The organism is Pseudomonas sp. KCJK9016, from assembly GCF_046231795.1.
Taxonomy (GTDB): Bacteria; Pseudomonadota; Gammaproteobacteria; order Pseudomonadales; family Pseudomonadaceae; genus Aquipseudomonas; species Aquipseudomonas bananamidigenes.
Genome location: NZ_JBJJMM010000030.1, coordinates 1 through 57671, shown reverse-complemented (window position 1 = coordinate 57671; position 57671 = coordinate 1). Strand labels below are relative to the sequence as shown.

Below are 57671 nucleotides of genomic sequence, written 5' to 3'. Positions count from 1 at the left end.
GAAATTGCACCATCGACCAGCGTTTGCGCTTCGGCCACCAGTTGCTTGAGGTGGTCATCGCCAATGAAGCTTTCGGCGTAGATCTTGTAGATGTCCTCGGTGCCCGAAGGACGTGCGGCGAACCAGCCATTTTCGGTCATGACCTTCAGACCGCCGATGGCCTGATCATTGCCCGGGGCCTTGCTGAGAATGCTCTGGATCTTCTCGCCCGCCAGTTCGGTCGAGGTCACTTGCTCCGGCGACAACTTGCTCAGCAGGGCTTTCTGCTCAGGGTTGGCCTTGGCATCGACACGCACCGAGAACGGTTCGCCCAGCTCTTCGGTCAGCGCACGGTAGGCCTGGCTTGGGTCCCGTCCGGTACGGGCGGTCATTTCAGCAGCCAGCAGCGCCGGGATCAAACCGTCCTTGTCGGTGCTCCAGACACCACCGTCCTTGCGCAGGAACGATGCCCCGGCGCTTTCTTCGCCACCAAAGCCCAGCGAGCCGTCGAACAGTCCGTCGGCGAACCACTTGAAGCCAACCGGCACTTCGTACAGGCGACGGCCCAGACGTTTGGCTACGCGATCGATCAGGCCGCTGCTGACCACGGTTTTACCCACGGCCGCATCGGCGCGCCACTGCGGACGATTCTGGAATAGATAGTCGATCGATACCGCCAGATAGTTGTTCGGCGCCAACAGACCGCCGGACGGGGTGACGATGCCGTGACGGTCGTGGTCCGGATCGCAAGCGAACGCCACGTCGAAACGTTCCTTGAGGCCGATCAGGCCTTGCATGGCGTGGCTGGAGGATGGGTCCATCCGAATCTGGCCATCCCAGTCGACGGTCATGAAGCGGAATGTCGAATCGACCTCCTTGTTCACCACCTCGAGGTTCAGACGATAGTGCTCGGCGATGGCCGACCAGTAACGCACCCCTGCTCCGCCCAGCGGATCGACCCCCAGACGCAGCCCGGCACCACGGATTGCATCGAAATCGATAACGTTGATCAGATCGGCGACATAGGTGTTCACGTAATCGTGACGATGGGTGGTCGGCGCCTTGAGCGCCTGCTCGTAACCGATGCGTTTCACACCTGCCAGCTTGTTGGCCAGCAGCTCGTTGGCCTTGGCTTCGATCCACTTGGTGATGTGGGTGTCGGCCGGACCGCCATTGGTAGGGTTGTATTTGAAACCGCCGCTTTGTGGCGGGTTGTGCGAAGGCGTGATGACGATACCGTCTGCGAGGCCGGTGGTGCGACCACGGTTGTAGCAAAGAATGGCGTGGGACACGGCCGGCGTCGGCGTGTATTCGTTGCCTTCGGCGATCATCACGGTCACGCCGTTGGCTGCCAGCACTTCAAGCGCGCTCGCGCCCGCCGGAGTCGAGAGCGCATGAGTATCAATGCCGACGAACAACGGGCCGGTAATGCCTTGGGCTTCGCGGTACAGGCAGATCGCCTGACTGATCGCCAGGACGTGCCACTCGTTGAAACTCAGATCGAAGGAGCTGCCACGATGCCCGGAGGTGCCAAATGCCACGCGTTGGGTGGAAATCGAAGCATCAGGCTGCCCGGTGTAATACGCCGTTACCAGTCGCGGGATGTCGACCAACAGTTCTGCCGGTGCCGGTTTGCCCGCAAAAGGACTGAGTGTCATGCAAAACCTCTGAAATAGAGTGGTTCAGGAAATTACAGCGGAGTTTACTGGCAGTTTGACCGTAGTGCGATGGGATCTATCCGGTACATCCCCGATGTTTTTTAACAGCTCAGTCCCCGGGGGCCAGTCGCAATGCATCGCCGAGCAAATCCACGACTCCTGCCAGTTCGGGGCCGCTGCTGCCGATGGCACTCAAACGCATATGCTGTGCGTGCATGCCCTGGGTACTGAACAATTCTCCCGGTGCGATCAGGACATGCTGCTTCAGCAGGCGCTGGAACACCGCACCCATCGCTACCCGACGGGACGATCTTGCCCAGATCGTTGCGCCACCCTGTGGCTCGTCGAAATGCAATGCATCACCCAGCCCTTCTCGCAGCAGCTCGATCAACTGCGTACGACGCTCCTTGAGCAGACGCTTGAGCACGGGAAGGTGCTGATCGACCCGACCACTTGCATACAGGCGGGCAATGGCTCTTTGACGAATCGGCGAAAGGCGAAACGAGCGCAACAGAAAATGCCGCTGCAGGTGGTCACGCCACTGGCGAGCGAGCACGAAACCGTAAGGCGCCTCCACACCGATCACCTTCTCGAACGTGGAGAACACCAGTAGCCGATCGGGATCCAGCAGCTCTCGTAGCGGTCGCCGTACACTGTCATCCGTCAAATCGCTGTAGCTGTCGTTTTCCAGCACCCAGATGCCCTGGCGCCTGAGCAGACCGGCAATCACCTCCAGGTTCTCCTGGGGAGCCAGGCTGCCATTGGGCATGTTCAATTGTGACGACAGCAGGACCAGCCGCACCGGCTCGGTTTCGAGCATCCACGCCAGTTGCTCGGGATCGATCACCCCGCCGGGTTGCAGAGGCAGCTCGATGATCCGCACATCCGCAGACTGAAGCAGACGCAATATCACCCAATCGCAGGGCGACTCCACCACGACGGTAGCGTGGCGCAGTTCGAGTACGGCAATCAGGATTTCCAGGACACTTCGCGTATCGGCGCCAATGTAGACATCTTCGGCGTGCCAGCAATGGGTGGGCGAAGAGGTATAACGTGCGGCGAGCAGTGTGCGCAGCTCCAGCTCGCCACACGGCTGAGCCAGCACCTGAGGCTGCCGGGGATACTGGCGCATCAGTTCCCTTTCGAGCATCAGCAACGGACCGTCCAGCGGTTGCACCGCTGCCGGGTCATCGGCGCTCAAAACGCGCATCCCCGAATACCTGGCGTTGACATAGACGGTTTCCAGCAGATCACTTCCCTGATCGGGTGGTTTGATCGCGGTCGCTGCCCGTGCGAAATAGCCAGACTTGGCCACGGAATAGACCCGACCTTCCTTTTCCAGCAGAGCATAGGCGTACTGAATGGTTGAAATCGACACACCCAGACGCTCGGCCAGTTGCCTCAGGGAAGGCAACCGGAAGTCACCTGCGCCACCAGGCTCTTCGATCAACTGGGTGAGGTATCGATAGACAGCCTGATAGGCGAAGTCGGATTCACGTGCAGCATTCATGAGCGGGCGTACGCCGACATGTTTTCGTCCTCGGACGACAGGTTCACACTCAACCTTCCGCGGAGCGGTCGCCCACGGCAACCATGTCGTTGAGCTCAGGTGCCTGCGCGACCGGCTTATCACCAGAGATGGAGTCCATGGCATATAGCCGGCTGATCAGATGTACCGGCAACCCACTGACTTCGGTCATCCATTGCAGCACCTGGTCCGGGGCATGCAGCCCCTGCAAGGCGCGATGCAGATCCGGCATGGCGATCAACATGCCCGGATGGCAGGTCCGCAGAAAACGCTCAAGGCCGGCACCGCCTTCGATGAAGGGCGTGAACAACAGACAGACCAGTTGTGACTCACTGAGCCCGAAGCTCTTTTGCAGCGAGGCCAGCGCCAGCGACCTGTGCTCCGTCAGATCGGACAGGTCGCCGAACGACGCCAGAAATCGTTCGCAAACCGACTCTGAAACGTTCTTGCGGCGCATCGCAGCCAGGCGACGCTGCAAGTAATCCGAAACACCGGCCTCGTATGAGCGCCCATCGACATGACAGGCGTACAGTCCATTGAGGCAGGCTTCGACTACAGGGTCTTTCGACTCGCTGTCACCCGTCTCGATCTGCAGATCATCGGCCTGAAAACCGAGAAAATCGCTGAGCAATGGCCATCGCTCCTCCATCTTGCCCGCCACGATATCGTCGATGCCGATATAACAAGTACGTCGACAGGCTTCGAACTGACCCAACGGACGCCAGGGTTGCAGATCGCCCTCCGGGTGGAGTTCCCGATAGTAATCGCCGCCCATGCCATCGAGCAGACCGAACAACTCGTCGAAGCCGTTGGCCCGTTTCGGCAATGCGCCCAGGCCCGCCTTGCGGGCTGCACGATCCAGACCGTGCAGAAAGGCCTCCTGGCTGCGAGCAGAGTCGCTGCAGACCAGCGCGTCGACGCCATTGTTCCAGCGAGCGACCTGGCCCAGAAACTCTGCTGTGGCCAGGTAAGTGTCGTCCCATAGCGCCAGATCTTCACCCTGCCCCCGGCGATGGCCGAGCATCAACAAATTGATGCAGTTTGCCTCACGGCCTTCTTCCGAGTCCGGCGCCTGGTGATTGAAGGGCAGAACTTCTCGATGGTCGACCATGAGCAGTTCGACCCTGGGGTCGTCATGAAGAAACAGCGCACTGAAGCTGCGATGCATATTGTGCAACGCCGCCGGCGGCAGGGTCCCGCTTCGCAGCGTCGCAACACGCAACTGAAAGGTTCCCGGAGCACGACCGGCAATGCTCAGTTGTGCCGCACGCAAAAGAGCCAGGTTGTAACAGCACTCCCGAGTGCCGGACTGGGTCACCATCACCTTGAACTCACCGAGACGATCCATGCCTCCGGCAGCTACCGCCAATCGCTGAATCAGTAGCTGCAATGCCGTGCGTTCCGCACGGGAAAAGAAACTCAGCAATCGTTGCAATACTTGTTGGTAAACATAATTCATTGCCTGATCATGGATCGTGCTCATCAGTACTTCACCCGATATCAAAGGTTATACATTGCGCCACCAAAAACATCAGGTGGGCAATCATTCTTCATTAATTAATAGACGCTGAAATGCTAACACTTAAGGTTTTGTAGTTATTTGAAACAGTTGTGCTCAAAACATTACAAGGCTTCGACAGGAGCGGCGCAAAGGCCAGCATTTACTGGACTTCGCCGCTCGTTAAGTTTTCTGAGGAAAATTCATACAGTGACCTGCGCACCATTAGCACAAGAAAAAAAGAAGGTATTACATAACCGCCCTACAGCAATTAAACAGAATCCGGAATATCGCTCAACAACAGCCGTCCGGTATTGCACAAGGCAAATAGAATGCACCGACATCGCTCATTCCTTGAGATGAAAACAATCACTCAATTATCAGGGTCTGAAGGGCGATTAGAAGATACAGATCAAGAGTAAAAACCAGCTCAGTTGCTGAACTTCCCGGGCATCGCACCCAGGGTTTCTCAAGGTCTGAAGGAAGAAACGCACAAGAGTCCGTGAGGTCACGGACTCTGATGGCAGGTGTCAGGCAGGTTCGACTTGCAGCGCAACGCGCTCACGACAAGGGCATTCGTCCATGTAACGATGCGCCTCGACAAACTCGTTGAACGGGAAAACCCGGGTCTTGAGTGGCACCAGCACGCGGTCGGCGGTCAATTGATTGATGTCACGCAGGGCACGTTGGAGGGCGACATGATCCTGCACGATCCCCAGTTCCGGTTTGCCGGTGAAATTGCCGATGCAGTGAACGAAGAACTGAATGTTCTTCTGGAACGCTGCGCACGCCGGAAATGGCGTCTGGTTGCCACCTTGCAGACCATACAGCACCAGACTGCCGCGAGGTGCCAGCACATCGCCCAACAACGACATCTGCGGCCCGCCGAGACCGTCGAACACCACGTTGACGCCACGGTTGTCGGTGATCTTGTTGATTCGCATCAACAGATCCTCCTCTTCGGTGACAATCACCTTTTCGGCACCAAGGGACAGCAGGTATTCACGTTCCTCCGCGGTTTTCGTGGCGGCAATCACCCGTACACCCAAGGCCTTGCCCAGCTGGACAAAGGATGGACCGGCGCAATGGCTGGCATCGGTGACCAGCGCAAATTGCCCCGGTTTGACGCGTGCCAGATCGACATAACCGAAATAGGCGATCAACAGCGGCGTGTAATGCACGCTGGCCTCGATCGGGGTCAGCACGTCCGGATAACGGGTAAGCGCGGTACGTGGCAGAACGATCAGTTCGCCGTAGACCGGATAGTCATTGGGACTCTCGGCCGGGAAGCTGGCCACCTTGTCACCGACGATCAGGTCTTCAACACCGTCGCCAATGGCTGTGACCACACCCGCCATTTCATGGCCCAGGCCCGAAGGCAGGCGAGCCTGTGACGATGCCAGGTTCTGACGCCAGAGCGTGTCGTACCAACTGATGCCGATCGCCTCGACACGCACCTGCACTTCGCCAGGACCTGGCTGAGCGGCCGCATGCTCTTCGCATTTGAGCACCTCGGCCGGACCAAACTTGTGAAAACGGATCGTGCGGGACATCGCAAACCTCGTCAAAGTAACCTCTAATGCCCTGAACTCTATCTGGGCTTTCCAGCCAAGACCATCAGTGGCCATTAATAGTCGACATGCCTGTCATTGATTCCGCAGTATGGCCAGCATTGGGAAAATCCATGAAAAAACTGGCGCTGCCTGCTCAGTAAAGCTGAATTACCCGGTGCAGACTACCAGCCTTTCCCCGTAATATTCATGCCGGCCATTGTTCTCATATGGCTGCCCTCGTCAAGCTTGATGACTCTGCCAGGACTCCAGATGAATCGTAATGACCTGCGTCGTGTCGACCTGAACCTGTTGATCGTATTCGAAACCCTGATGCACGAACGCAGCGTGACCCGCGCGGCGGAAAAGCTGTTTCTCGGCCAGCCGGCGATCAGTGCGGCGCTCTCGCGCCTGCGTGGTCTGTTCGATGATCCGCTGTTTGTGCGCACCGGGCGCAGCATGGAGCCGTCCGCCCGGGCGGTGGAAATCTTCGCCCTGCTCTCCCCGGCGCTGGATTCGATTTCGACAGCGGTCAGCCGTGCGGCTGAATTCGACCCTGCCACCAGTACATCGGTGTTTCGCATCGGTTTGTCGGACGACGTCGAATTCGCGCTGCTGCCCATGCTGCTCAAGCGCCTGCGCGCCGAGGCCCCGGGCATCGTGCTGGTGGTGCGCCGCGTCAACTACATTCTGATGCCCGGTATGCTCGCCTCGGGTGAAATCTCCATCGGCGTCAGCTACACCACCGACCTGCCGGCCAACGCTAAGCGTAAGGTCTTGCGCCGCAGCCAGCCAAAACTGCTACGCGCCGACACCGTACCCGGCCCGTTGAGCCTGGACGACTACTGCGCACGCCCCCACGCGCTGGTGTCGTTCGCCGGCGACCTCAGTGGCTTCATCGATGAAGAACTGGAAAAACTCGGACGCAAGCGCCACGTCGTACTGGCCGTGCCGCAGTTCAACGGCTTGAGCACATTGCTGGCCGGCACCGACATCGTCGCCACCGTTCCGGATTACACAGCGGATGCGCTGACGTCTGCGGGTGGAGTCCGGGCGGAAGACCCACCGTTGCCGACGCGCACGTTCGAACTGCACATGGCCTGGCGCGGGTCGCAGGATAACGATCCGGGGGAGCGTTGGTTAAGGTCGCGGATTCAGATGTTCTTCGGGGATCCGGACAGCCTTGAATTGCCTGCAAACTGAATAATCGGCCGACCGGTCTCTCCTTTCCTCGCTTCCGAGAAGGAGTCTCAGTTGGGGCAGGTTGGACTTGTCAAAAAACCACCCCGGCCAGGAAGCATGATTCAGCACGAAGCCTGACGCATCAAGTTGATGCGTCAGACCGAAGCCCCGGATCGAGCCACCCGATAGGCCGACAGGCAGTAAATCAACAACGCCGACGCCGCCAACATACCGCCCACAACCCCGACATAAGCAAAACCAAACTGGCTCCCCACCCAACTTCCCATCAGCGCCCCGCCGCCGATACCGATGTTGTAGATCCCCGAAAACAGCGCCATCGCCACATCGGTGGCGTCAGGTGCCAGTACCAGCACCCGTGATTGCAACGCAAGGCCGAACGCCATGATCGCCATCCCCCAGAACACGCTCAGCGCACACAAGTACGTGACGCTGCCGTTCAGAGGCAACAGCAACGCCAGGCACAGGGCAAGCAGCGATACCGCAACGATCAGAAAACGCGACGGGCTGTAGCGATGCAGCCAGCTGAACAGCACAGATCCGAAAATACCCGCACCGCCGAAGATCAGCAGGATGAGCGTCACCGTCTCGCCGCTCATGCCTGCCACGACCTGAATGAAAGGCTCGACATAGCTGTAAGCCGTGAAATGCGCGGTCACGACCATGGCGGTCAGGATGTAGATCGCCACCAGCGCTGGCCGCTTCAATAACATGGGCAGACTTCGGAGTGAGCCGGAGTTCTGGCTGGGCAACGACGGCAAGACCCTGGCCAGCCAGAGCACCAGCGTGGCGGCCAGAACGGCGATTGCGATAAATGTCGTCCGCCAGCCCATGGCCTCGCCCAATAACCGACCGAGGGGAATACCGAGCACCATTGCGAGGGAGGTTCCGGTTGCCAACAAGCCGAGGGCCTGCACCTGCTTGCCCGGCGGCGCCAGGCGTACTGCCAGCGAGGCGGTGATGGACCAGAACAATGCGTGCGACAACGCCACACCGATCCGGCTCAGCAACAGGACTGCGAAACTTGTCGCCAGACTCGACAGGACGTGGCTGACAATGAACATGCCGAACAGGACGAGCAACAACTTGCGCCGCTCGACGTTGCGCGTCAGCAGCATGATGGGCAGCGACGTCAGCGACACCACCCAGGCATAGATGGTCAGCATCAGCCCGACCTGCGCCGACGTCATGTCGAAACTGCTGCCGATCGAACTCAACAGGCCGACAGGCACGAACTCGGTGGTGTTGAAGACGAATGCAGCCAGTGCCAGCGCGATGACCGAGTACCAGTTGCCGCTGGTTGTAGCCGTAGAGTCGTTCATTTACAGGTCGTTCCAACTGTCGGTTTTGCGCACACCTTGTGCCGGAAAACTTCAGACGACAGGTGGTTCGATGGCGACTCTACTATAAAGAAGCACCATCGGCTTCATCGCCGGCGTCTGGAGCATGGCTTCACGCTTTCATGCCCTCTTCAGCGGTTCCATGACTGTTGCATTCACGGCAACACAGAATTGTCATGGAACACATTGATAGCCTCCTAACGAAAGACGCATGCTAGAGGGCTTCGCTCGGTCTTATATCATTCCGAATGATAGTTACCTTCGTGTCATTCGATTCGTTTGCTATCTACCCGCCGAGCATCATCCGCCCATCTTCAATACATTGGCGGATGCATCCATGGAACAATCACTCAAACATTTGCGCTTCCCGTTGGCTTTGTTGGCCGTGATGGTGATGAGCGCATGCGGCAAAGCCCCGGAGACCGCCGCCACCATGCCTGCTGCGAAAGTCAGCGTGGCCAAGGTGCTGGAACAGCCGGTCAACGAGTGGGACGAATTCACCGGGCGCCTCGAGGCGCCGGAAACCGTTGAAATCCGTCCGCGGGTCTCCGGCCAGATCGACGAAGTGGCCTTCACCGAAGGTGCACTGGTCAAAAAAGGCGACTTGCTGTTCCAGATCGACCCGCGTCCGTTCCAGGCCGAGGTTCGCCGCCTTGAAGCCCTGGTTGCCCAGGCCCGCGCCAATGCCACCCGCAGCGAAAACGAAGCCGGCCGTGGCGAACGTCTGCGCGCCAGCAACGCCATCTCCGCCGAACTGGCTGACTCGCGCACCAGCGCTGCACAAGAAGCCCGCGCCGCCGTGGGTGCACTGCAAGCCCAACTGGACCTGGCCAAACTGAATCTGAGCTTCACCCGCGTGACCGCACCGATCAGCGGTCGCGTCAGCCGTGCGGAGATCACCGCCGGCAACCTGGTGACTGCCGACACCACTCCACTGACCAGCGTGGTTTCCACCGACAAGGTCTACGCCTACTTCGACGCCGATGAACGTGTGTTCCTCAAATACACCCAACTCGCCCGTCAGGGTCAGCGCGGTGCGACCACACCGGTGTACATGGGCCTGTCCAACGAAGACGGCAACCCGCACCTGGGCCAGATGAACTTCGTCGACAACCAGGTCAACCCCAAGACCGGCACCATCCGTGGTCGCGCCGTGTTCGACAACAGCGATGGCACCTACACCCCGGGTCTCTATGCGCGTCTGAAACTGGTGGGCAGCGGCACCTACAACGCCATGCTGATCAATGACGAAGCGGTCGGTACCGACCTCGGCAAGAAATTCGTACTGGTGATGGATGGCGACAATAAAACCGCCTACCGCCCGGTGGAACTCGGGCCGAAGATCGAAGGCCTGCGCATCGTGCGCAGCGGCCTGAACAAGGACGACACGATCATCGTCAAGGGGCTGCAACGGGTTCGCCCAGGCTCTCCGGTATCGCCTGAAGTGATTCCGATGGCCAGCGAACAGACCCTTGCTGCACTGGCTCAACAACGACAAGCGCTGGAAGCCAGCAACCTGCCCAAAGTCGCACCTGCCAAAGGCGCCCAGGGTTCGGTTGTGAAACTGGCTGCTACGGCCCCACGCGGTTAAGGGACGACAACTCCGATGAATTTTTCCCGATTCTTCATTTCACGGCCGATCTTCGCAGCGGTGCTTTCGCTGCTGATCCTGATCGCCGGCGCCATCTCGCTGTTCCAGTTGCCGATCAGCGAATACCCGGAAGTCGTGCCGCCAACCGTGGTGGTGCGTGCCAACTTCCCGGGCGCCAACCCCAAAGTCATCGGTGAAACCGTGGCCGCTCCACTGGAACAGGCCATCACCGGCGTCGAGAACATGCTGTACATGTCCTCGCAGTCCACGGCCGACGGCAAGATCACCCTGACCATCACCTTCGCCCTGGGCACCGACCTGGATAACGCGCAGGTGCAGGTTCAGAACCGTGTAACCCGTACCGAACCAAAGCTTCCCGAGGAAGTGACGCGTATTGGTATCACCGTCGACAAGGCATCGCCCGACCTGACCATGGTTGTGCACTTGACCTCGCCGGACAAGCGCTACGACATGCTGTATCTGTCCAACTACGCGATCCTCAACATCAAGGACGAGCTGGCTCGCCTGGGTGGTGTCGGTGACGTGCAGCTGTTCGGCATGGGCGACTACTCGCTGCGGGTCTGGCTCGACCCGAACAAGACCGCTTCGCGCAACCTGACCGCCACGGATGTGGTGACGGCCATTCGCGAACAGAACCGTCAGGTGGCGGCCGGTCAGCTCGGCGCACCTCCCGCGCCGAATGCCCAGAGCTTTCAACTGTCGATCAACACCCAGGGCCGCCTGGTGTCCGAGGAAGAGTTCGAGAACATCATCATTCGCGCAGGCGATAACGGTGAGATCACTCGTCTGAAGGACATCGCCCGTGTCGAGCTGGGGTCCAGCCAATACGCCCTGCGCTCGCTGCTGAACAATCAGCCGGCCGTGGCGATCCCGATCTTCCAGCGCCCGGGCTCCAATGCCATCGAAATTTCCAACGAAGTTCGCGGCAAGATGGAAGAGCTGAAAAAGAACTTCCCGCAGGGCATGGACTACAGCATCGTCTATGACCCGACGATCTTCGTGCGCGGCTCCATCGAAGCGGTGGTTCACACCCTGTTCGAAGCACTGATCCTCGTGGTTCTGGTGGTGATCCTGTTCCTGCAGACCTGGCGCGCCTCGATCATTCCGTTGGTGGCGGTGCCGGTATCGCTGATCGGTACGTTTGCAGTGATGCACCTGTTCGGCTTCTCGCTCAACGCCCTGTCCTTGTTCGGCCTGGTACTGGCGATCGGTATCGTGGTGGACGACGCCATCGTGGTGGTGGAGAACGTCGAGCGAAACATCGAACTGGGGCTCAAACCGTTCGAAGCCACCCAGCGCGCCATGGGTGAGGTGACCGGCCCGATCATCGCCACGGCACTGGTGCTGTGCGCCGTGTTCGTGCCTGCGGCATTCATTTCCGGCCTGACCGGCCAGTTCTACAAGCAGTTCGCCCTGACCATCGCGATTTCGACGGTGATCTCGGCCTTCAACTCGCTGACCCTGTCGCCGGCTCTGGCCGCGGTACTGCTCAAGGGCCACGACGCGCCGAAGGACCGGTTCTCCCGGGTTCTGGACAAGTTGCTGGGGGGCTGGCTGTTCCGTCCTTTCAACCGCTTCTTCGAAAAGGCCAGCCATGGTTACGTGGGTACCGTGCGCCGGGTCATCCGCAGCAGCGGCATCGCCCTGTTGCTGTACGCAGGTTTGATGGTGCTGACTTTCTTTGGTTTCTCCAGCACGCCAACCGGTTTCGTACCCGGTCAGGACAAGCAATACCTGGTGGCCTTCGCGCAACTGCCGGACGCCGCGAGCCTGGACCGCACCGAAGATGTGATCAAGCGCATGTCCGACCTGGCCCTGAAACAGCCAGGCGTGGAAAGTGCCGTGGCCTTCCCGGGCCTGTCGATCAACGGCTTCACCAACAGTCCGAACGCCGGCATCGTGTTCGTGACGCTGAAACCGTTCGACGAGCGTAAAGACCCGAGCATGTCCGCCGGTGCAATTGCCGGTGCCTTGAACGGCCAGTACGCCGGGATCCAGGAAGCCTACATGGCGATCTTCCCGCCACCGCCGGTACAAGGTCTGGGCACCATCGGTGGTTTCCGCCTGCAAATCGAAGACCGGGGCAACCTGGGCTACGAGGAGCTGTACAAGGAAACCATGAACATCATTACCAAGAGCCACAATGTTCCGGAACTGGCCAACCTGTTCACCAGCTACACCGTGAACGTGCCGCAGATCGATGCCGCCATCGACCGGGAAAAGGCCAAGACCCACGGCGTGGCCGTCAGCGACATCTTCGACACCCTGCAGATTTACCTGGGTTCGCTGTATGCCAACGATTTCAACCGCTTCGGACGCACCTATCAGGTCAACGTTCAGGCCGAACAGCAGTTCCGGCTCGAATCCGACCAGATCGGTCAATTGAAAGTGCGCAACAACAAGGGCGAAATGATCCCGCTGGCGACCTTCATCAAGGTCAGTGACACCTCGGGCCCGGATCGTGTGATGCATTACAACGGTTTCATCACGGCGGAAATCAACGGTGCGGCGGCTCCGGGCTACAGCTCCGGTCAGGCTCAGGCGGCCATCGAGAAACTGCTCAAGGATGAACTTCCGAACGGCATGACCTACGAGTGGACCGACCTGACCTACCAGCAGATCCTGGCCGGCAACACTGCACTGTTCGTGTTCCCGCTCTGCGTATTGCTGGCGTTCCTGGTACTCGCCGCGCAGTACGAAAGCTGGAGTCTGCCGCTTGCGGTGATCCTGATCGTACCGATGACGCTGCTGTCGGCCATTACCGGTGTGATTGCATCGGGCGGTGACAACAACATCTTTACCCAGATCGGCCTGATCGTATTGGTGGGCCTGGCGTGCAAGAACGCGATCCTGATCGTCGAGTTCGCCAAGGATAAACAACAGGAAGGTCTCAGCCCGCTGGCTGCGGTACTGGAAGCCTGCCGTCTGCGTCTGCGGCCGATCCTGATGACCTCGGTGGCCTTCATCATGGGTGTCGTGCCGCTGGTGCTCTCCAGTGGTGCCGGTGCCGAGATGCGTCATGCCATGGGCGTGGCGGTGTTCTCCGGGATGCTGGGGGTGACCTTCTTCGGTCTGTTGCTGACGCCGGTGTTCTACGTCCTGATCCGCAACTTCGTGGAGCGCAGCGAAGCTCGCAAAGCGGCCAAGGCGAACAATCTTCAAAAGCCACTGGAGGCGCACCCATGAGTCTGAAAGTCTTCCTGCCGAGTCTGCTGGTGCTGGCCCTGAGTGCCTGCGCCGTCGGCCCCGACTACAAGACCCCGGCCACGGAGGCAGCCAATATCACCGCCGCCTCCGACGGTGCCGCCGGCCAGAAGAACTTTGACCGTTCGAAGTTCGAAGGCATCTGGTGGCAACAATTCGACGATCCGACCCTCAACCAGTTGGTGACCCAGTCGCTGCAGGGCAACCGTCAGTTGCGCGTGGCCTTCGCTCGCTGGAAAGCAGCCCGGGCCATCCGCGACGATGTCAGCAACGATGCAATGCCGACCATCACCAGCCGCGCCAGCAGCAATCTGGGCAAGGGACAGATCCCCGGTCAGACCACCCAACGGGTCAACAGCGAACGATATGACCTGGGTCTGGACATGGCCTGGGAAGTCGACCTGTTTGGTCGTATCCAGCGCAACCTGGAAGCCAGCGAAGCTGATCAGCAGGCTGCCGAAGCCGATCTGTACCAGTTGCAAGTCACCATGATTGCCGAACTGGTGGACGCTTACGGTCAGCTGCGCGGCGCCCAGCTGCGGGAAAAGATCGCCGTGGCAAACCTGGAAAACCAGCAGGAATCGCGCAAGATCACTATCAGCCTGCGTGACGCCGGTGTTGGCGATCAGCTCGATGTCGAACGCGCCGATGCCCGTCTGGCCTCGGTCGAAGCCAGCGTGCCGCAATTGCAGGCCGAGCAGGTCCGGCAGAAAAACCGCATCGCGACCCTGCTGGGCGAGCGTCCCGACAAGCTGACCGTCGACCTGAGCCCGAAGGACTTGCCCGCCATTGCCAAGGCGTTGCCGATCGGTGATCCGGGTGAGCTGCTGCAACGTCGTCCGGACATCCTCAGCGCCGAACGCAAACTGGCTTCCGCCACGGCGCGTATCGGTGTGGCCAAGGCCGACCTGTTCCCACGGGTCAGTCTCAGCGGTTTCCTCGGCTGGACCGCCGGGCGCGGTTCGCAGATCGGTTCCTCGGCGGCCAATGCCTGGGCTCTGGGCCCGAGCATCACCTGGGCAGCGTTCGACCTTGGCAGCGTGCGGGCCCGCCTGCGCGGTGCCGACGCCGATGCCGAGGGCGCGCTGGCGACCTACGAGCAACAAGTGCTGTTGGCGCTGGAGGAATCCGAGAACGCTTTCAGCGACTACGGCAAACGCCAGCAACGTTTGATCTCGCTGATTCGTCAGAGTGAATCGAGCCGCAAGGCCGCCGATCTGGCTGAGATCCGCTATCGCGAAGGCACCACCGATTTCCTGGTGTTGCTCGACGCCCAGCGTGAACGTTTGAACGCCGAAGACAGCCAGGCCCAGGCCGAAGTCGATCTGTATCGCGGCATCGTGGCGATCTACAAGGCCCTCGGTGGCGGCTGGCAGCCGGAAACCGTCGCCAGCAAGTAACAGGTTTTAAAAGAGCTCCTTTGGTTGGCCGCAACCAACCAATTTTTTGCCCCGCGTATCATTCGGTCGCGGGGCTTTTTTGTGCCTGTCTGTCGTGGTTTTCCAGAACGGTCACCGTGGCAGTCGTGCCCGCCCGTAGACGGTCCTTGCCCCCATAGTCAGGGTCGATGCCGATCCGCACCGGCACCCGTTGCGCCAGTTTCACCCAGGTGTAGCTGGGGTTGATGTTGGCCAGCAGCCGGCTGCCCGGCGCGTTTTCCCGATCGGCGATGGCGAAGGCGATGCTTTGCACGGTACCGCCGAACTTCTCTCCGCTCATCAACTCGATCCGTACCCTGTCGCCCTCCTCGATCCGCGGCAACTTGGTCTCCTCGAAATAGCCGCTGACGTAGAACGAGTCGCTGTCCACCAGTGCCAGCAATGCACCGCCGGCCACCGCGTAGTCGCCCTGCCGGGTCAACAGGTTGGTGACGTAGCCGCTGACCGGCGATTCGACCCGGGTACGCTGCAAGTCCAGCTCTGCCTGGGTCAGTGCTGCAACAGCCAGTTGCACGTTGGCTTCGGCCAGCCCCAGATTGGCCTGATTGCGCAGCAGGTCAGCCTGGGCCACGGCGACGTCGGTGCTGGACTTTTCCCACTCCTCCCCTGAAATCGCAAACCCCTGCTTGAGCGTGCGCCTGCGCCGTTCCTCGCTCTCGCGCTGCTTGAGCAAGGCTTCGCTGGCCACGATGGACGCCCGGGACTGCCCCAGTGTGGCCCTGGCCACCTCGACCGAGCGTTTGGCATGCTCGACGGCCAGGCTGTAGCGGGCCGGGTCGATTTCCAGCAGCAGTTGCCCTTTTTCAACGTGCTGGTTGTCTTGCACGGCCAGACTGACAATGCGCCCGGAAACGTCCGCCGAGAGTGTCACCACGTCCGCCCTCACCCGCGCATCCCGGGTCCAGGGTGCCCGGGTGTAATGCTCCCAGGCGAACCAGCCGAGCACGATGGCCAACAGCACCACCGCCAATGTCGTCAATCGGGTGAGCAATGTCTTCAAGGCCTCAGGCTCCCATCAGCAAAATCAATGTGGCACACACACAGGCGTACAGAGCGCCTTCGAACAGCGCTTCATGCCAGACCAGACGCAACACGCCGAGACGGCGCAATACCCAGTCCAGCAACAGAAAGATCGGGACGGCCAGAATCAACGCCTGGGCAATGGGCGGCAGGTAGACGCCGCCAATCTCGAAATCAATGGGCAAGGCCGGGTACTCCTTCAGGGACGTGGTGCTGCATGTACTCGCCATGGCGCTCAAGAAACGACACGACGATCAGTAACGCCACACGCATACGAAAAACGGACCACAGGTGTTCATGGCTCGCGACATGCAGATCATCCAGCTCGTCGCCCAGTCCATGCAGTGTCATCAGCAGGGGCTTCAACTCGGCGTCCGGCCGACCGGCGACGAAGCGCCCGGTCTGGCGCAGGGCTGCCATCAATTGCCGGCTGAAGGCATCCGACAATAAGGTATTGGTCTGCATTTGCTGCCTGAGCTGGTGAATGGCGACACCGAGTGCCACACAGGCAAGGCTGATTTCATAACGTCGCTGCATGTCCGGATCGTTCGCGGCCGGCAACAGGCCCAGCATCGTCGTCAGGCGATCGACCATGCGGCTTTCAAACGCGAATTGCTGTTCGTCCGTGGCAGGCAGCCTGGTCAATTGATACACCTGCTCTCGCGCTTCGTTGTAGAGCCGGCGTATCCGCAACACCGGACGGAACGGAAAAATCCACGCATACACGATCAGGGCCAGCATCGCCGCGCTGACGTAGGCGCCGGCAAACTCGAACCATTGAATGGCCGTGTTCTGGCCTGTGCCGACATTCTGGGGGCCCAGCATCAGGAAACTCGACAGTCCCAACCCCATCCCGATGCCCGCGTTAGCCGGACTGGACAGCCCGACCGCAATCACATACAGCAACGGCGCAAGCAGCAAGGCCAGCCATTCGAAGTCGCTGACCGCCGGCACCAGCATGAACTGATACAACGCCGAAACCACCAGTGCCAGGCCCAGCCCCCGGGCGTAACTCTGTGCCGCGATCAAGGGGCGCGGAAACGTCGCCATCAGCGAACACAGGATCCCGACCAGAATCATTCCGCCACGTGCACCATCCCAGGCGGTTTCGATCCAGATCAGCCCGGCGATCAGCAAGGCGCTGAAGGCGCGAATCGCGTTCATGGTCGCCAGAGTGAAATCCAGGTACAAAGGGCTGGACTGGCCACGGAACATGCAACTGGCCTCCCGCCCGTCCTGTATCGCTTCGCTCAGCTCAAGGATCTGTTCGATCTGTTGCAGCAGCCGCGCCTGCTCCCAACGCAGCGCCCATGCGAGGGAACGCAGCGTCGCACTCATGTCCTCCGTCAGTTGTTCGGCCCTGTAGGCCAGCTGCTCGAACTGCTGTTGCAGAATGACCAGCCTATGCCGCGTCACTTCCGGCAATGAACGCCCGTGGCGGGCCAGTTCGTCGAGAAATGCCAGCTCATCGGCGCGCAAGCGCTGAACCTCGAGTGGCAGGTCACCTTCCCAGCGCTCGGTCAACAATTGACGTTGATGACGCAGCGCGGTCAGGCGCGAGGTCAACAACATCAGTTGGTTGCCAAGCAGCAATACCAGATTGTTGGCGCTGCGCAGGCGCGGTGCATCGAAATACAAATGTCGCCTCAGCCCTTCGAGGGCGCTGATTTCGCCGAGCAGCAGCATTTGCCGGCGCTGGAACTCAGCCTCGCTTTCTTCCGTACGGATTACCGCAGCGGCATGGGTGGCGACCAGTTTGATCACCTGATCGACTTTCGCGAAATAGTTGCGGGAAACCGCCTCCGGCCGGGCCGTGAGCAAGCTGACGATACACACGCAGGCCACCGCCAGCAGCGTTTCCGTTACCCGCGTGACCGCCAGCAGAAAGGTGCCGTCCTGATCCGGTATCGCCAGCAGCGCCACCACCACGGCGGTATAGCCGCTCAGCACGAAGGCCTGAGAACTGGTGTAGCGCAACAGGGTGCCACCGGCGGTGCAAAGAGCCAGCCACAGCGCCAGGGTCGCAATGAAGGGCAACGGCGCCTGGGGAAAGATCGCCATGATCAATACGGCGACCGCTGCGCCGAGGGTGGTGCCGAGGACCTGGCCGAAACTGCGCGCCAGTGCCATCCCGGCCAGTGGCTGGCTGATGATGACCACCGCCATGATCGACCACTTGGGCTGGTCCAGATCGAACAGAAACGCCAGGTACAACGTCAGCAGCCCGGCCGCGATGGTGCGCAGGGCGAAAAGCAATACCGCCTGACCTGGATGGATCACTGCCTTGAAGTAACTGAACAGGGCTTGCATGGACACGCTCATCGAAAGGAGTCCACCAAGCGTAGTCACTGCTTCGAGCGCTGGAGGGTTACGGCAGCCGACAAATCCTGTAGGCCGATTCAACAGGCGCGATGAGCCGTATCGGGCACGGCGTTTGACTCGCGGCGTCGCCTGACCGAAGCTTGGTCTCTGCGTCAATGGAATGCTTCGGATACCTGCATGCCTCAGTCCCGCCGCTACTTGCTCATCAGTCTTGGCCTCGTGGTCATCCTCGTGATTGCCTGGCTGTCCCTGCGCAGCACCGCTCCGGTGGTGCCGGAAGCGATCAGGCATGGTTACAGCGAAGCGCTCTCCGCTGCCCGCTCCGGGCATCCGGGAGCCGCCAGGATGTTGTATCAGCAACTGGGACGCCCCGACCTGACCGTCAAACGGCGTGTCTGGCTGCATGCCGAACTGTCCAATTACCCGAGTCCTCAGGCTCTGAAGCTGGCCGATTCCGATCTGCAGAACCCGTCACCCGAAGTGCGAATGGCGGCGATCAGGAGCGTGACCGGTCTGGTGCCAGGCGGGCAACGCAGCCTTCTGCTGGGCCCGTTGCTGGACGATGAGGATCAGGCCGTGCGATTTGCGGCGATCAATGCGCTGCTTGGCCTGTCGCCGGATCAACTGGGGCTGTATTTCGCGCCGTTGCAACAAGGCATCGACGGTTGGGAGCTGGCCCTGCAAAGTCAGCCGGAAAGCGCCGACAACTTCGTCCAGCTGGCGCGCCTGCATCTGCACAACGCCGAGCTCAAACAGGCACAGGAGGATCTCGATCGGACCTTGCGCCTGGACCCCGGTAACCTGCCGGCGCTGGTGATGCAAATCGAGGTACTCGACCGCCAAGGCCAGAGCGATGCCGCCCGCCAACTGCTGGCCAGGCAACTGAAGGCCCAGCCCGACTCCGCCTATCTGCAACATGCTCTGGGCTTGTGGCTGCTGCATCACGATCAACGCGAGTTCGCCCTGCTCGGCCTGTCCAAGGCCGTGGAGCTGGAGCCCGACAACAAGGATTATCGCTACGACCTCGCCACCACACTGCACAGCGCCGAGGAACTGGAGGCCGCGCAGAAACAATTGCAGGAGATCGTCCAGCGCCACCCCGCCGACCGCAAGGCCCGGGTCCTGTTGATCAATTACTGGAAGGAAAGCGGCCAGTTGCAGAATGTGCAGATTCTGCTGGCCCAGCTCGAACAGATGAACCCGGACGACCCGGCCCTGCAACAGGGTCTGTGAGCGATAATTGACAGCCTCGGGACACCTCTGGCAATAAAATCGGAACCGTCACCCCGTCAAAAGGTCAAGTTAATCAGGCAGCCCTGAACGGTATGCACCGCAGCTGCCTCGTTTCCCTGTTTATGAGAGGGCATTTCTTGACTACATCGAACGAGTTGATCAATGCCAAGGCCGCCACCGGCATCGAAGGACTGGACGATATCCTGGCCGGGGGCTTGTCTCGTGGTCATGTTTTTCTGTTGGAGGGCGAGCCCGGGACCGGCAAGACCACGATTGCGTTGCACTTTCTGCTGGCCGGCGCCCGTGCCGGTGAACGCTCGTTGTACATCACGCTGTCGGAAACCGAGCGGGAGTTGCGCCAGGGCGCGGCCTCCCACGGCTGGACGCTGGACGAAAATATCGAAATCTTCGAGCTGACACCGTCGGAAAACCTGCTCAATGCCGAGCATCAACAAAGCCTGCTGTACTCCTCCGACCTGGAGCTGGGCGAAGCCACCCGGCAGATTTTCGAAGTGGTCGAACGTTTCAAGCCTACTCGCGTGGTGCTCGACAGCCTTTCGGAAATCCGTCTGCTGGCGCAAAGCTCGCTTCGCTACCGTCGAAAGATTCTGGCGATCAAACACTATTTCGTCCGCTACGACGCCACCGTTCTGCTGCTGGACGACCTGACCGCCGAGTCCCTCGACAAAACCGTTCACAGCGTCGCCCACGGCGTGATTCGCTTGGAAGAGCTGACCCCCAACTATGGGGCGGAGCGTCGGCGCGCACGCGTGGTCAAATACCGTGGCCAGAAATATCGTGGCGGCTTTCATGACTTCACCATTCTGAGCGATGGCGTACACGTTTTTCCGCGCCTGGTGGCGGCTGAACACAAAACCGACTACTCGCGAAAATCGATGAGCAGCGGCATCAGCGAGATGGACGATCTGCTGGGAGGCGGTGTCGAAGCGGGCTCCAGCACCTTGATCCTCGGCCCGGCTGGTACCGGCAAGTCACTGGTGGCCATGGTCTATGCAACGGCGGCGGTGGCCCGTGGAGAGAAAGCGGCGCTGTTCATTTTCGATGAAGAACAGGGTCTGCTGTTCAAACGCATGAAGGGCATGGGCATCGATCTCAATGCCCTGCAGGCCACCGGCAATCTGCTGATTGAACAGGTGGACGCCGCGGAACTGTCCCCCGGCGAGTTCTCCCATCGCGTGCGACGTTGCGTTGACGAAGGCGAGATCAAGACCGTCATTATCGACAGCCTCAATGGTTATCAGGCTGCCATGCCGAAAGAGAACGCGCTCGTTCTGCATATGCACGAACTGTTGCTGTATCTGAACCGTCAGGGCGCCGCCACGTTCATCACGGTGGCCCAGCACGGCGTGGTCGGAGAGATGCAGGCGCCCGTGGACATCACCTATCTGGCCGACACGGTCATCCTGCTGCGCTACTTCGAAGCCCTGGGCAAGGTCCGTCGGGCCATTTCAATCATCAAGAAGCGCACCGGCAGCCACGAATCCACCATTCGCGAATACCGTATTTCCGCCGAAGGGCTGACCATCGGTGAGCCTCTGGACGCCTTCCAGGGCGTATTGCGGGGTGTGCCGACCTACCTCGGCGAAAGCAAACCGTTGCTCAAGGATGCCGACTTGTGACCCTTGCAATGCCGCTGACCGAACGGACATTGATCCTGACGCCACAGGGTCGGGACAGTCAGATCGCGCTGAGGATTCTCAACGAGGCCGGCTACGGCGGCACGATTACCCGCGACTTCACCGAACTCTGCCACGAACTCGAAGCCGGAGCGGGTCTGCTGCTGATCGCAACCGAAGCGCTTCGTGACGCAGGTCTGGAAGGATTGTTGCTGTATCTGGAGCAGCAGCCGGCGTGGTCGGACATGCCGATCGTTTTGCTGACCCATCATGGCGGATCCGATCGAAGCCCTTCCTCGCAGCTCAGTGAACTGCTCGGCAACGTGACATTTCTGGAGCGTCCCTTCCATCCTGCGACGTTGATCAGCCTCGTTTCCACCGCATTGCGCGGGCGACGACGACAGTATGAGGCTCGCGACCGCCTGATCGACCTGAGCAAGAGTGAACTGCGCCTGCAATCGACCCTGGAAACCCTTGAACAACAGGTCGAAGAACGCACCGCGCAACTGCGGCACAACGAAGAAGCCCTGCGTCAGTCGCAGAAAATGGAAGCGGTCGGCCAGCTTACGGGCGGGATCGCCCACGACTTCAACAACATGCTGACCGGCATCATCGGCAGCCTTGAACTGTTGCGCCGGCGCCTGGCTCGCGGGCGTCTGGAAGACCTGGACAGTCTGATCGATCTGGGTGTGACTTCCGCCAACCGCGCCGCCGGCCTGACGCACCGCCTGCTGGCATTCTCCCGCCGGCAGTCGCTGGATTCCAAGGCGGTGCAGATGAATGATCTGGTGCAATCGATGGGTGAGCTGTTGCAACGCAGCCTCAACGAGAGCATCCAGCTGGACATGCGCCTGCACGATCAATTATGGGTGGCCGAGGCGGATCCCAATCAACTGGAAAGCGCCCTGCTCAACCTGGTGATCAACGCCCGTGATGCGATGCCCGATGGCGGCAGTCTGGTGGTTGAAACGGGCAATCAGGTGCTGGACAGCGAATTCACCGACGCCTACAGCAATTTGAAGCCTGGCGATTATGTGGTGCTCAGCGTGAGCGACGACGGTTGCGGCATGCCGGAGAGCGTCATCAATCGCGCGTTCGATCCGTTTTTCACTACCAAGCCCATCGGTCAGGGCACAGGGCTGGGCCTGTCGATGATCTACGGTTTCAGCAAGCAGTCCGGCGGCCACGTTTCGATCGACAGCGAAATCGACCGGGGCACGACGGTCAGACTCTATCTGCCGCGCTTCGAGGGTGAATCCCTGCCCCACACGCCTGTAGATACGGAACAGATGCCCGAAGCGCAGGAAGGCGAAACCGTGCTGATCGTCGAAGACGACCCGGCCGTGCGTGTACTGGTCAGCGCCGTATTGAGCGAGTTGGGTTATGGATTTGTCGAAGCCAGCGACGCCGACGGCGCCGTGCCTATCCTCGATTCCGCCCAACGCATCGACCTGCTGATCAGCGATGTCGGCCTGCCAGGCATGAACGGTCGGCAACTGGCGGAAATCGGCCGGCAATACCGGCCTGAATTGAAAGTGCTGTTCATCACCGGCTACGCCGAGCACGCCGCGGTTCGCGGCGGGTTTCTCGACCCTGGCATGCAGATGATCACCAAGCCGTTCACCTTCGATCTGTTGACGTCGAAGGTGCGGGAAATGATCAAGAACTGAGGCGTTTGACGCCTCAGGCCAGCAATTCCTGAATCTTCTCCTGCAACACGTCCAGGTCGAACGGTTTCTCCAGAATTGGCGCCCGACGTGTGATCGGGCTGCCGGTCTCGCGGATTTCCTGCGGATAGCCGCTGATGAAGATCACCTTCAGGTCAGGACGCAATTTGACGGCAGGTTCGGCAATCTGCACGCCGGAAATCCCGCCCGGTAAACGAAAATCGGTGATCAACATGTCCAGATGCGGCTTGCTCGCCAGAATCTCGAACGCCTGCTCGCCGTTTTCGGCCTGCAATACGCGATAGCCCTGCCCCGACAGATAGTCTGTCAGCACCATCAGGATCACCGGTTCGTCCTCGACGACGAGTACTACATCTTGTGCATCTACGCTCATGGGAAGCCTTTGTTCGGTCAATAGCTGCTGATACGACCGTGTGGTCACTCAGAGGTTGCGTTTGTTTCGCCGTTTTCCTGGAGCGGCAGACAAACGCGAAACAGGGCGCCTTCGTTGATCTTGCTTTCGACGACGATGGAGCCGCCATGGGCGGCGACGATCTGCTCGGAAATGAACAGACCCAGCCCGAGACCGGCGACCACCGTCTTGGCGGAGACCCGTTCGAACTGTTGAAAAATGCGTTTCTGGTTCTCTTCGCTGATGCCGATGCCCCGATCCGCAACTTCCACCCGGGCTTCATTGCCTTCACGATAAACCCGGACCTGGATCGGACTCTTGCCGCCATAACGCAGGGCGTTGGTCAGCAGATTCGTGACCACCTGCTCGATACGAAACTCGTCCCAGTGCCCTTCTACCGGGCCATCCGCAGTGAAGCTGACTTCGGTTTCGGCCGCTTCGATCTGCTGGGCGAAGTTTTGCAGCAGATTGTCCACCAGTTGCACAAGATCGAACCGGCTCGGGCGGATCGACAGTTTGCCGGTGCGGATACGCGACACGTCGAGCATGTCCTCGATCAGACGGATCAGGCTTTTGATCTGCCGCTCGTCGCGGTCGACCATGGCGTGCATCTTGTCGAGGGTGAACGCGGCGGCGTTATCGCGGGCCAAATGCATTTTGCGCAACTGGGTCTCGAGAATAAGGCCGTTGAGCGGCGTGCGCACTTCATGGGCGACGATCGACATGAAATCGTCCCGCATGCGCACCGCCTGCTCCAGTTCGCCCTGGGTGCTCTGCAACTGTTGAAGCAATGCCTCCTGTTCGCGGCGACTCTGCTCCAGTGCTTCCACCTGTTGTTTCATCGCCTTGCTGTGGCGATAGAGGTCGACAAAGACATTGACCTTGCTCTTCACCGCATGGATATCGAGCGGCTTGTGCAAGAAGTCCACCGCCCCGCTTTCATAACCCTTGAACGCGTAGTTCAGCTCACGACCGGCGGCGCTGACGAAGATGATCGGGATGTTCTTGGTTTTCTCGGTGCCGCGCATCAGCTCGGCCAGCTCGAAACCGTTCATGCCGGGCATCTGGACATCGAGGATGGCCATGGCGAACTCATGTTGCAGCAGCAGCGACAGCGCCTCGTCCGCCGACAGCGCTTTGTAGACGGTGCGATCTTCTCGTTTGATCAGTGCCTCGAGCGCCAGCAGGTTCTCGGGCAGATCGTCGACGATCAGCAGTTTTGCCTGGATATTACTCAGCATGCGATTCGTTCCAGCTCGACAAGCAGATGGCCGATGCCGTGGATGGGAAGTATGTGGTCCGGTTGGTGAATCTTCAGTGCAGCCTCGGGCATGGTTGCCACCAGAGCGTCTTGAGGATCCTGAACGATGGTCAGCCCGCCGTGGCGCTTGACCTGCGCCAGGCCTTGCGCACCGTCGTGATTGGCCCCGGTCAGCAACACGGCAGCCAGCGCAGGGCCGTAGACATCGGCGGCGGACTCGAACAGAAAATCGATCGACGGCCGTGAATGATGCAGACGGTCTTCCAGACTCAGCGACAGGCTGCGGTCCTGCTCCACCGACAAGTGGTAACCGGGTGCAGCGAAATACACAGTGCCGGGCTTGATGTCCTGCTTGTCCAGGGCCTCAGTGACTGGCAGCGCCAACCGCCGGGCAAACACCTCGGCCAGCTGACTGCGTCGTTCTTCCGGCAGGTGCAGCACAATAATGATCGGCAGAACGAAGCCCGCCCGAAGTGCACCGAGCATCGTCATCAAGGCTTCGACACCACCGGCCGAAGCTCCGACCACAATCGCCTCGACCCTGGGCAGATCCGTTGCACTGTTCATGATTTGCGGTAGATCCGTTCTTGTTTCACCAGGGGATCGAACTTGTTGGAATAGCCGGAGAAATCCAGCGTCTCCTTGCTGCCCAGCACCAGGAAACCTCGGTGGCAAAGCGATTCATGAAACAATCCGAACGCTCGATCCTGAAGTTTTTTATTGAAATAAATCAACACGTTACGACATGAAATTAATTGAGTTTCGGAGAATACGCTATCCGTCGCCAGGCTGTGGTCGGCGAAAGTCACGTTCTCGCACAGGCTCTTGTCGAAAATCGCGTAACCGTACGCAGCCGTGTAGTAGTCGGCAAACGAGCGCTGACCGCCGGCCTGCTGGTAATTGGCGGTGTAGGCGCGCACGTTCTCCATAGAGAAAATCCCCTGCTTGGCCTTGTCCAGCGAACGCGGATTGATGTCGGTGGCGTAGATGATCGTGCGATCGAGCAGACCCTCTTCGCGCAGCAGGATCGCCATCGAATAGACCTCCTCGCCGGTGCTGCACCCGGCGATCCAGATCTTGATCGACGGATAGGTCTTGAGCAGCGGCACCACTTCCTGCCGGATGGCCAGAAAATGCGACGGATCGCGGAACATCTCGCTGACCGGAATCGTCAGCAATTGCAGCAATTGCATGAAGGCGGTTGGGTCATGCAGGACTTTTTCCTGCAGTGCCGAAATGGTCGCGCATTCGAACTGACTCAACGCATGCTGCACCCGGCGCTTGATCGAAGCGCCGGAGTAGTCACGAAAGTCATAGCTGTACTTGAGGTAGATCGCCTCGATCAGCAAGCGCAATTCGATTTCGCTGTTTCGTTCTGTCGAATGACTGCGTTCCACTAAATGCGTTCCATCTTCGGCAACCACACGCGAATCAGCGAGAACAGGCGATCCAGGTCAATGGGCTTGGCCAGATAATCATTGGCACCGGCCTGCAGGCAGCGCTCCTGATCGTCTTTCATGGCCTTGGCCGTCACCGCGATGATCGGCAGCTTGCGCCAGCGCGGATCCTTGCGGATTTCCAGGGTGGCTTCAAAACCATCCATTTCCGGCATCATCACGTCCATCAGCACCAGATCGATGTCCTCGACTTCATTCAGTCTTTCAATCGCTTCACGGCCGTTCCGGCCGATCACCACGACTGCCCCCTTGGTTTCCAGCGCGCTGGTCAGCGCAAAGATGTTGCGTACATCGTCGTCCACCAGCAGCACTTTACGGCCCTCGAAGACCTTGTCGCGACTGCGGGCGGTCTTGAGCATCTTCTGCCGCTCATGGGACAACTGCGATTCGACTTTGTGCAGAAAGAGTGTGACTTCGTCCAGCAGACGCTCCGGCGAGCGCGCCCCCTTGATGATGATCGAGCGCGAATACTTGCGCAGTTCGGCCTCTTCATCGCGCGTCATGTTGCGCCCGGTGTAGACGATCACCGGAGGAAACGAGCAGATGTCTTCGGTGGACATGCGCTTGAGCAGATCGTTGCCAAGCATGTCCGGCAGCTTCAGGTCGATGACCATGCAATCGAAGATCGTCGTGCGCAAAAGCTCCAGTGCGTCCTGGGCCAGGCCGACAGCGGTGATTTCGATGTCGTCGTCGCCGATCAGCCGGGCGATGCTTTCCCGCTGCAGGTCATCGTCTTCAACCAGCAGCACGCGTTTGACCTTCTGGGTCAGTTTGGCTTCAAGACGCGCGAACACGTCCTTGAGCTCTTCGCGGGTGGTCGGTTTGACCGCGTAACCGATGGCACCCATGTGCATGGCCGCCTCGACGCGGTCTTCCACGGAAATCACGTGCACCGGAATGTGTCGGGTTTCGGCGTGTTCTTTCAGACGTTGCAGGACGGTCAGGCCGGAGTGGTCCGGCAGGCGCATGTCTAGCAGAATCGCATCCGGCACGAACTCTTTCGCCAGGTCGTAACCTTCATCCGCGCCGTGGGCCACCAGGCACTGATAGCCCAGTTCGTGGGCCAGGTCGTAGAGGATATGGGCGAAGTTCGGCTCGTCTTCCACCACCAGAATGCAGCGGGTATCGAATGGCGCCTTGTTACGGTCGTCGTTGAAACGTGGGATATCGACGGTCGCCAGCGGCGAGACCTCCAGATTCGGTGCGGCCACCGGCGCCGGCGGTGCCAGCGTCAGCGGTGCGAGCGCCTTTTCGGCCCCTTCGCTGTAGTGCTGCGGCATTACCAGGGTAAACACACTGCCCTGCCCCGGCGCGCTGCTGACGCTGATCGAACCGCCCAGCAACATCGCCAGATCCCGGGAAATCGACAGCCCCAGACCGGTACCGCCGTACTTGCGGTTGGTGGTGCCATCGGCCTGACGGAAAGCTTCGAAAATGCTTTCCTGCTGATCTGCCGCGATGCCGATCCCCGAATCACGCACGATAAAGGCAATGCGCTCGTCCGGCTGGCCGGCGATGGTCAGGCTGACTTTGCCGTGTTCGGTGAATTTCACGGCGTTGGACAGCAGATTCTTGATCACCTGCTCCAGACGCTGACGGTCGGTGAACAGCGTCACCGGCGCATCCGGCTGCAACTCAACCTCAAACGCCAGTTGCTTGTCTGCCGCCAACGGTTCGAACACGCTGCGCAGACTGTCGGCCAGACGCGCCACGCTGGTGCTTTCCGGAACCACTTCCAGTTTGCCGGCTTCGACCTTGGAAATATCAAGAATGTCGTTGATCAGGTTGAGCAGATCGTTGCCGGCGGAGTAGATCGACTCGGCGAACTTCACCTGTTCGGCGCTGAGATTTTCCTGTGGGTTTTCCGCCAGCAACTTGGCCAGGATCAGCGAACTGTTCAGCGGCGTGCGCAGTTCGTGAGACATGTTGGCCAGGAATTCGGACTTGTATTTGCTCGAACGCTGAAGCTCTTCGGCACGCTCTTCCAATTGCACCTGAGCCTGATTGAGCTCAGTGTTCTTGCGGTCCATGGCATCGCGTTGCTCAGCCAGGGTCAGCGCCTGTTCAGCCAGTTGCTCGTTGGTCTGTTCCAGCTCCACTTGCTGGGTTTCCAGATGCGCCTGGGACTCCTTGAGAATCCGCGACTGTTCCTCCAGCTCTTCGTTGGCGGTTTTCAGCTCTTCCTGCTGTACCTGCAACTCTTCGTTCAACTGCTGGGTTTCGGCCAGCACTTCCTGCAGACGCTGGCGATAACGCGCCGCCTCGATGGACGTGCCGATGTTGCCGGCAATTAATTCGAGCAGCGCCACATCGCGCTCGGTCAGCGGACGCAGGAAGCCCAGTTCGATCACACCATTGACCCGGTCGTCATCGCTGGTCGGCACCACCAGCACACTGTGCGGCAGGCCTTCACCCAGACCGGAGCTGACCTTGAAGTAATCGGCCGGCACCGAATCGAGACGAATCAGCCGCGCCTGCTGCGCCGCCTGGCCAACGATACCTTCGTCGCTATAGAGGGATTGTTCCTGCTGTTCCTGCTCACGGGAGAAACCGTAAGTCGCCACACGCTTCAGGCCACCATGTTCTTCGCGCACGTACAACGCCGCGACGGCAGTGCCCAGGTATTGCGCGCAGAATTGCAGGATATTGCGGCCCAACAGATTGAGCGTCAGTTGCCCCAGCACCTGCTCGGCCAACTCAGTCTGGCCGGTGCGTAACCAGGCCTGCTGCTCCAGGCGCTCGGCGCTGGCCTGCTGCGCAGCCAGATTGGCGCCATAGCTGCTGGAAAGACTGAGCAGATCGCGACGGCCGATATAGGCCAGCAAACCGCTGATGCCGGCAATGAACAACAGGTACAGGCTGATGCTCCAGATCGTCGTACGGCGCACATCCTCATTACGAGTGGTGCGTAACGTCTGCTCGGTGTCGATCACGTCTTCGAATTGCTTGCGGATTTCATCGGTCAGGCGCTTGCCGCGACCGGCCTTGACCGCACCCTTGTAATCACCGCTGGCGCGCTGCAGGTCGATCATCGATTGCGCGTAGGTCGCCCACTCGGTCTGCAGTGCCTGCAGGCGACGCAGGCGGTCGGTCTGAACCGGGTTGTCGGCCGTCAGTTCCAGCAAGGTGTTGAGAGCCACGGCAATACGCGGTTTGGCGGTTTCATAGGGATCGAGGAAATGCTCGTCACCACTGAGCAGGAAACCGCGCATGCCGGTTTCCAGGTCGACCGTGAGTTTTACCGCTTCGTTGGCGTTATTGATCACCCGGTCGGTGTGCTCCACCCACTGGATTGTCGACAACAGATAAGTGATCAATGAAACAAAAAATACGGCACTGACGACGCCGACGCCCAAAGGCAGACTGACGTTACGGCTCAGGAGTTTGCGAAAGCGTTGCTCATCAACCGAAGACGGAGTGGACATGTGGCAGCCTTGTCGAACTGTCGAAAACCAGAGAGTTTGCCCCAAAATGGCGGCATGGATCCATTTTTCTCACAGTGTTAGCACTGTTTTCCCACATTTGCCTGCACCGAATCGCCAGCCAACGGTTATCCTGCGTGCCCGTCTGGCGCTGTTCTTTTTTGTATCCATTCGGGAACTTGTGGCCATGCGCCACTTACTCATGCAAGAGCCCGGCAAAATCCTTCGACCGGCGCCATCGCCCCCCCCCCTTCTTGAGAGCCGCCACTATGTCCACCGCCACACCCACCATCCTTGTAGTAGAAGACGACACCATTGTGCGCATGCTGATCGTCGACGTGCTGGAGGAACTGGACTTCAAGGTGCTGGAAGCTGATGGCAGCGAACAGGCTCTGTCGATCATCCAGGATGTGAATCAGCACATCGATCTGATGATGACCGACGTCGGGTTGCCGATCATGGATGGTCGTCAACTGGCCAGCGAAGCGCGCAACGTGCGTCCGGCCCTGCCGATTCTGTTCGCCAGCGGCTATGCCGAGACCATCGAAGTGCCGGCGGATATGCATGTAATCGGCAAACCGTTCTCGATCGATCAATTGCGCGACAAGGTGAAAAGCGTACTGAATCAACACTGATACATCGATCTTCAGCGCGGATTCACTCTCGGGATATGTTTTAATCCGCGCGCTTTTTTCCCTTCTCTTTCGCTCTTCAGGAAACACCTTTTCATGAGTCAGCCCGCAACCAAAGTCCTCGTCATTGGTTACGTCTGGCCGGAGCCCCGTTCGTCCGCGGCGAGCGGGCACGTGATGCAGATTCTCGAGACCTTCCTGCAACAGGGCTGGGATATTACGTTTGCCAGCCCTGCGGGCGTTGGCGAACATCCCGCCGATCTTGCCGAACTGGGCATTCGCACGGTTCCGATCGAGTTGAACAACAGCAGTTTCGATGTTTTCGTCAGCGAACTGGCGCCGGATATCGTGCTGTTCGACCAGTTCATGATTGAAGAGCAATTCGGCTGGCGCGTGGAAAAACACTGTCCCGATGCTCTGCGTGTACTGGAAACATCGGACCTGCAGAGTTTACGGCACGCTCGTCATCAACGCTTGAAGGATCGGCTGAAGGCCAGCGATGACGCGAATGACTTCCATGCGTTGTTCGCACCTGCACTGCGCGAAGAATTCGAGCGGATGGCAGACACCGATCTGGCCAAACGCGAGATAGCCGCGCTCTACCGCTGCGATCTGAACCTGATGATTTCACAGGTAGAAATCGAGCTGCTGGTGCAGCAGTTCAACTTGCCACGCCATTTACTGCACTGGTGTCCGTTAATGGTCGAACCACCGGCCACACCGGCGAAAGCCTTTGCAGATCGCGCGCACTTTCTCAGTATTGGTAACTTCCGCCATGCCCCCAACTGGGACGCGGTTCTATGGTTGAAGTCGACCGTCTGGCCGCTGATCCGCGAACAGCTCCCGAAAGCGCAACTGCACATCTACGGCGCCTACACGCCGCCCAAGGCTGCGGCGCTGCACAATGCCGCGCAGGGTTTTCACATCATGAATTGGGCCGAGGATGCATTGCAGGTCATGTCTGATGCGCGCGTGTGCCTGGCGCCCTTGCGCTTCGGCGCGGGAATCAAGGGCAAACTGATCGATGCCATGCTCTGCGGAACGCCGAGTGTCACCACGCCGATCGGCGCTGAAGGCATGCACACCGATCAGCCCTGGCCGGGCGCCATTTGTCGTACGGCGCAGGATCTGGCCAATGCCGCCGTCGAGTTGTATCGCGACGAGGCCCGCTGGCAGACAGCCCGGTCTCAGGGGCAGGCGCTGCTCAGCGAAGTTTACCCGCAGTCCGTCCATGGACCGGCATTGATCAACAAGTTGCAAGAATGTCGCGACACTATTGTTCAACTAAGACGTGACAACTTTATCGGCAGCATGTTGCGTCACCACGCTCATAAGAGCACGCAATACATGGCCCAATGGATTGAAGCCAAGAACCAGCACAAATAACTTTCTTGAAACCTGAAAAAACAATAACCAACAACTTGCATCAATCCCGGCATCGTCAATTCAGCCACCGTACCTTATAAACATTCTGCCCGCGCTGCCTGCATGTTTTACAGGCACAGCGCACTAATCGAAACTTACGCAGGATGCACACATGAGTACCAATAACTGGATGGGTTCTACACCCGCCATTGATGTATTGTCGATTTCCGAACTGACCTTGCCGGGGACCCATAACGCCGGCAGTGACTGGCGCGCCTCGTATCCGTTTTTCGGCCCGCCGCGCCACTGGCTGGCGTGTCAGCACGATACTTTCATCACCCAGTTGAACCTTGGCTCCAGAGCGCTCGACATCCGCCTGACCCATGACGCCCAGGCAGAAGGCCCGGACAGGTTCGTCATGCATCATAACGGCCACCGAAACTCTCGAACCCTTGGGCGACTGTTCAACGACGTCAATAAGTTCCTGGACAACAACCCGGACGAATTCATTGTATTGGACTTCCACAGTCTCGACGGTGACGACTTCGACTACGACTACTTCAATAAAATGATGATGCACTTTCTGGGTCACCGCCTTGTGCCTCGCCGAAACTTGTCTTTGAGTCTTCGAGAACTCAAGCGACTTCACACACAACAACGTGTGTTCGCGGCCGCAAGATCCCATTGGCAACTGGATCACACGGTATTTCACGAATCGATCAGCCATCGGTGGTCCGGCAATGGCATTACCAGTCCGGATGAATTGAGACAGTACATTGGCAGTGTCTTGCAGAACCCGCCGGGGACCTGGCGTCCCTGGTCATTGTCCGCCACCAGTTACACCGCCCTTGGCGGCCCCGTCGACATACACGACGAGTTGAACGAGTGGTTCGACCTGGACAAAAGTGACTGGGCATTGAAGTGCAACATCATCAACGTCGACTTCATGGAAGAGTCGGACCTGGTGGAGTTCTGCCGGATAGCCAGTTTGATGAAAGCCCGACAACGCACTTGATGGCCCGCCTGCAGGCTGGCGCAACCCGCCTGCAAAGAGGCATGATCGCCGGGCGATAACAAAAAAGTGCCCAGCCATGACCCGCACAGCCCGCGTGACCGACCCCTCTTACGAACTGATGGATGACCACAACGGGTTGTCCATCATCTACCGCCAGCACGGTTTCCCCTGCCCGCTGGTGCGCTGGCACTTTCACAAGGAATACGAGTTGCATTTGATTGTCGCCAGCTCGGGCAAGGTGTTCATCGGCGACTACATCGGCAATTTCCACCCGCAGACGCTGTTTCTGACCGGCCCCAACCTGCCGCACAACTGGATCAGCCAGGTGGCCGAAGACGAAGTGGTCGAAAAACGCGACATGCTGGTCAACTTCACCGATGAGCTGTTCGAAAGCGGCCATCAAGTGTTTGCCGAGCTGAAAACCCTGGCGCCATTGCTGGAGCGTGCCCAGTACGGCATTGAGTTCCGTTGTCCGCGCACGATCCGCCAGGCCACAAATCTGATGCAGAAGATTGCCGACACCCGGGGTATCACCCGTCTGGGGCACTTTTTCATTTTGATGGAGCTGCTCGCCGCCACTGACGACTACCAACTGCTGTCAGGCGTGACCACCCCGCAACTGGCCGATGAACACAACATCGACCGCACCAACCGCGCAGTGGATTACATCTTCGCCCACTACGCCCGCGAACTGCCGCTGGAGGAAGTCGCCGAGCATCTGGGCATGAAGCCGACCTACTTCAGTCGTGTGTTCAAACAGGCGACGGGACGCAACTTCATCGAGTTCGTCAATCGTCTGCGCATCAGCAAATCCTGCGAGCTGCTGGCGGACGGTGACAAACCGGTGACCGAGGTGTGCTTCGAGTCGGGCTTCAACAATATCTCCAATTTCAATCGACGCTTTCAGCAGCTCAAAGGCATGACACCCTCACACTACCGGCGTCTGGTGGTGCAGCGTCTGACGGAGCAAAACCACGGCTGAATGCCGAAAACCTGTACGGTTTCATTACCCTCGCCCTCCTGAAATGCCCTTCCCTGTGCTGACCGCCTCAATCCCGAGTGCAAAAAAGTATCGATTCAAGTGCTAGGGATGATTTGTCAGTCCTGCGTCAGAAGGCTGTAATCAGTGCACATTCTTCCCCCGCCGGAAGAACACAAAAACAATAACTGTCCTTCTGTCCCCCGCCGGGTGCAGAAAAGGAGTGCACGATGCAACCCACTGCAAAAGCTCTGCTGGCCCTCACCTGCATGACCCTCAGCAGCGTCAGCCTTGGCGCCCAGACCCTGACCATCGCCACCGTCAACAACAGCGACATGATCCGCATGCAAAAGCTCTCGAAAACCTTCGAGACCGAGCACCCGGACATCAAGCTGAATTGGGTCGTGCTGGAAGAAAACGTCCTGCGCCAGCGCCTGACCACCGACATTGCCACCCAGGGCGGCCAGTTCGACGTGTTGACCATCGGCATGTACGAAGCCGCACTCTGGGGCGCCAAGGGCTGGCTTGAGCCAATGAAGGACCTGCCAGCCAGTTACGCCCTCGATGATGTGTTCCCGTCGGTGCGTGAAGGCCTGTCGGTCAAGGGTTCGCTGTATGCCCTGCCGTTCTACGCCGAAAGCTCGATCACCTATTACCGCACCGACCTGTTCAAGGACGCCGGCCTGACCATGCCCGAGCGTCCGACCTGGGAGCAGATCGCAGGCTTCGCCGAAAAGCTGACCAACAAGGACAAGGAACAATACGGCATCTGCCTGCGCGGCAAGGCCGGCTGGGGCGAGAACATGGCGTTGATCACGACCGTGGCCAACGCCTATGGCGCGCGCTGGTTCGATGAGCAGTGGAAACCGGAATTCAGCGGCCCGGAATGGAAAAACGCGCTGAACTTCTACGTCGACACCATGAAGAAGTCCGGCCCACCCGGCGCATCCAGCAACGGTTTCAACGAAAACCTCGCGCTGTTCAACAGCGGCAAATGCGCGATATGGGTCGATGCCAGCGTTGCCGGCTCGTTCGTCACCGACAAGACCCAAAGCAAGGTCGCCGATCATGTCGGCTTCACCTATGCGCCGCATCAGGTCACCGACAAAGGCTCGGCCTGGCTGTACTCGTGGGCACTGGCGATTCCCACCAGTTCCAAAGCCAAGGACGCTGCCAAAACGTTCAGCGCGTGGGCCACCTCCAAAGAGTACGGCGAACTGGTCGCCAAGACCGACGGCATCGCCAACGTACCACCGGGCACCCGCGCCTCGACCTACAGCGACGCTTACATGAGTGCCGCGCCTTTCGCCAAGGTCACGCTGGAATCGCTCAAAGCGGCTGACCCGAGCAAGCCGACCCTCAAACCCGTGCCTTACATCGGCATTCAACTGGTGACCATTCCCGAGTTCCAGGGCATCGGCACCCAGGTCGGCAAACTGTTCTCGGCCGCGCTGATCGGCCAGACCACGGTCGACCAGGCGCTGACCGCTGCCCAGCAAACCACCGAACGCGAGATGAAGCGCGCGGGTTATCCGAAGTAACCGCTCCTGATTTCAAGTGTGGCGAGGGAGCTTGCTCCCGCCGGCTGCAAAGCGGCCCCAAAAACCAGACATGCGGTTTATCAGACAGACCGTGTTGACCGGTTAACGACTGCTTCGCAGCCGAGCGGGAGCAAGCTCCCTCGCCACAGATATCTCGCTGTTTCCGAGTAAGTGACCACCGCCATGAATACTTCAACTGCCAAAGCACACATCGACCTGTCGCAACCCCGGCGCAAAAACCGCGTGGCCAACCCCGGCTGGTTTCTGGTCAGCCCGTCGGTGGCCCTGTTGCTGCTGTGGATGATCGTGCCGCTGGGCATGACCGTCTATTTCTCGATGATTCGCTACAACCTGCTCGACCCGGGCATCAACGAGTTTGTCGGGCTGGATAACTTCACTTTCTTTCTGACCGACTCCGGGTTCCTGCCCGGTGCCACCAACACGTTGTTGCTGGTGGGCAGCGTGCTGCTGATCAGCGTGGTGTTCGGCGTGTTGATCAGTGCGCTGCTGGAAGCCAGTGAATTCCTCGGTCGCGGCATCGTGCGGGTGATGCTGATTTCGCCGTTCTTCATCATGCCCACGGTCGGGGCGCTGATCTGGAAGAACCTGATCTTCCACCCGGTGTCCGGAATCCTGGCTTACATCTGGAAGCTGTTCGGCGCACAACCGGTGGACTGGCTGGCCCATTACCCGCTGCTGTCGATCATCATCATTGTGTCGTGGCAATGGCTGCCCTTCGCGATCCTGATCCTGATGACGGCCATGCAGTCCCTCGACCAGGAACAGAAAGAAGCCGCCCGCCTCGACGGCGCCGGTCCCGTCGCGATTTTCTGGCACCTGACCCTGCCACATCTGGCGCGACCGATTGCCGTGGTGGTGATGATCGAAACCATCTTCCTGCTGTCGGTGTTCGCCGAAATCTTCACCACCACCAACGGCGGCCCCGGCTACGCCTCGACCAACCTCGCCTACCTGATCTACAACCAGGCGCTGGTGCAGTTCGACGTCGGCATGGCCTCGGCCGGCGGCCTGATCGCCGTGGTCATCGCCAACATCGCCGCGATCATTCTGGTGCGGATGATCGGCAAAAACCTGACTGACAAAGCCTGAGGCCTGCCATGACTCTTCAACAATCCCGCCGGCTGCAAAGCCTGCTGCTCGGCACACTGGCCTGGGCCATCGCGATCATCATTTTCTTCCCGATCTTCTGGATGGTGCTGACCAGTTTCAAGACCGAAATCGACGCCTTCGCCACGCCGCCGCAGTTGTTCTTCACGCCGACGCTGGAGAACTACCTGCACATCAACGAGCGCAGCGACTACTTCAGTTTCGCCTGGAACTCGGTGGTGATTTCCTTCAGCGCCACGGCCCTGTGCCTGCTGATCGCGGTGCCGGCGGCCTACTCGATGGCGTTCTACGAAACCCAGCGCACCAAAGGCACGCTGCTGTGGATGCTCTCCACCAAGATGCTGCCGCCGGTGGGCGTACTGATGCCGATCTACCTGCTGGCCAAGAGTTTCGGCCTGTTGGATACACGCATCGCGCTGATCGTGATCTACACGCTGATCAACCTGCCGATCGTGGTCTGGATGGTTTACACCTACTTCAAGGACATCCCCAAAGACATCCTCGAAGCCGCCCGCCTCGACGGCGCCACCCTTGCCCAGGAAATGCTCCGCGTGCTGCTGCCCATCGCCAAGGGCGGCCTGGCCTCGACCGTGCTGCTGTCGCTGATCCTGTGCTGGAACGAGGCGTTCTGGTCGCTGAACCTGACCTCGTCCAAAGCCGCGCCCCTGACCGCGTTGATCGCCTCCTACTCAAGCCCCGAAGGCTTGTTCTGGGCCAAGTTGTCAGCCGTGTCGACCCTGGCCTGCGCGCCGATCCTGATCTTTGGCTGGATCAGCCAGAAACAACTGGTCCGCGGCCTGTCGTTCGGCGCCGTGAAATAGCCCTCAAAGAATTCGCAAAAGGAGCGCCACCATGGCCAACCTGAAAATCAAGAATCTGCAAAAAGGCTTCGAAGGTTTTTCCATCATCAAGGGCATCGACCTTGAGGTGAACGACAAGGAATTCGTGGTGTTCGTCGGCCCGTCGGGCTGTGGCAAATCCACCCTGCTGCGGCTGATCGCCGGGCTGGAAGAAGTCAGCGGCGGCACCATCGAGCTGGACGGGCGCGACATCACCGAAGTCAGCCCGGCCAAACGTGACCTGGCGATGGTGTTCCAGACCTATGCGCTGTACCCGCACATGACCGTGAAGAAAAACATGTCGTTCGCCCTCGATCTGGCCGGTGTGCCGAAGGCCGAAGTCGAGAAAAAAGTCGGCGAAGCGGCGCGCATTCTCGAACTGGGCCCGATGCTGGAACGCAAACCGAAACAGCTGTCCGGCGGCCAGCGTCAGCGCGTGGCCATCGGCCGGGCGATCGTGCGCAACCCGAAAATCTTCCTGTTCGACGAACCGCTGTCCAACCTTGACGCCGCCCTGCGGGTACAGATGCGCCTGGAGCTGCTGCGTCTGCACAAAGATCTGAACGCCACCATGATTTATGTGACCCATGATCAGGTCGAAGCCATGACCATGGCCGACAAGGTCGTGGTACTCAATGGCGGCAAAATCGAGCAGGTCGGCTCGCCGCTGGAGCTGTATCACCACCCCGCCAACCTGTTCGTCGCAGGCTTCCTCGGCACGCCGAAAATGGGCTTCCTCAAAGGCAAGATTGCCCGAATCGATGGCCCGACCTGCGAAGTCTCGCTGGACGCCGGCACCCGCATCACTCTGCCGTTCAACGCCTCGCACCTCAGCGTCGGCAGCGCCGTGACCCTCGGCATTCGCCCCGAACATCTGGAGCTGGCACAACCCGGCGACTGCACCCTGCAAGTCACCGCCGACGTCAGCGAACGACTGGGCAGCGACACCTTCTGCCACGTCACGACCAACGCCGGCGAAGCCCTGACCCTGCGCGTGCGCGGTGATCTGGCGAGCCGTTACGGCGAACAACTGAACCTGCACCTGGACGCCGCCCACTGCCATCTGTTCGATGCCGACGGCGTGGCATTGACCCGGCCGCTGCGCGCCGCCGCCTGATTTCGAGACCGACCGATGAAACTCAACAAGCAAAACCTCCAGCGCCTCGCTGCCGAAGTGAAACTCCCGGCCTACAGCCTCAGCGACACCCGCCAGGGCATCGCCCACATCGGCGTCGGCGGTTTCCACCGTGCGCATCAGGCGTACTACACCGATGCACTGATGAACACCGGCGAAGCGCTGGACTGGGCCATTTGCGGCGTCGGCCTGCGCGCCGACGACCGCCGCGCCCGGGACGACCTCAAGGAACAGGATTACCTGTTCACCCTGTTCGAACTGGGTGACAGCGACGACACCGAAGTGCGGGTCATCGGTGCGATCCGCGACATGTTGCTGGCCGAGGACAGCCCTCAGGTGCTGATCGACAAACTCGCCGATCCGCAGATCCGTATCGTCTCGCTGACCATCACCGAGGGCGGCTACTGCATCGATGACAGCAATGGCGAGTTCATGGCGCACCTGCCGCAGATTCAGCACGACCTGACCTACCCGCGCCAGCCGCAAACCGTGTTCGGTTTCCTCTGCGCGGCCCTGGCCAAACGACGCGCAGCGGGCATTCCGGCGTTTACCGTGATGTCCTGCGATAACCTGCCGCACAACGGCGCCGTCACCCGCAAGGCGCTGCTGGCCTTCACGGCACTGCTGGATCCGGACCTGCGTGACTGGATCGATGCCAACGTGAGCTTCCCCAATGCCATGGTCGACCGCATCACGCCGATGACCAGCACTGCGCATCGCCTGCAACTGGCAGACAAACACGCCGTCGACGACGCCTGGCCGGTGGTCTGCGAGCCATTCGTGCAATGGGTGCTGGAAGACAAATTCGTCAACGGCCGCCCGGCCTGGGAAAAGGTCGGTGTGCAGTTCACCGACGATGTTTCGCCCTACGAAGAGATGAAGATCAAACTGCTCAACGGCAGCCATCTGGCGCTGACCTATCTGGGCTTTTTGAAGGGTTACCGTTTCGTCCACGAAACCATGAACGACCCGTTGTTCGTTCGCTACATGCGCGCCTATATGGACCTGGACGTGACCCAGCAACTGGCACCGGTGCCGGGCATCGATCTGACCGAATACAAGAACACGCTGGTGGCACGATTCTCCAACCAGGCGATTGCCGATCAACTGGAGCGGGTGTGTTCGGACGGTTCGTCGAAGTTTCCCAAGTTCACCATTCCGACGATCAATCGGTTGGTCGCTGACGGGCGCGAGACCAAACGGGCGGCACTGGTCGTGGCGGCCTGGGCGCTTTACTTGAAAGGTGTTGACGAGAATGGCGACACCTACTCGATTCCGGACCCTCGGGCGGCGTTTTGTCAGGGATTGGTGGCGGATGACGCGTTGATCACTGAACGGCTGCTGGGGGTTGAGGAGATTTTCGGAACGGCGATACCGCGTTCGCCAGAGTTTGTCGCTGCGTTCGAGTGGTGCCTGAACAGCTTGCGTGAGGAAGGCGTGACGCGGACGCTGGAAAGCATTCTGTCCTGACGGGTGAAACACTCATGACAACCCAGCAACTCTTCCTCGGCATCGACTGCGGCACCCAAGGCACCAAAGCCATCATCCTCGACGCCACCAGCGGTCAGGTGCTGGGCCAGGGTGCCGCTGCCCACACGATGATCAGCGGTGCCAACGGCCGCCGCGAGCAGGACACCGCGCAATGGTTGGAAGCCTTCGCCCTCGCCACCCGCCGCGCCCTGCTGGCAGCGAAGGTAGACGGCCAGTCGATCCTCGGCATCGGTGTTTCCGGCCAGCAACACGGTCTGGTGCTGCTCGACGACCAGGGCCAGGTGCTGCGCCCGGCCAAGCTTTGGTGCGACACCGAAACCACGGCAGAAAACGATCGCCTGCTGACTTGGCTGGGCGGCGAAAAAAGCGCGCTGGAACGCCTCGGCGTGGTCATCGCGCCGGGCTATACCGTTTCCAAATTGTTGTGGACCAAGGAGCGACATCCCGCGGTATTCTCACGCATCGCGAAGATCCTGCTGCCCCACGACTACCTGAACTTCTGGCTGACCGGCCGTGCGTGCAGCGAATACGGTGACGCATCCGGCACCGGCTATTTCAATGTGCGCACCCGCCAGTGGGATTTGCAGCTGCTGCGTGATATCGATGCCAGTGGCCGTCTGCAAGCGGCGCTGCCGGAACTGATCGACGCCCATCAAGCCGTGGGCACGATCCTGCCGGCGATTGCCGAGCTTCTGGGCATTAACTCCAATGCGCTGGTGTCCAGCGGTGGCGGCGACAACATGATGGGCGCCATCGGCACCGGCAATATTCAGCCGGGAGCGATCACCATGAGCCTCGGCTCGTCCGGCACGGTGTACGCCTACGCCGAGGCGCCCAGGGTCAGCCCGGACGCCTCGGTCGCGACCTTCTGCTCATCCAGCGGCGGTTGGCTGCCGTTGATTTGCACCATGAACCTGACCAACGCCACCGGGGCGATCCGCGAGCTGTTCAAACTGGATCTCGACACCTTCAATGCCTTGGTTGCCCAGGCGCCGATCGGCGCCGAAGGCGTAAGCATGCTGCCGTTCCTCAACGGCGAACGCGTGCCTCCCCTGCCCCACGCCACAGGCAGCCTGCATGGCCTGACCATCGATAACCTGACCCGTGCCAATCTGTGCCGTGCCGCCGTCGAGGGCACGACCTTCGGCTTGCGATACGGACTGGATCTGTTGCGCCAGAATGGTTTACAAAGCCGCAGCATTTGCCTGATCGGCGGCGGCTCGAAAAGTGCGGTGTGGCGGCAGATCGTCGCCGACATCATGAACACCCCGGTGATCTGCACCGAGCAAAGCGAAGCCGCCGCCCTCGGCGCGGCGATTCAGGCGGCATGGTGCAAGTCGTGGTCGAATGGCCACGAAGACAGCCTGGCCGACTTGTGCGAGCGCTGCGTGAAGCTCGACCTGAACAGTGAAACCCTGCCGGTTGCCGCCAATGTCGCGGCCTTCCAGCAGGCCTATGAACGCTATCGACAGCATGTCGCAACCTTATAAAGAGCAAACAACTATGTACCTGGTGTGTGGCGAAGCGCTGTTCGATTTCTTCAGCCAAGACGATGCCGGTGGGCAGGCATCGAAAGTCAATTTCAAGGCGATTGCCGGTGGCTCGCCATTCAACGTGGCAGTGGGTTTGCGTCGCCTGGGCGTGGACTCGGCACTGTTCGCCGGGCTGTCCACCGATTACCTCGGCCGGCGCTTGCAGCAAGTGCTGCGGGACGAAGGCGTACGCCCGGATTATCTGGTGGATTTCGCCGCCCCGACCACACTGGCCATGGTCGCGGTGGGCGCCAATGGCTCGCCGCATTACAGCTTCCGTGGCGAAGGTTGTGCCGACCGGCAACTGAGCCTGGCGCATCTGCCGACGCTCGGGCCTGAAGTACGCGGCCTGCACTTCGGCTCTTTCTCGCTGGTGGTGCAACCGGTGGCCGATACCCTGCTCGCCCTGATTCAACGCGAAAGCGGCAAACGCCTGATCAGCCTCGACCCGAACGTGCGCCTCAATCCCGAGCCGAACATCGACCTGTGGCGCGAGCGGATCGCCACACTGGTGCAACTGGCGGACCTGATCAAGGTCAGCGACGAGGACTTGAGCCTGCTGTACCCCGAGCAGGATCCGCAGCGTGTGATCGAAGGCTGGCTGCAGCATCGCTGTCAGGTGGTGTTCCTGACCCGAGGTGGTGAAGGCGCGACCGTATTCAGCCGTGCTCACGGCTCATGGTCGGTGCCGGCGTCTTCGGTGAAGATCGCCGATACCGTCGGTGCCGGCGATACCTTCCAGGCCGCATTGATCACCTGGCTGACCGAGCATGAGCTGGATTCGGTGGACGGCGTACAGCATCTGCAACGCGATCAGATCGACGCCATGCTCAGGTTTGCCGTACAGGCGGCCGCCCTGACGTGCAGCAAGACCGGTCCGGATCTGCCTTATCGCCATCAGTTGACCTGACCGCGTAGACTGGCGCCCTTTTTTGCACGACGGGATGACGGCTTTTGAATTCGGGGCGCACGGCTGGACTTTTGATTTTGGCAGCACTGTTAAGCGGTTGCGGAACATCGCCGCCGCGTTCACCGGAAAACCTCTGCGAGATTTTCCGCGAGAAAAGTGATTGGTACGACGCCGCGCAAGTCACGCAAAAGCGCTGGGGCGTGCCGATCCAGGTGCCGTTCGCGATCATGTATCAGGAGTCCGGCTACCGCTACGACGCCAGGACACCACGCAAATACCTGCTGTGGGTGATCCCGTGGGGCCGGGTCTCGACCGCCGCCGGTTATGCCCAGGCCAAGGATGAAGTCTGGGCCGACTACCAGAAAAGCACCGGTCGCCATGGCGCCGACCGTGAAGATTTCGATGACGCCATCGACTTCGTCGGCTGGTACATGGACAAGACCACCTCGATCAACGGGGTGTACAAGTACGACGCCTACAACCAGTACCTCAACTACCACGAAGGCTGGGGCGGTTTTCGCCAGAAGACTTATGCCAGCAAGGCTTGGCTGCCGCCGGTGGCGCGCAAGGTGCAAAACCGTTCGGACATGTACGGTCAGCAATACGCGGCGTGCAAGGATGACTTGAATCGCGGGTTCTGGAGCCGGTTCTGGCATTGGCTTTAGCTTAGACGGCAAAGACGCCTTCGCGAGCAGGCTCGCTCCCACATTGAGATCTGTGTCGGACCCATATCCTGGGGCCGCTGAAGATCCCCCGTGGGAGCGAGCCTGCTCGCGAAAGCAATTGAACAGGCTCTACAGCTCTAACGATTACAACACCGAAAAGTTGTAACTCACGATCAACCGGGTCTCATCCACGTCCCGGGCGAACTTCTCGTAGTTTGTCCGATACGTCGCGTTACGCAGACGCAGGCTGACGTCCTTGAACGTACCGCTCTGGATCACGTACTTCAGCTCGCTGTCGCGTTCCCACTCTTTGCCTTCCTGATCGCTGCCCGGCACCTTGATGTGATCGCCGTTCACGTAACGGGTCAGGAAGCTCAGGCCGTTGATGCCGATAGCCTTGAAGTCATAGTCGTAACGCAGCTGCCAGGAACGCTCCTGCGCGGCGGCGAAGTCGTTGACCTGCACATAGTTCACCAGGTACGGGTTGCTGCCATCGAGGTACGGCATCGAGTTGTCGCCGTTCATGCGCTGCCAGCCGGCGCTGAAGGTATGGCCGCTGATGCCGTAGGACAGCATGCCGCTCAAGGCCCGGTTGTCGATGGAACCGGCTTTGGCATCGCCACTGTCGGCGCTTTTCAGCAAACGCAGATCGGCTTTCAGTACGCCGTCACCCAGCGGCTGGTTGGCCAGCAGACCCACGAAGTGCTGGCGATAGATGTCTTCCAGTTCAGCGTAGTGATACTGCGCGGTCAGACGGTCGTTAATCTTGTAGTCGAAGCCGTACATGTCGAAATGATCGGCGGTGGTGTTGCAGGCGTAGCGCTTGTTCTTGCAGTGCACGCGGATGTCCTGGGAATCGGTCGAGTCCCGGGCGGTGTACTTGTCCAGGCGTGCAGCCATGAAGGTCAGGTCCTTCACTTCCTTTGAAGTCAGCATCGCACCGTTGAACATGGTCGGCAGCAGGCGGCCATCGTTGTACTTGAGCAGCGGCAGATCCGGCAGCAACGCGCCGTACTTCAGCACCGTGTCCGAGACTTTCACCTTGGCGGTCAGGCCCATTTTCGCGTACTGACCTTTCGAACCGCGCGGGTTGTCGCCGCTGGACGGCAGCAGGCCGCTGTTGCTGCGGTCAGGGCTGGAGTCGAGCTGAAAGCCCGCCATGCCCAGCGCATCGAGACCAAAACCGATGGTGCCTTCGGTGTATCCCGATTGCAGATTGAGAATGAAACCCTGCGCCGACTCTTCGCGCTTGGAAGCGCCCTGATCACTAGAGGTGTGCCCGTCGCGGAAATCGCGGTTGAAATACACCGTGCGCGATTCGATCTTCGCCGTGGTGTCTTCGAAAAAACCGCCGGCCTGGGTCTGCGCGGTAAAACCGGCGCACAGCACCAAGGCTCCGAAGCCAAGCGACTGGCGCGGGGTGATGAGGGGAAATGGGGGACGCATTGAAAACTCCGACAAAACAACGATTGCGCAGGCGCGCAAACAAAACAGAAACAGCTCCCGTCCCGGCACAGTGAAGTGTCGGGAGGAAGTGAACACGCGGGGGTGAGCGCCCATGATGGCAGATGGCTTTGACGTGCTACAGGCGACTTTAGTCTGAAATTGACCCTCAATTCAGAGGCAGAGTCAGGTCTTCAGAACTTTACGATTGTGCGAACTCGGTGAATCCCGCTACATTTGCCTCCTGCTAATTCAAGGACGGACTTCAGAGCATGCTGGACGCTAATGCCATTCACATCAGCTTCTCGATCGAGGGCGCTTCCGCCGATCTGCAAGTCCTCAGTTTCACCGGTCGCGAAGCCCTCAACGAACCGTTCCGTTTCGACCTCGAACTGGTCAGCGCCCGTCCCGACCTCAAACTCGAAGAACTCCTGCACAAGCCCGGCTGCCTGACCTTCGGCGCCACTGGCGAGGGCAAGATTCATGGTCTGGTGTACCGCATCGAGCAAGGCGATTCCGGCAAGACCCTGACCCGTTACAGCCTCAGTCTGGTGCCGCAGCTGGCCTACCTGCGGCACAACCACGACCAGCAGATTTTCCAGCACCTCAGCGTGCCGAAGATCATCGCCCAGGTGCTGGAAGATCGCGGCATCCTGGCCGACGCCTACAGCTTCCAGCTCAACGCCGAGTACCCGGAACGCGAGTACTGCGTGCAGTACGACGAGTCCGACCTGCATTTCATCCAGCGCCTGTGCGAAGAGGAAGGCATTCATTTCCACTTCCAGCACAGCAGCAACGGCCACAAACTGGTGTTCGGCGACGACCAGACCGTGTTCCGCAAACTGAAACCGGTGAACTACCAGCAAGACTCCGGCATGAGTGCCGACAAACCGGTGATCAAGCGCTTCAACCTGCGCCTGGAAACCCGCACCAGCCGCGTCAGCCGCCGCGACTACGATTTCGAGAAACCGAAGATCCTGCCCGAAGGCGCAGCCAAATCCACATTCGCCCCGGACCTGGAAGACTACGACTACCCCGCCCGCTTCACCACCCGCGAGCGCGGCAAGTTCCTCTCGACCCGTGCCCTGGAGCGCCATCGCAGCGACTATAAACTCGCTGAAGGCCAGGGTGACGAACCGACCCTGACCACCGGCCACTTCCTCACTCTGGCCGAACACCCCCGCGCCGAATGGAACGACCTGTGGCTGCTGCTGGAGATTTTCCACGAAGGCAAACAGCCGCAGGTGCTGGGGGAAAACGTCACCAGCGACGTCACCGACAGCAAGAGCGATTTCCATCAGGGCTACCGCAACAGCTTCGTGGCTACCCCGTGGGACGCCCACTATCGCCCTGCCCTCGAACACCCGAAACCGAAAGTCCTCGGCAGCCAGACCGCCATTGTCACCGGCCCTGCCGGCGAAGAAATCCACTGCGACCAGTACGGCCGCGTGAAAGTGCAATTCCATTGGGACCGCGAAGGTCAGGCCGACGACAAGACCACCTGCTGGCTGCGCGTCGCCAGCGGCTGGGCCGGCGCAGCCTACGGCGGCATCGCCATCCCGCGCATCGGCATGGAAGTGCTGGTGACCTTCCTCGAAGGCGACCCCGACCAGCCGCTGGTCACCGGTTGCCTCTACCACAAGGAAAACGTCGTCCCCTACGACCTGCCGGCGAACAAGACCCGCAGCACCTTCAAGACCCTGAGTTCTCCGGGCGGCAAGGGCTACAACGAATTCCGCATCGAAGACAAGAAAGGCGTGGAGCAGATCTACATCCACGCCCAGCGTGACTGGGACGAAAACATCGAGCACGACCAGAAGATCCGCGTCGGCAATGAGCGGCATGACACCGTTGAAGCCAACACCCTCAGCGAATTCAAGGTCGAGGAACACCGCATCACCCACCTGGACCGCAAGAGCGAAATGCGCGCCAACGATCACCTGACCGTGGGCGTGACCCAACATGTGAAGGTCGGCACCGGGCAGTTCGTGGAAGCGGGCACGGAGATTCATTACCACGCTGGCGAAAAAGTGGTGATCGAAGGCGGGATGGAACTGACGGCCAAGGCCGGGGGGAGTTTCGTCAAGGTCGATGCGGGGGGTGTGACCATCAGTGGTGCGGAGGTGAAGGCCAACACAGGTGGTGCGCCGGGTACCGGCACCGGGATCGGGATTCTTACTCCCCTGATTCCAGCCGCAGCCGCCGTAGGGAGTGTCGGGCAATTGCTGGAGCGCAAGATTGTCCCCGAGAAATCCGAACATGACCTGGACTTTCTTGTCACCAGTCAGGACACCGGGCTACCGCTCAAGAACTTTCCCTACGTTATCAGGACCACCTCCGGCAAAAGCATCGTCGGTCGCACCAATGAAGAAGGCAAGACCGCAAAGATTTCGAGCACTGAAGCGGAAATGGCAGTAATCGAAGTCTTTGATGACATTCCACCGATCAACCCAGGATGGGACGATTGAAATGGCTGGAAAAAAACCACTGACCACCACTCAGAAACCACTCACGCCGAAAGCGGACACGGCCTCAGCAAAAGTTGCCGTGGATGACAGTAAACGCTTGAAAGAAATCCGCAAACTGGTTGAAGCCAATAACCAATCCACGATTGATACCAACACCGTAATTTGCCAGATCTATATGGAATCGCGTTTCGATCCTGAAGCCGGTCGAGGGAAGCACGCAGCCAGGGGACTCATGCAAATGCAGGAACCTGCAGTCAAGCAAGTCTATAAATACCGTAAGAAAAAGGAACTGGGTCGTATGCCCAACCAGGCCCAGACGGACGAGGCATTCAGTGCCGGAGCGGCTTTTTACGCGTCCCCCCTTATCTGGGACGAAGCCCAGAACATCAGAATCGGTACCGAGTACATGCAATATTGGCTGGACATTTCGAGTTCCACCGAGGAGGCATACAAAAAGTACCGCGGTAAATCGAACGGGGTTTATTACCGCAAAATCAGTGAATGTGCCAGAAAGCTGGACGCCAGCCCCAACTCTATGGAAGTGCTCAGGGATACATTGAAATGAAAAAACTGTGGTTCCCTTTCCTCCTCGCACTTGCCTGTGATCCCGCTTTTGCAGACGCTCCAAAAGCCCTTCTGGACTGCCCCCTTTCGGACGGCTCGGTGGCCTCTCTGCTGTCCACCTCCAGCGAGGACGGGCAAAGACTTTCCGTCAAAATCGATAACCACACCGAAACGGCTTTCACCGACATGCCCGATTCAGACTTTGTTGGTGAAGTCGCAATGGCCAAATGCACGGGTTCCGGGCTGATCTACGCCATGAACTATGGCTCTCCGTATTTGAAAGGTGCCTTTATTCGCAGGCATCCGGGCAGCAAAGTCCTGGAGCGAATCGACTTTGCCGAAAAGGCCCTCCCGGTTTCTCTGTACCTGAATGCGCAGCAGATGCGCCTGGTCATCCCCAACGACGGTTATGAGATCCCGGAAAAATTCATCGTCTACGACTACACCAGTCCAAAGGGCCAGCCGGAAGAACCCAAAGGGATGAATGCGATGCCTGACAAGAAAGGCTTCGAAATCATCGAACTGAAATGACCGCGTAGTCGTAAAGCCTCGTATCCATTGGCGAAACCGCCCGTCCTAAGGGAAAACCCTACGCCCCTGACGGGCAATTGCGGGTTGTACGAGCCGGGCTAATCCTGCACCATCCGCCCCTTGCTTATTCAATGGACGGAAATCAAGGCATGCTGGACGCCAATGCTACGCACATTACCCTCACGCTCGAAGGCGCTTCCGCCGACCTCCAGGTTCTCAGCTTCACCGGTCGCGAAGCCCTCAACGAACCGTTCCGTTTCGACCTCGAACTGGTCAGCGCCCGTCCCGACCTCAAACTCGAAGAACTCCTGCACAAGCCCGGCTGCCTGACCTTCGGCGCCACCGGCGAGGGCAAGATTCATGGTCTGGTGTACCGCATCGAGCAAGGCGATTCCGGCAAGACCCTGACCCGTTACAGCATCAGTCTGGTGCCGCAACTGGCCTACCTGCGGCACAACCATGACCAGCAGATTTTCCAGCACCTCAGCGTGCCGAAGATCATCGCCCAGGTGCTCGAAGATCGCGGCATCCTGGCCGACGCCTACAGCTTCCAGCTCGGCGCCGAGTACCCGGAACGCGAGTACTGCGTGCAGTACGACGAGTCCGACCTACATTTCATCCAGCGCCTGTGCGAAGAGGAAGGCATTCACTTCCACTTCCAGCACAGCAGCAACGGCCACAAACTGGTGTTCGGCGACGACCAGACCGTGTTCCGCAAACTGAAACCGGTGAACTACCAGCAAGACTCCGGCATGAGTGCCGACAAACCGGTGATCAAGCGCTTCAACCTGCGCCTGGAAACCCGCACCAGCCGCGTCAGCCGCCGCGACTACGATTTCGAGAAACCGAAGATCCTGCCCGAAGGCGCAGCCAAATCCACATTCGCCCCGGACCTGGAAGACTACGACTACCCCGCCCGCTTCACCACCCGCGAGCGCGGCAAGTTCCTCTCGACCCGTGCCCTGGAGCGCCATCGCAGCGACTATAAACTCGCTGAAGGCCAGGGTGACGAACCGACCCTGACCACCGGCCACTTCCTCACTCTGGCCGAACACCCCCGCGCCGAATGGAACGACCTGTGGCTGCTGCTGGAGATTTTCCACGAAGGCAAACAGCCGCAGGTGCTGGGGGAAAACGTCACCAGCGACGTCACCGACAGCAAGAGCGATTTCCATCAGGGCTACCGCAACAGCTTCGTGGCTACCCCGTGGGACGCCCACTATCGCCCTGCCCTCGAACACCCGAAACCGAAAGTCCTCGGCAGCCAGACCGCCATTGTCACCGGCCCTGCCGGCGAAGAAATCCACTGCGACCAGTACGGCCGCGTGAAAGTGCAATTCCATTGGGACCGCGAAGGTCAGGCCGACGACAAGACCACCTGCTGGCTGCGCGTCGCCAGCGGCTGGGCCGGCGCAGCCTACGGCGGCATCGCCATCCCGCGCATCGGCATGGAAGTGCTGGTGACCTTCCTCGAAGGCGACCCCGACCAGCCGCTGGTCACCGGTTGCCTCTACCACAAGGAAAACGTCGTCCCCTACGACCTGCCGGCGAACAAGACCCGCAGCACCTTCAAGACCCTGAGTTCTCCGGGCGGCAAGGGCTACAACGAATTCCGCATCGAAGACAAGAAAGGCGTGGAGCAGATCTACATCCACGCCCAGCGTGACTGGGACGAAAACATCGAGCACGACCAGAAGATCCGCGTCGGCAATGAGCGGCATGACACCGTTGAAGCCAACACCCTCAGCGAATTCAAGGTCGAGGAACACCGCATCACCCACTTGGACCGCAAGAGCGAAATGCGCGCCAACGATCACCTGACCGTGGGCGTGACCCAACATGTGAAGGTCGGCACCGGGCAGTTCGTGGAAGCGGGCACGGAGATTCATTACTACGCTGGCGAAAAAGTGGTGATCGAAGGCGGGATGGAACTGACGGCCAAGGCCGGGGGGAGTTTCGTCAAGGTCGATGCGGGGGGTGTGACCATCAGTGGTGCGCAGGTGAAGGCCAATACGGGTGGTGCACCGGGGGTGGGTTCCGGTATCCAGATTCTGGAGCCGGTCATCCCGTGGGCCGCCGCCAAAGACAAGGCAGGTACCCTGCTCGTCCCTGCTGCCGCGCAAATGGCCCTGGCCAAAGCTGCGCGCAAGGCCGGTGACACCCGCTGCCCGATCTGCGAGGCCTGCCGTGAAGGCAAGTGTGATTTGGGAGCCGTGGCATGAGTGACGCGCTCAACAACTGGCTGGGTGAACAATCGCGCCTCAATCGCGTACTGATCCTCGTGCTCGACTGCCTCGCCGAACCGAACCCGGTCACGCCATTGTACAGCGCCGGCGTAATGCAGCGCTCGGTGCAGCTCTACCGACGTACCGAGTTCGCCCAGTTCGCCGCCATCAGCCCATGGCTGACCGAACTCGAAAACCCGGGCGGCGAAGCGGTCACCCAGTTGCTGGATGACCCGCAGCGTAACTGGGGCTGGATCGGCAGCATGGACAAGGCTGATCTCGACAGCCTGACCCAGCACTGGATCGCCCGTATGGTCATCGACGAGGACGGCGACCGCTCACTGTTCCGCTTCCAGGACAACCGCGTACTCGCCCGTTGCCTGGCCAACATGAAAGACACCGAATGGCCACTGCTGCTCGGCCCAATCAGCAGCGTGCTGTATTGGGATGAAGATCAGTGGAAAAGTGCCGACAACAGCAGGCCGGGCATGTATGCCGTGCCGAATCCGGCGCCTTGGTTGCAAGTCCCTACCCCGCCGGAACGAACCCGCGAAATCCTGCGAGCCAACCTGAAACGCTGGCTGTTGGTGTATCACGCCGAAACCGCCGCGAAACTCTCCGAAACCCGCCCAATCCTCGAATGGCTGGAAGAACAGATGGATCTGCTCGAAGCCTGGCAATGGAACGCACCAGAGCAACGGGAATTCATGTTGACCCTGCGCCTTGCCCCCCAAAATGCCGGAGATGTGGCCTGGCAGCCCTTGCCGGGGGAAACACCGAAAAAGCATTTCGAGCGGTGCGAACGGTTTTTCGCTGTTCACAGCGATGACGTCGCACTGAATTGAATTCAAGACCTTGGGCGTCACTCGCTCGAAACGACCGCCATGGGACAAAGGACAATCAAATGCGTCATCGCAATGTTTTCAATGGGTTTTTTCGTAGTTTGATGATTGGGCTGGGTGCAATTGGGGCTACTGGTTGTTCGGTTGCTCAGCAGGACAGCTTTACGTTGGTGACTGAGCTTCCGCCGGGGTTTCGAATTAGCGGTGAGGCGCAGTACGTGCCTCGTCCCGGAGAAACCTGCACCGTTCCGGTGAAGAAAGGCCGGGAACATCCTGGCTTCAAGTTTTTCAGGCAGGAGCTCAGCGAGAAGGTCCAGACTGCGCAGTTTCAGGTTCCGTTGAGCAGCGTTGAGGGGGGCTGCCCATTGGTTCTGAATAGTTTCGACTATGAAGTTGATGCTAAATATGCTGCTGGATTTGATGATGTTGGAAGGGACTACACCGGCATTGTGTTTCAGGAGAGTACAACTGATAACGTAAAACTTCCTACGCCAACTACTTTGCAACGCGAGTGCGAGTGGTTGTTCCGAACAATGGGGCCTAACCGAATTATTGCAAAAATCCTGAAGTGCACCCCAGTTGCAACGCCGGAACAGGCAAGTGGCTCTGTTGCGAAGGGCCCCCTGCAACGCTCGCAATTGGCAGGTAAGACATTGAAAGTTACTTTCTCGTTGTCCCACGAGGAAAAACCAGCCGTAGGGGATAACTGGGTAAAATTCCCCAACGGATGGAAGCGATGCATGGGCAAGAGTCTGGAAGACCCTTATGCGTTCTGCCGCGGTAACACCACTGATTTCAAACCCTTCAAAATGCCGGACGGGCGCGATTGCACAATCTACCCAACGTGTACCGAATAAGGACATTCATCAATGACGGAAAAAAAAACAGCCCAACCACTACTCGGGGATGCCAAGGAACCGTGCCCTCTAAGAGGCACAAAAGTCCGATTTCGACTGGTCGATGAAACCGGTGATGGTAAGCCCTATGCTGGGCTGAAGTATGTTGTAACCGACAGCGTCGAACAGCGCTATGAGGGTACGCTGGATGCGGCGGGCTTTGGGGAGGTTCTGAACCACTACGAAGGCCCTGTTGTTCTCACAGTAGATCAGCCTTACGCCGGGGGGGAAGAAGAATATAACTGGTTGATGACCCGACCAAGCTACCCGCTAAAAATCAGCGAGCTACAAGTACGGGCCGAAAAAACGCGCTTTGTCCGTGACGATGGACAGCGGGTTGACAACAATCCCGCAAAAGCCGAAGCGGACCATTTTTTTCATGTCGAAGTACGCCACCTCGTTGAAAAAAACGCGCACCTGCCTCGCGAGTCAAAAGCCAAATATCCTCCCAATCAGAATCTGCTGAAAGTCATGGGAGACATCGGCTTCGGCCCGGAGCAATCAAACCTCTGGGGCGTTGCGCTGGTGCCAAATAAACTCACTGTTCTAGAAGTTCGTCCGCTTCGCGCTTTCCGTCCCATGCTTTCGACAGACAACAAATTTAGCGCATTGAACTTGTACCAACTCTCATTATTCGCCGCATTAAGCTACTGCGATTTCGGGCAGGCACCTGCAGAACAGCCAACTGACACCGTGAGTTTCCCTCTAGAACCGAGCGTAGGAAACATGTTTGGTGAAGGTATGGCTTGTTTTGAAGAGTCCTGGAAGGTAGACGCGAAACAATCATCCCCTTACTACCCGCTTTATGAAGACGTCCCATACTCAAAACGTTTCGAAATTCTGCCGTACGATCCAACCCTATATGACCAGAACAAGCCAGAGTCAGGCGCCAACCAAGAGCACCCGGCAAAGTTGCATTTCTTTGACGACAGTAAATTTGATGATGGAACAAATACTCAGGGTTTTATAACGCATCACGATGAAATCGTACTCGTTTCCATACGTGGAACTTTAGAGTTTGTCGATTTTCTACGAGATACTGATGCCGAGCAAATATCCGTAAAAATTGGTGTAGGTAAGGCTCACCAAGGGTTTTACCAAGCTTATGAAGCGATCAACACTTTTGTACAAGCCTACCTCACCCGATTCCACGTTAATCAAAAAGTCATTATTTGTGGCCACAGCCTTGGAGGCGCCATTGCAACGTTGCTCGCAGAGGCGCTTAGACGTAACGCTAAAAATTATGACATTTTGCTTTATACATACGGCTCACCCCGCGCAGGCGATGCAGATTTTGTTCAAGGCGCAGCGGCCTTGGCACACCACCGCATGGTCAACGATAACGATCCGATTCCAAGCGTGCCAGCGCCGTGGATGAACACTCGCAAAAGAATCTGGATGCCTGGTGCCGTCCTTAGCTTTATCACGGCGCCATTTGGCGCGCTGATTTTTGCTTTGGGTCTGAGTCGAACAGGAGGTTCACCTTACGAGCATCAGGGCGATCTGCACCACTTTATGCCTGTGCACTTCAAAGGGCGTGAGCAATCTTCCGTACTGTGGAACCCTGGATGCGAGTCCATCGAAGAAGCCGCGTGCACCCGGGCGGTGAAAAAGTTCGGCGACTTGCCTGATCGCGCCATGTTTATCCGCCAGCTGTTCAAGATGTCTGACCACTTCATGCTGGCATCTTACATTCCAAATGCATGGGCAACGTTGCGCCGCTGGCAACAGACCCAGGAAAGCGGCGGCACGGTGGTTACAAAGACTGAATACGACCAGATCTACTACCAATTGCAGGAAATGCAGGATCGCTTGAAAGCCAAAGAGGCGGAGTTGAACAGTCCTTTCCAATCCGATCGCCGAGCCGCCATGCAACAGGCAAGCGTATTGAGATCGGAAATCGGTAGACTGGACACCTCTCGCCAGCGCCTTCATACCCTGAACTATCTCAAGCTCACACCTGAGGACATCTACGGTTCTGCCACTCAGGCATCAGAACATGATCAGAACGTTGAACGATGGCTGGCGAAGAAAGAGAACAATGTGGAGGTTCGACTCGCGATGATTCCTCAGGCGGGCAGTGCTCAGCTAAGGACTGCGTGATTCGGTATGAACATCCGATCTCACCGGCTTCATCCAGCCCAATGACCAAGGGGAGTCCAGACGGACTCCCCTTTTTGCTTTTGCGTTCCGTCAAACCGGCGCCTGCCAGTTCAACATTTTCTGCTGCGCAACCTGCAGCAAATCATTGCCATCCTGCGCCAGCAGGTACAGCGCATGGGTGATGTGGGGAATGTCCTGCACATCGGCGTGTTTGAAGCACAGGCAATGCAGGGTTTCGAGCAGGTCGGCGGCGGCGCGTACGCGTTGGACGGCGGCTTCGAAGATGTCTTGGGGGTTGGCTTCGGTGTCGATGACCAGCGGTGCGCTGTCGGTGACGCCGCTGTTGAGCGGGAGATAGCGGGCGGAGCTTAGTTTCAGTATTGGCATTGGAATGACTCAAGGCAGCTTGAATGTAACCGCCAGCACCGTGACCAAACGATGGGGAGGCGGACTGTGTACAGGCTTGGTCAACCGAGAACCACCCGACTCGGCTCGCCCGAAGGCGACCCTGCACACAGCCGCCACAGCAATGCACTCCACAGACACGAATGTCCGCCGGGGCGAATAATGGCACACATGCACAGGTGATTACGTTAGGTGACCAAACCTAAGTCGCTGATTTTGCAGCAACACCAAAACCATAACCGCCCCGCTCCAGCCGCCGGAAGCAGACAAGGCACCGATTCCTGTAGGAAGGCGCCGAGACTCCCCCGAGAAACAATCCCCCGTCAGACAGCCGGCGTTCAGCCCGGTTAACCCTCGCTTAACGCCATGGTCAAAGACTCTGACCATCCGCACGCACTCAGCTGATGCTGACGCCCAGTGCGGCAGGTCTGGCGTGTTTCACGCCGGGCTTTCTATCCGTCGCACGGGAGTTTCTCCATGAACATTCGTCCGTTCCTGCTCACCACCGTCCTCGCCTGCACTGCGTTTGCCGGGCTGGCCCAGGCCAATGACACCACAACCACCAAAGCAGTGCCGTACACCTATGGCATGCCGTTGAACGTGGCCAAGGTGGTCTCGATGACCGAGCAGCCAACCAAGGCCTGCAAAGTGATCGATGCCGACATGAAGTACATCGACACCAATGGCAAACCCGAGGAAATCACTTACCGGAAAATGTCTGACGCCTGTGACTTCCAAAACTGACAGAAAGCTCTGATTTGCGGCTTTGCGGTAGGCGGACAAGGGTCCCGAAGGTTATGCTCGGGGCCCTCCTCACTGCCGCAAGGACTCGCCATGCAGTTGTCGTTTCGCACGTTGTCGACCATCACCTTTTCCCTGTGTTTCCTGCTGGCGCTGGCCTGGGGCCTCGTGCCGCAAATACTGCTTTCGATCTGGAGCATTGAGTACTCCGAGGCAGCAGGATTTGTCGCACGACGCATGGCGGTGCTGTTCGCGGCGTTGGGGGTGATGTTTTATCTGGTGCGCAACGCGCCGGTGTCGATCGCGCGCAATGCGCTGAGCAACGGTTTTATCGTCGGCTGCTTTGGTCTGGCCGCGCTGGGTTTTGCCGAATGGCTCAACGGCCATGCCGGCCCCGGGATTCTGCTCGCGGTGCTGGTCGAGTTCGCGCTGGGCCTTGGTTTCGTGCAGGCCCGGCGCGTGACGGTCGAACTGGGTGAAACCGTGGGTTAACCCACTTTCATACGCTGTGCAGGCTGATGATTGGCGGTGTGTTGCGCAAGGTCGGAGCGCAACCCGGCAATCAGGCCGTTGATCTCGCGGCAGCTGTTCAAGTGACTGGCATCGATACCGCTGACCAGCAGATCGACCTGGTCAGTCTGGTGGTCGCCGAAGACCTTGACGGTCATCGACAGATCGGAAGACAGCGTGCATTGGCAGCGTTTCGGCAGAAAGCTGCTTTCAATGATGTTGCGCAGTTCCAAGGCAGACAAAAACATGGCGAACCCTCTCCTTTCTGTGAGACTGCCAATCAAGTATTCACATGTCCGTTGCCACTGTTCCCGGCAGGTGTGTCCCCGCTGAATCCCTGGGTGTGGCAAGCGGCTGTACTGCGAAATGCCCATTGGAGTGTAGGCGCCCGGACTCGGTGCGCCGCACCCGATCAACGCATAAAACGTGCCTTCCATCGGGTCGTATTAAGGCCGTTGAAAATCAATGGCTTGGCGAAAGCATCAGTCTCTGGTCCGTTGCAGAATGCAAGATCACCCCATTTGCGCCACGCATTTTGCAATCCACCGGTGGTTTGCATTCATGGCGCACGGCAGTGAAAATGCCCCTAACCACCCTACACCCGCCAGGAGGCTTCCATGGGAAAATTCACTGTCTACGCGACCGCCGGCCTGATGCTCGCGAGCGTCTCCACCCTTGCCCACGCCGCCAAACTCGAAGACACGGCGCCCTACCCCAAAGCCGAAGCGGGCTTCACCCGCCAAGTCATTCACCTGCCGCAACAAGCTCAGGAAGACAACTTCAAAGTCGAAATCCTCGCCGGCAAAACCCTTGAGGTCGACTGCAACCACCAGCGCCTGGGCGGCACTCTGGTAGAGAAAAACCTCGAAGGCTGGGGATATCCGTTCTACCGCCTGGAACAAGTCAGCGGCCCGATGAGCACACTGATGGCCTGCCCGCCCGGCCCCCAGAAAAAGCGCGCCTTCGTACCGGTGATCGGTGAAGGCTTCACCGTGCGCTACAACAGCAAGCTGCCGATCGTGGTCTACGCACCGAAGGACGTCGAGGTGCGTTATCGCATCTGGTCGGCTTCGGACAAGGTCGGCGTGGCCATTCCAGAGTAACCTCACGCAACAGCGCCACACGCCGCCACACGCTCGGCAACGTGGCGCAAGCTGTCGAAGTTGATATTGGCGCCGGAGTCGATGGCGATCAGCGTCTGATTCCGTGCGCCGGTCTGCGCCACGTACTTTTTGATACCCGCAACCGCCAACGCGCCGGAAGGCTCGGTGATCGAGCGGGTATCGTCGTAGATATTCTTGATCGCCGCGCAGAGCTCGTCGTTGCTGACGGTGATCACTTCATCCACGCAGAAGCGACACACCTCGAAACCATAGGCACCGATCTGCGCCACTGCCACGCCATCGGCAAAGGTGCCGACAATAGGCAGCACCACTCGCTCACCCGCTTGCAACGCAGCCTTCAGACAGGCCGAGTGCTCCGATTCAACGCCAATGATGCGCACCTCTGGCCGCAGGTATTTGACGTAGGCCGCGATACCGGCAATCAACCCGCCACCGCCCACCGGGACGAAAATCGCATCGAGCGGCCCCTGATGCTGGCGCAGCACCTCCATCGCCACCGTGCCCTGACCGGCGATGACATCGGGATCATCGAACGGCGGGACGAATGTCCGGCCGGTCTGCTCGGCCAGTTGCAGAGCGTGAGCCAAGGCAAACGGAAAACTGTCGCCATGCAGTACCGCTTCGGCGCCGCGACTGCTGACGCCCAGCACTTTCAATTCCGGGGTGGTCGCCGGCATCACGATGGTCGCCGCAATGCCCAGCTCGCGGGCGGCCAGCGCTACGCCTTGGGCATGATTGCCCGCCGAAGCCGTGATCACACCGCGCGCCTTCTGCTCATCGCTCAACTGCACAAGCCTGTTATAGGCGCCGCGAATCTTGAAGGAGAACGTCGGTTGCAGGTCTTCGCGCTTGAGCAAAATCCGGTTGGCCAGTGTTTCGGACAACGCCGGCGCTGATTGCAGCGGCGTGCGCACTGCCAGTTCATACACCGGCGCGGCGAGGATCTTCTTCACATACTGTTCAAGCAGGGCTTGCTGGGCGGGGCTGTGGCGCATGGTCGTCTCCTGACTTTTTATTCAAAACCCCGGAGACAGAAAGTAGAAACCCGCCTCTAGGGCGGGTTGGGTGCTGCAGTCGTGAGCTAGCCCGCCAAATGAGGAATGGCGGTAATAATGCTTGGCTGGCAGCGCCATACCTGTCTCTTTTAC

45 protein-coding genes and 1 pseudogene (1 of these 46 running past the window's edge) are annotated in these 57671 nt (G+C 59.4%); 29 read left to right on the top strand and 17 right to left on the bottom strand.

Annotated features, from left to right (window positions below; genetic code table 11):
• The 4 genes from pgm to ACK6BI_RS23910 form a co-directional block, all read right to left on the bottom strand.
• Positions 1-1637 carry the 5' portion of a phosphoglucomutase (alpha-D-glucose-1,6-bisphosphate-dependent) gene (gene pgm / locus ACK6BI_RS23925; protein WP_409319004.1) on the bottom strand. It extends 10 nt beyond the left edge of the window, so 1637 of the gene's 1647 nt are visible here — the first part of the coding sequence; its start codon is at positions 1635-1637; its stop codon lies beyond the left edge, outside the window.
• A gap of 109 nt (positions 1638-1746) precedes the next feature.
• Positions 1747-3147, bottom strand: coding sequence for a PLP-dependent aminotransferase family protein (locus tag ACK6BI_RS23920; RefSeq protein ID WP_409319003.1), 1401 nt, complete (start codon positions 3145-3147; stop codon positions 1747-1749).
• A 49-nt stretch (positions 3148-3196) separates the two neighbouring features.
• Complete coding sequence (locus ACK6BI_RS23915) at positions 3197-4648, bottom strand: hypothetical protein (RefSeq protein WP_409319002.1); 1452 nt, start codon at positions 4646-4648, stop codon at positions 3197-3199.
• Positions 4649-5193: 545 nt separating this feature from the next.
• Positions 5194-6216: a zinc-dependent alcohol dehydrogenase family protein gene (locus tag ACK6BI_RS23910; protein WP_085709804.1), complete on the bottom strand. Its 1023-nt coding sequence runs from the start codon at positions 6214-6216 to the stop codon at positions 5194-5196.
• Between the two features lie 270 nt (positions 6217-6486).
• Between ACK6BI_RS23910 and ACK6BI_RS23905 the strand changes: the two genes are divergently transcribed.
• A complete protein-coding gene (locus tag ACK6BI_RS23905; protein WP_409319001.1) occupies positions 6487-7416 on the top strand; it encodes a LysR family transcriptional regulator in 930 nt (309 codons plus the stop codon).
• Between the two features lie 134 nt (positions 7417-7550).
• Here the strand turns inward: ACK6BI_RS23905 and ACK6BI_RS23900 are convergent, their stop codons facing one another.
• A complete protein-coding gene (locus ACK6BI_RS23900; protein ID WP_409319000.1) occupies positions 7551-8735 on the bottom strand; it encodes a sugar transporter in 1185 nt (394 codons plus the stop codon).
• 355 nt (positions 8736-9090) lie between these two features.
• Here ACK6BI_RS23900 and mexE point away from each other — a divergent pair, with 355 nt between their 5' ends.
• From mexE to ACK6BI_RS23885, 3 genes are read left to right on the top strand one after another with little or no spacing between them, the layout of a single operon-like run.
• Positions 9091-10344: a multidrug efflux RND transporter periplasmic adaptor subunit MexE gene (mexE, locus tag ACK6BI_RS23895; RefSeq protein ID WP_409318999.1), complete on the top strand. Its 1254-nt coding sequence runs from the start codon at positions 9091-9093 to the stop codon at positions 10342-10344.
• 15 nt (positions 10345-10359) lie between these two features.
• Positions 10360-13551 (top strand): efflux RND transporter permease subunit, encoded by a 3192-nt coding sequence (locus tag ACK6BI_RS23890; protein ID WP_065257896.1) that lies wholly within the window; start codon positions 10360-10362, stop codon positions 13549-13551.
• Complete coding sequence (locus ACK6BI_RS23885; protein ID WP_409318998.1) at positions 13548-14969, top strand: efflux transporter outer membrane subunit; 1422 nt, start codon at positions 13548-13550, stop codon at positions 14967-14969. The genes ACK6BI_RS23890 and ACK6BI_RS23885 overlap by 4 nt, the downstream gene beginning before the upstream one ends.
• 58 nt (positions 14970-15027) lie before the next feature.
• Here the strand turns inward: ACK6BI_RS23885 and ACK6BI_RS23880 are convergent, their stop codons facing one another.
• Genes ACK6BI_RS23880 through ACK6BI_RS23870 form a run of 3 tightly spaced genes read right to left on the bottom strand, consistent with a single transcriptional unit; the run spans position 15028 to position 18338 of the window.
• Positions 15028-16008, bottom strand: a complete 981-nt coding sequence (locus ACK6BI_RS23880; protein ID WP_409318997.1) for a biotin/lipoyl-binding protein — start codon at positions 16006-16008, stop codon at positions 15028-15030.
• A 4-nt stretch (positions 16009-16012) separates the two neighbouring features.
• The gene (locus ACK6BI_RS23875; protein WP_065257899.1) at positions 16013-16213 is read right to left on the bottom strand and encodes a DUF1656 domain-containing protein; all 201 of its coding nucleotides are present in this window, start codon (positions 16211-16213) and stop codon (positions 16013-16015) included.
• Entirely contained in the window at positions 16203-18338 is a 2136-nt protein-coding gene (locus tag ACK6BI_RS23870) for an FUSC family protein (RefSeq protein ID WP_409318996.1), read from the bottom strand. The genes ACK6BI_RS23875 and ACK6BI_RS23870 overlap by 11 nt, the downstream gene beginning before the upstream one ends.
• 189 nt (positions 18339-18527) lie before the next feature.
• Between ACK6BI_RS23870 and ACK6BI_RS23865 the strand changes: the two genes are divergently transcribed.
• The 3 genes from ACK6BI_RS23865 (at position 18528) to ACK6BI_RS23855 (ending at position 22890) form a co-directional block, all read left to right on the top strand.
• Positions 18528-19583, top strand: coding sequence for a tetratricopeptide repeat protein (locus ACK6BI_RS23865; protein WP_409318995.1), 1056 nt, complete (start codon positions 18528-18530; stop codon positions 19581-19583).
• Positions 19584-19720: 137 nt separating this feature from the next.
• Positions 19721-21223 carry an ATPase domain-containing protein gene (locus ACK6BI_RS23860; RefSeq protein WP_409318994.1) on the top strand — a complete coding sequence of 501 codons (1503 nt, stop codon included), beginning with the start codon at positions 19721-19723 and terminating at the stop codon, positions 21221-21223.
• Positions 21220-22890 carry an ATP-binding protein gene (locus ACK6BI_RS23855; RefSeq protein ID WP_409318993.1) on the top strand — a complete coding sequence of 557 codons (1671 nt, stop codon included), beginning with the start codon at positions 21220-21222 and terminating at the stop codon, positions 22888-22890. The genes ACK6BI_RS23860 and ACK6BI_RS23855 overlap by 4 nt, the downstream gene beginning before the upstream one ends.
• Positions 22891-22903: 13 nt before the next feature.
• Here ACK6BI_RS23855 and ACK6BI_RS23850 read toward each other — a convergent pair whose 3' ends face one another.
• Genes ACK6BI_RS23850 through ACK6BI_RS23830 form a run of 5 tightly spaced genes read right to left on the bottom strand, consistent with a single transcriptional unit; the run spans position 22904 to position 29442 of the window.
• A complete protein-coding gene (locus ACK6BI_RS23850) occupies positions 22904-23281 on the bottom strand; it encodes a response regulator (RefSeq protein ID WP_007954537.1) in 378 nt (125 codons plus the stop codon).
• Positions 23282-23325: 44 nt separating this feature from the next.
• On the bottom strand, positions 23326-24540 hold the full coding sequence (locus tag ACK6BI_RS23845; RefSeq protein WP_409318992.1) for an ATP-binding protein: 1215 nt from the start codon (positions 24538-24540) through the stop codon (positions 23326-23328).
• Positions 24534-25127, bottom strand: a complete 594-nt coding sequence (locus tag ACK6BI_RS23840) for a chemotaxis protein CheB (protein ID WP_409318991.1) — start codon at positions 25125-25127, stop codon at positions 24534-24536. The genes ACK6BI_RS23845 and ACK6BI_RS23840 overlap by 7 nt, the downstream gene beginning before the upstream one ends.
• A complete protein-coding gene (locus ACK6BI_RS23835; RefSeq protein ID WP_409318990.1) occupies positions 25124-25957 on the bottom strand; it encodes a CheR family methyltransferase in 834 nt (277 codons plus the stop codon). Before ACK6BI_RS23835 ends, ACK6BI_RS23840 begins: the two co-directional genes overlap by 4 nt.
• Positions 25957-29442 (bottom strand): response regulator, encoded by a 3486-nt coding sequence (locus tag ACK6BI_RS23830; protein WP_409318989.1) that lies wholly within the window; start codon positions 29440-29442, stop codon positions 25957-25959. The genes ACK6BI_RS23835 and ACK6BI_RS23830 overlap by 1 nt, the downstream gene beginning before the upstream one ends.
• A gap of 266 nt (positions 29443-29708) precedes the next feature.
• On the opposite strand from ACK6BI_RS23830, the gene ACK6BI_RS23825 reads away from it, so the two are divergent.
• The 12 genes from ACK6BI_RS23825 (at position 29709) to ACK6BI_RS23770 (ending at position 42671) form a co-directional block, all read left to right on the top strand.
• Complete coding sequence (locus ACK6BI_RS23825; RefSeq protein WP_409318988.1) at positions 29709-30074, top strand: response regulator; 366 nt, start codon at positions 29709-29711, stop codon at positions 30072-30074.
• Positions 30075-30167: 93 nt separating this feature from the next.
• Entirely contained in the window at positions 30168-31457 is a 1290-nt protein-coding gene (locus ACK6BI_RS23820; RefSeq protein ID WP_409318987.1) for a glycosyltransferase, read from the top strand.
• A 151-nt stretch (positions 31458-31608) separates the two neighbouring features.
• Entirely contained in the window at positions 31609-32451 is an 843-nt protein-coding gene (locus tag ACK6BI_RS23815) for a phospholipase (RefSeq protein ID WP_409318986.1), read from the top strand.
• 76 nt (positions 32452-32527) lie between these two features.
• Positions 32528-33433 (top strand): AraC family transcriptional regulator, encoded by a 906-nt coding sequence (locus tag ACK6BI_RS23810; RefSeq protein ID WP_409318985.1) that lies wholly within the window; start codon positions 32528-32530, stop codon positions 33431-33433.
• A gap of 227 nt (positions 33434-33660) precedes the next feature.
• Complete coding sequence (locus tag ACK6BI_RS23805; RefSeq protein ID WP_409318984.1) at positions 33661-34971, top strand: ABC transporter substrate-binding protein; 1311 nt, start codon at positions 33661-33663, stop codon at positions 34969-34971.
• Between the two features lie 183 nt (positions 34972-35154).
• A complete protein-coding gene (locus ACK6BI_RS23800; RefSeq protein WP_260523464.1) occupies positions 35155-36081 on the top strand; it encodes a carbohydrate ABC transporter permease in 927 nt (308 codons plus the stop codon).
• An 8-nt stretch (positions 36082-36089) separates the two neighbouring features.
• The gene (locus tag ACK6BI_RS23795; RefSeq protein WP_085709773.1) at positions 36090-36920 is read left to right on the top strand and encodes a carbohydrate ABC transporter permease; all 831 of its coding nucleotides are present in this window, start codon (positions 36090-36092) and stop codon (positions 36918-36920) included.
• A gap of 31 nt (positions 36921-36951) precedes the next feature.
• Entirely contained in the window at positions 36952-38055 is a 1104-nt protein-coding gene (locus tag ACK6BI_RS23790; protein ID WP_409318983.1) for an ABC transporter ATP-binding protein, read from the top strand.
• A 15-nt stretch (positions 38056-38070) separates the two neighbouring features.
• Positions 38071-39543, top strand: coding sequence for a mannitol dehydrogenase family protein (locus ACK6BI_RS23785; RefSeq protein WP_409318982.1), 1473 nt, complete (start codon positions 38071-38073; stop codon positions 39541-39543).
• 14 nt (positions 39544-39557) lie between these two features.
• Positions 39558-41054, top strand: coding sequence for a xylulokinase (gene xylB, locus ACK6BI_RS23780; RefSeq protein WP_409318981.1), 1497 nt, complete (start codon positions 39558-39560; stop codon positions 41052-41054).
• A 13-nt stretch (positions 41055-41067) separates the two neighbouring features.
• The gene (locus ACK6BI_RS23775; RefSeq protein ID WP_409318980.1) at positions 41068-42006 is read left to right on the top strand and encodes a carbohydrate kinase family protein; all 939 of its coding nucleotides are present in this window, start codon (positions 41068-41070) and stop codon (positions 42004-42006) included.
• A gap of 44 nt (positions 42007-42050) precedes the next feature.
• Positions 42051-42671: a hypothetical protein gene (locus ACK6BI_RS23770; protein WP_409318979.1), complete on the top strand. Its 621-nt coding sequence runs from the start codon at positions 42051-42053 to the stop codon at positions 42669-42671.
• Positions 42672-42815: 144 nt separating this feature from the next.
• On the opposite strand, the gene ACK6BI_RS23765 is transcribed toward ACK6BI_RS23770, so the two are convergent.
• Positions 42816-44117 (bottom strand): OprD family porin, encoded by a 1302-nt coding sequence (locus ACK6BI_RS23765; protein ID WP_409318978.1) that lies wholly within the window; start codon positions 44115-44117, stop codon positions 42816-42818.
• Positions 44118-44386: 269 nt separating this feature from the next.
• Here ACK6BI_RS23765 and tssI point away from each other — a divergent pair, with 269 nt between their 5' ends.
• The 7 genes from tssI (at position 44387) to ACK6BI_RS23730 (ending at position 53743) form a co-directional block, all read left to right on the top strand.
• On the top strand, positions 44387-46582 hold the full coding sequence (gene tssI / locus ACK6BI_RS23760) for a type VI secretion system tip protein TssI/VgrG (RefSeq protein ID WP_409318977.1): 2196 nt from the start codon (positions 44387-44389) through the stop codon (positions 46580-46582).
• Position 46583: 1 nt separating this feature from the next.
• On the top strand, positions 46584-47147 hold the full coding sequence (locus ACK6BI_RS23755) for a transglycosylase SLT domain-containing protein (protein ID WP_367253323.1): 564 nt from the start codon (positions 46584-46586) through the stop codon (positions 47145-47147).
• Entirely contained in the window at positions 47144-47677 is a 534-nt protein-coding gene (locus ACK6BI_RS23750) for a hypothetical protein (protein ID WP_409318976.1), read from the top strand. Before ACK6BI_RS23755 ends, ACK6BI_RS23750 begins: the two co-directional genes overlap by 4 nt.
• Before the next feature lie 149 nt (positions 47678-47826).
• Positions 47827-49899 (top strand): type VI secretion system tip protein VgrG, encoded by a 2073-nt coding sequence (locus ACK6BI_RS23745; protein WP_409318975.1) that lies wholly within the window; start codon positions 47827-47829, stop codon positions 49897-49899.
• Entirely contained in the window at positions 49896-50747 is an 852-nt protein-coding gene (locus ACK6BI_RS23740) for a DUF4123 domain-containing protein (RefSeq protein WP_409318974.1), read from the top strand. Before ACK6BI_RS23745 ends, ACK6BI_RS23740 begins: the two co-directional genes overlap by 4 nt.
• Before the next feature lie 59 nt (positions 50748-50806).
• Positions 50807-51601 (top strand): hypothetical protein, encoded by a 795-nt coding sequence (locus tag ACK6BI_RS23735; RefSeq protein ID WP_409318973.1) that lies wholly within the window; start codon positions 50807-50809, stop codon positions 51599-51601.
• A 12-nt stretch (positions 51602-51613) separates the two neighbouring features.
• Positions 51614-53743, top strand: a complete 2130-nt coding sequence (locus tag ACK6BI_RS23730; protein WP_409318972.1) for a lipase family protein — start codon at positions 51614-51616, stop codon at positions 53741-53743.
• 90 nt (positions 53744-53833) lie between these two features.
• Here ACK6BI_RS23730 and ACK6BI_RS23725 read toward each other — a convergent pair whose 3' ends face one another.
• Positions 53834-54130: a hypothetical protein gene (locus ACK6BI_RS23725; protein WP_323160361.1), complete on the bottom strand. Its 297-nt coding sequence runs from the start codon at positions 54128-54130 to the stop codon at positions 53834-53836.
• A 495-nt stretch (positions 54131-54625) separates the two neighbouring features.
• On the opposite strand from ACK6BI_RS23725, the gene ACK6BI_RS23720 reads away from it, so the two are divergent.
• Together ACK6BI_RS23720 and ACK6BI_RS23715 are read left to right on the top strand one after the other, a co-directional pair.
• Positions 54626-54892: a DUF2790 domain-containing protein gene (locus ACK6BI_RS23720; RefSeq protein WP_409318971.1), complete on the top strand. Its 267-nt coding sequence runs from the start codon at positions 54626-54628 to the stop codon at positions 54890-54892.
• Between the two features lie 90 nt (positions 54893-54982).
• Entirely contained in the window at positions 54983-55381 is a 399-nt protein-coding gene (locus tag ACK6BI_RS23715) for a hypothetical protein (RefSeq protein ID WP_409318970.1), read from the top strand.
• Here the strand turns inward: ACK6BI_RS23715 and ACK6BI_RS23710 are convergent.
• On the bottom strand, positions 55378-55647 hold the full coding sequence (locus tag ACK6BI_RS23710; RefSeq protein WP_409318969.1) for a DUF1652 domain-containing protein: 270 nt from the start codon (positions 55645-55647) through the stop codon (positions 55378-55380). The two genes, ACK6BI_RS23715 and ACK6BI_RS23710, sit on opposite strands and share 4 nt — an antisense overlap.
• A 369-nt stretch (positions 55648-56016) precedes the next feature.
• On the opposite strand from ACK6BI_RS23710, the gene eco reads away from it, so the two are divergent.
• Positions 56017-56502 (top strand): serine protease inhibitor ecotin, encoded by a 486-nt coding sequence (gene eco, locus ACK6BI_RS23705; RefSeq protein ID WP_409318968.1) that lies wholly within the window; start codon positions 56017-56019, stop codon positions 56500-56502.
• Between the two features lie 29 nt (positions 56503-56531).
• Here the strand turns inward: eco and ilvA are convergent.
• Positions 56532-57518: pseudogene (ilvA, locus tag ACK6BI_RS23700) on the bottom strand (threonine ammonia-lyase, biosynthetic); the annotation flags it as partial.
• Positions 57519-57671 lie beyond the last annotated feature (153 nt).

What these genes read in the sequence shown, in the direction of transcription:
- ACK6BI_RS23920 (WP_409319003.1), bottom strand. Translation starts at nt 3,147, where the DNA reads ATGAATGCTGCACGTGAATCCGACTTCGCCTATCAGGCTGTCTATCGA.
- ACK6BI_RS23915 (WP_409319002.1), bottom strand. Translation starts at nt 4,648, where the DNA reads ATGAGCACGATCCATGATCAGGCAATGAATTATGTTTACCAACAAGTA.
- ACK6BI_RS23910 (WP_085709804.1), bottom strand. Translation starts at nt 6,216, where the DNA reads ATGTCCCGCACGATCCGTTTTCACAAGTTTGGTCCGGCCGAGGTGCTC.
- ACK6BI_RS23905 (WP_409319001.1), top strand. Translation starts at nt 6,487, where the DNA reads ATGAATCGTAATGACCTGCGTCGTGTCGACCTGAACCTGTTGATCGTA.
- ACK6BI_RS23900 (WP_409319000.1), bottom strand. Translation starts at nt 8,735, where the DNA reads ATGAACGACTCTACGGCTACAACCAGCGGCAACTGGTACTCGGTCATC.
- mexE (WP_409318999.1), top strand. Translation starts at nt 9,091, where the DNA reads ATGGAACAATCACTCAAACATTTGCGCTTCCCGTTGGCTTTGTTGGCC.
- ACK6BI_RS23890 (WP_065257896.1), top strand. Translation starts at nt 10,360, where the DNA reads ATGAATTTTTCCCGATTCTTCATTTCACGGCCGATCTTCGCAGCGGTG.
- ACK6BI_RS23885 (WP_409318998.1), top strand. Translation starts at nt 13,548, where the DNA reads ATGAGTCTGAAAGTCTTCCTGCCGAGTCTGCTGGTGCTGGCCCTGAGT.
- ACK6BI_RS23870 (WP_409318996.1), bottom strand. Translation starts at nt 18,338, where the DNA reads ATGCAAGCCCTGTTCAGTTACTTCAAGGCAGTGATCCATCCAGGTCAG.
- ACK6BI_RS23865 (WP_409318995.1), top strand. Translation starts at nt 18,528, where the DNA reads ATGCCTCAGTCCCGCCGCTACTTGCTCATCAGTCTTGGCCTCGTGGTC.
- ACK6BI_RS23850 (WP_007954537.1), bottom strand. Translation starts at nt 23,281, where the DNA reads ATGAGCGTAGATGCACAAGATGTAGTACTCGTCGTCGAGGACGAACCG.
- ACK6BI_RS23845 (WP_409318992.1), bottom strand. Translation starts at nt 24,540, where the DNA reads ATGCTGAGTAATATCCAGGCAAAACTGCTGATCGTCGACGATCTGCCC.
- ACK6BI_RS23840 (WP_409318991.1), bottom strand. Translation starts at nt 25,127, where the DNA reads ATGAACAGTGCAACGGATCTGCCCAGGGTCGAGGCGATTGTGGTCGGA.
- ACK6BI_RS23830 (WP_409318989.1), bottom strand. Translation starts at nt 29,442, where the DNA reads ATGTCCACTCCGTCTTCGGTTGATGAGCAACGCTTTCGCAAACTCCTG.
- ACK6BI_RS23825 (WP_409318988.1), top strand. Translation starts at nt 29,709, where the DNA reads ATGTCCACCGCCACACCCACCATCCTTGTAGTAGAAGACGACACCATT.
- ACK6BI_RS23820 (WP_409318987.1), top strand. Translation starts at nt 30,168, where the DNA reads ATGAGTCAGCCCGCAACCAAAGTCCTCGTCATTGGTTACGTCTGGCCG.
- ACK6BI_RS23815 (WP_409318986.1), top strand. Translation starts at nt 31,609, where the DNA reads ATGAGTACCAATAACTGGATGGGTTCTACACCCGCCATTGATGTATTG.
- ACK6BI_RS23810 (WP_409318985.1), top strand. Translation starts at nt 32,528, where the DNA reads ATGACCCGCACAGCCCGCGTGACCGACCCCTCTTACGAACTGATGGAT.
- ACK6BI_RS23805 (WP_409318984.1), top strand. Translation starts at nt 33,661, where the DNA reads ATGCAACCCACTGCAAAAGCTCTGCTGGCCCTCACCTGCATGACCCTC.
- ACK6BI_RS23800 (WP_260523464.1), top strand. Translation starts at nt 35,155, where the DNA reads ATGAATACTTCAACTGCCAAAGCACACATCGACCTGTCGCAACCCCGG.
- ACK6BI_RS23795 (WP_085709773.1), top strand. Translation starts at nt 36,090, where the DNA reads ATGACTCTTCAACAATCCCGCCGGCTGCAAAGCCTGCTGCTCGGCACA.
- ACK6BI_RS23790 (WP_409318983.1), top strand. Translation starts at nt 36,952, where the DNA reads ATGGCCAACCTGAAAATCAAGAATCTGCAAAAAGGCTTCGAAGGTTTT.
- ACK6BI_RS23785 (WP_409318982.1), top strand. Translation starts at nt 38,071, where the DNA reads ATGAAACTCAACAAGCAAAACCTCCAGCGCCTCGCTGCCGAAGTGAAA.
- xylB (WP_409318981.1), top strand. Translation starts at nt 39,558, where the DNA reads ATGACAACCCAGCAACTCTTCCTCGGCATCGACTGCGGCACCCAAGGC.
- ACK6BI_RS23775 (WP_409318980.1), top strand. Translation starts at nt 41,068, where the DNA reads ATGTACCTGGTGTGTGGCGAAGCGCTGTTCGATTTCTTCAGCCAAGAC.
- ACK6BI_RS23765 (WP_409318978.1), bottom strand. Translation starts at nt 44,117, where the DNA reads ATGCGTCCCCCATTTCCCCTCATCACCCCGCGCCAGTCGCTTGGCTTC.
- tssI (WP_409318977.1), top strand. Translation starts at nt 44,387, where the DNA reads ATGCTGGACGCTAATGCCATTCACATCAGCTTCTCGATCGAGGGCGCT.
- ACK6BI_RS23755 (WP_367253323.1), top strand. Translation starts at nt 46,584, where the DNA reads ATGGCTGGAAAAAAACCACTGACCACCACTCAGAAACCACTCACGCCG.
- ACK6BI_RS23750 (WP_409318976.1), top strand. Translation starts at nt 47,144, where the DNA reads ATGAAAAAACTGTGGTTCCCTTTCCTCCTCGCACTTGCCTGTGATCCC.
- ACK6BI_RS23745 (WP_409318975.1), top strand. Translation starts at nt 47,827, where the DNA reads ATGCTGGACGCCAATGCTACGCACATTACCCTCACGCTCGAAGGCGCT.
- ACK6BI_RS23740 (WP_409318974.1), top strand. Translation starts at nt 49,896, where the DNA reads ATGAGTGACGCGCTCAACAACTGGCTGGGTGAACAATCGCGCCTCAAT.
- ACK6BI_RS23735 (WP_409318973.1), top strand. Translation starts at nt 50,807, where the DNA reads ATGCGTCATCGCAATGTTTTCAATGGGTTTTTTCGTAGTTTGATGATT.
- ACK6BI_RS23730 (WP_409318972.1), top strand. Translation starts at nt 51,614, where the DNA reads ATGACGGAAAAAAAAACAGCCCAACCACTACTCGGGGATGCCAAGGAA.
- ACK6BI_RS23725 (WP_323160361.1), bottom strand. Translation starts at nt 54,130, where the DNA reads ATGCCAATACTGAAACTAAGCTCCGCCCGCTATCTCCCGCTCAACAGC.
- ACK6BI_RS23720 (WP_409318971.1), top strand. Translation starts at nt 54,626, where the DNA reads ATGAACATTCGTCCGTTCCTGCTCACCACCGTCCTCGCCTGCACTGCG.
- ACK6BI_RS23715 (WP_409318970.1), top strand. Translation starts at nt 54,983, where the DNA reads ATGCAGTTGTCGTTTCGCACGTTGTCGACCATCACCTTTTCCCTGTGT.
- ACK6BI_RS23710 (WP_409318969.1), bottom strand. Translation starts at nt 55,647, where the DNA reads ATGTTTTTGTCTGCCTTGGAACTGCGCAACATCATTGAAAGCAGCTTT.
- eco (WP_409318968.1), top strand. Translation starts at nt 56,017, where the DNA reads ATGGGAAAATTCACTGTCTACGCGACCGCCGGCCTGATGCTCGCGAGC.